39 protein-coding genes are annotated in these 50,857 nt (G+C 64.7%); 17 read left to right on the forward strand and 22 right to left on the reverse strand.

The window, feature by feature from the left end:
* Nucleotides 1–77: 77 nt before the first annotated feature.
* Together AC1DMG_RS06200 and oxyR are read right to left on the reverse strand one after the other, a co-directional pair.
* Nucleotides 78–677 carry a hypothetical protein gene (locus AC1DMG_RS06200; protein ID WP_477178418.1) on the reverse strand — a complete coding sequence of 200 codons (600 nt, stop codon included), beginning with the start codon at nt 675–677 and terminating at the stop codon, nt 78–80.
* Nucleotides 678–683: 6 nt separating this feature from the next.
* Nucleotides 684–1,628, reverse strand: a complete 945-nt coding sequence (gene oxyR / locus AC1DMG_RS06205) for a DNA-binding transcriptional regulator OxyR (protein ID WP_441603116.1) — start codon at nt 1,626–1,628, stop codon at nt 684–686.
* A 232-nt stretch (nt 1,629–1,860) separates the two neighbouring features.
* Between oxyR and AC1DMG_RS06210 the strand changes: the two genes are divergently transcribed.
* Together AC1DMG_RS06210 and AC1DMG_RS06215 are read left to right on the forward strand one after the other, a co-directional pair.
* On the forward strand, nt 1,861–4,545 hold the full coding sequence (locus AC1DMG_RS06210; RefSeq protein ID WP_477178417.1) for a M1 family metallopeptidase: 2,685 nt from the start codon (nt 1,861–1,863) through the stop codon (nt 4,543–4,545).
* 177 nt (nt 4,546–4,722) lie between these two features.
* Nucleotides 4,723–8,850, forward strand: a complete 4,128-nt coding sequence (locus tag AC1DMG_RS06215) for a hypothetical protein (RefSeq protein ID WP_477178416.1) — start codon at nt 4,723–4,725, stop codon at nt 8,848–8,850.
* A 129-nt stretch (nt 8,851–8,979) separates the two neighbouring features.
* Here AC1DMG_RS06215 and AC1DMG_RS06220 read toward each other — a convergent pair whose 3' ends face one another.
* The 6 genes from AC1DMG_RS06220 to AC1DMG_RS06245 all read right to left on the reverse strand — a co-directional run bounded on the left by AC1DMG_RS06220 (nt 8,980) and on the right by AC1DMG_RS06245 (nt 14,643).
* The gene (locus AC1DMG_RS06220) at nt 8,980–9,996 is read right to left on the reverse strand and encodes an NADP-dependent oxidoreductase (RefSeq protein WP_477178415.1); all 1,017 of its coding nucleotides are present in this window, start codon (nt 9,994–9,996) and stop codon (nt 8,980–8,982) included.
* 13 nt (nt 9,997–10,009) lie between these two features.
* A complete protein-coding gene (locus AC1DMG_RS06225; protein WP_477178414.1) occupies nt 10,010–10,798 on the reverse strand; it encodes an SDR family oxidoreductase in 789 nt (262 codons plus the stop codon).
* Nucleotides 10,799–10,812: 14 nt separating this feature from the next.
* Nucleotides 10,813–11,583, reverse strand: coding sequence for an SDR family oxidoreductase (locus tag AC1DMG_RS06230; RefSeq protein WP_441603111.1), 771 nt, complete (start codon nt 11,581–11,583; stop codon nt 10,813–10,815).
* Between the two features lie 73 nt (nt 11,584–11,656).
* On the reverse strand, nt 11,657–12,346 hold the full coding sequence (locus AC1DMG_RS06235; RefSeq protein WP_477178413.1) for a histidine phosphatase family protein: 690 nt from the start codon (nt 12,344–12,346) through the stop codon (nt 11,657–11,659).
* 3 nt (nt 12,347–12,349) lie between these two features.
* Nucleotides 12,350–13,417, reverse strand: a complete 1,068-nt coding sequence (locus AC1DMG_RS06240; protein ID WP_477178412.1) for a phosphotransferase family protein — start codon at nt 13,415–13,417, stop codon at nt 12,350–12,352.
* Complete coding sequence (locus AC1DMG_RS06245) at nt 13,414–14,643, reverse strand: acyl-CoA dehydrogenase family protein (RefSeq protein ID WP_477178411.1); 1,230 nt, start codon at nt 14,641–14,643, stop codon at nt 13,414–13,416. The genes AC1DMG_RS06240 and AC1DMG_RS06245 overlap by 4 nt, the downstream gene beginning before the upstream one ends.
* Before the next feature lie 102 nt (nt 14,644–14,745).
* Between AC1DMG_RS06245 and AC1DMG_RS06250 the strand changes: the two genes are divergently transcribed.
* The 3 genes from AC1DMG_RS06250 (at nt 14,746) to prmC (ending at nt 18,406) form a co-directional block, all read left to right on the forward strand.
* Nucleotides 14,746–15,663, forward strand: a complete 918-nt coding sequence (locus AC1DMG_RS06250) for a LysR family transcriptional regulator (RefSeq protein WP_477178410.1) — start codon at nt 14,746–14,748, stop codon at nt 15,661–15,663.
* Between the two features lie 135 nt (nt 15,664–15,798).
* Complete coding sequence (locus AC1DMG_RS06255; protein WP_477178409.1) at nt 15,799–17,475, forward strand: FAD-dependent oxidoreductase; 1,677 nt, start codon at nt 15,799–15,801, stop codon at nt 17,473–17,475.
* A 106-nt stretch (nt 17,476–17,581) separates the two neighbouring features.
* Complete coding sequence (prmC, locus tag AC1DMG_RS06260) at nt 17,582–18,406, forward strand: peptide chain release factor N(5)-glutamine methyltransferase (protein WP_477178408.1); 825 nt, start codon at nt 17,582–17,584, stop codon at nt 18,404–18,406.
* 66 nt (nt 18,407–18,472) lie between these two features.
* Here the strand turns inward: prmC and dxs are convergent, their stop codons facing one another.
* Complete coding sequence (dxs, locus tag AC1DMG_RS06265; RefSeq protein WP_441603104.1) at nt 18,473–20,362, reverse strand: 1-deoxy-D-xylulose-5-phosphate synthase; 1,890 nt, start codon at nt 20,360–20,362, stop codon at nt 18,473–18,475.
* A 130-nt stretch (nt 20,363–20,492) separates the two neighbouring features.
* Between dxs and AC1DMG_RS06270 the strand changes: the two genes are divergently transcribed.
* Nucleotides 20,493–20,915, forward strand: a complete 423-nt coding sequence (locus AC1DMG_RS06270) for a low affinity iron permease family protein (protein WP_441603103.1) — start codon at nt 20,493–20,495, stop codon at nt 20,913–20,915.
* Here the strand turns inward: AC1DMG_RS06270 and AC1DMG_RS06275 are convergent.
* Nucleotides 20,912–21,514, reverse strand: a complete 603-nt coding sequence (locus AC1DMG_RS06275) for an HNH endonuclease (RefSeq protein WP_046971024.1) — start codon at nt 21,512–21,514, stop codon at nt 20,912–20,914. The genes AC1DMG_RS06270 and AC1DMG_RS06275 overlap by 4 nt on opposite strands.
* Nucleotides 21,515–21,766: 252 nt before the next feature.
* On the opposite strand from AC1DMG_RS06275, the gene AC1DMG_RS06280 reads away from it, so the two are divergent.
* Complete coding sequence (locus AC1DMG_RS06280; protein WP_441603102.1) at nt 21,767–22,534, forward strand: SapC family protein; 768 nt, start codon at nt 21,767–21,769, stop codon at nt 22,532–22,534.
* A 188-nt stretch (nt 22,535–22,722) separates the two neighbouring features.
* Nucleotides 22,723–23,124, forward strand: a complete 402-nt coding sequence (locus AC1DMG_RS06285; RefSeq protein ID WP_477178406.1) for an ester cyclase — start codon at nt 22,723–22,725, stop codon at nt 23,122–23,124.
* A gap of 9 nt (nt 23,125–23,133) precedes the next feature.
* Here AC1DMG_RS06285 and AC1DMG_RS06290 read toward each other — a convergent pair whose 3' ends face one another.
* The 4 genes from AC1DMG_RS06290 to AC1DMG_RS06305 form a co-directional block, all read right to left on the reverse strand.
* Nucleotides 23,134–23,841 carry a DUF899 family protein gene (locus tag AC1DMG_RS06290; RefSeq protein WP_477178405.1) on the reverse strand — a complete coding sequence of 236 codons (708 nt, stop codon included), beginning with the start codon at nt 23,839–23,841 and terminating at the stop codon, nt 23,134–23,136.
* A 57-nt stretch (nt 23,842–23,898) separates the two neighbouring features.
* The gene (locus AC1DMG_RS06295) at nt 23,899–24,372 is read right to left on the reverse strand and encodes a GNAT family N-acetyltransferase (protein WP_441603099.1); all 474 of its coding nucleotides are present in this window, start codon (nt 24,370–24,372) and stop codon (nt 23,899–23,901) included.
* 176 nt (nt 24,373–24,548) lie between these two features.
* Nucleotides 24,549–26,324 (reverse strand): acyl-CoA dehydrogenase C-terminal domain-containing protein, encoded by a 1,776-nt coding sequence (locus AC1DMG_RS06300; RefSeq protein ID WP_477180312.1) that lies wholly within the window; start codon nt 26,322–26,324, stop codon nt 24,549–24,551.
* Nucleotides 26,325–26,360: 36 nt separating this feature from the next.
* The gene (locus AC1DMG_RS06305) at nt 26,361–26,843 is read right to left on the reverse strand and encodes a hypothetical protein (protein ID WP_477176247.1); all 483 of its coding nucleotides are present in this window, start codon (nt 26,841–26,843) and stop codon (nt 26,361–26,363) included.
* A gap of 185 nt (nt 26,844–27,028) precedes the next feature.
* Between AC1DMG_RS06305 and AC1DMG_RS06310 the strand changes: the two genes are divergently transcribed.
* Nucleotides 27,029–27,496 carry an SET domain-containing protein gene (locus AC1DMG_RS06310; RefSeq protein WP_477178404.1) on the forward strand — a complete coding sequence of 156 codons (468 nt, stop codon included), beginning with the start codon at nt 27,029–27,031 and terminating at the stop codon, nt 27,494–27,496.
* 204 nt (nt 27,497–27,700) lie between these two features.
* On the opposite strand, the gene AC1DMG_RS06315 is transcribed toward AC1DMG_RS06310, so the two are convergent.
* Together AC1DMG_RS06315 and fusA are read right to left on the reverse strand one after the other, a co-directional pair.
* A complete protein-coding gene (locus tag AC1DMG_RS06315; RefSeq protein ID WP_477178403.1) occupies nt 27,701–28,204 on the reverse strand; it encodes a GreA/GreB family elongation factor in 504 nt (167 codons plus the stop codon).
* Nucleotides 28,205–28,332: 128 nt separating this feature from the next.
* On the reverse strand, nt 28,333–30,372 hold the full coding sequence (gene fusA / locus AC1DMG_RS06320; protein ID WP_477180319.1) for an elongation factor G: 2,040 nt from the start codon (nt 30,370–30,372) through the stop codon (nt 28,333–28,335).
* A gap of 419 nt (nt 30,373–30,791) precedes the next feature.
* On the opposite strand from fusA, the gene AC1DMG_RS06325 reads away from it, so the two are divergent.
* Nucleotides 30,792–31,706: a hypothetical protein gene (locus AC1DMG_RS06325; protein WP_477178402.1), complete on the forward strand. Its 915-nt coding sequence runs from the start codon at nt 30,792–30,794 to the stop codon at nt 31,704–31,706.
* 46 nt (nt 31,707–31,752) lie between these two features.
* A complete protein-coding gene (locus AC1DMG_RS06330; protein WP_477180313.1) occupies nt 31,753–33,672 on the forward strand; it encodes a hypothetical protein in 1,920 nt (639 codons plus the stop codon).
* 83 nt (nt 33,673–33,755) lie between these two features.
* On the opposite strand, the gene AC1DMG_RS06335 is transcribed toward AC1DMG_RS06330, so the two are convergent.
* From AC1DMG_RS06335 to AC1DMG_RS06360, 6 genes are all read right to left on the reverse strand, one after another.
* Entirely contained in the window at nt 33,756–34,337 is a 582-nt protein-coding gene (locus AC1DMG_RS06335) for a DUF4136 domain-containing protein (RefSeq protein WP_477176242.1), read from the reverse strand.
* A gap of 94 nt (nt 34,338–34,431) precedes the next feature.
* Nucleotides 34,432–36,684 (reverse strand): patatin-like phospholipase family protein, encoded by a 2,253-nt coding sequence (locus AC1DMG_RS06340; RefSeq protein WP_477180314.1) that lies wholly within the window; start codon nt 36,682–36,684, stop codon nt 34,432–34,434.
* A gap of 221 nt (nt 36,685–36,905) precedes the next feature.
* Nucleotides 36,906–39,170 (reverse strand): xanthine dehydrogenase family protein molybdopterin-binding subunit, encoded by a 2,265-nt coding sequence (locus tag AC1DMG_RS06345; RefSeq protein ID WP_477178400.1) that lies wholly within the window; start codon nt 39,168–39,170, stop codon nt 36,906–36,908.
* Nucleotides 39,167–39,697 (reverse strand): (2Fe-2S)-binding protein, encoded by a 531-nt coding sequence (locus tag AC1DMG_RS06350; protein WP_477180315.1) that lies wholly within the window; start codon nt 39,695–39,697, stop codon nt 39,167–39,169. Before AC1DMG_RS06350 ends, AC1DMG_RS06345 begins: the two co-directional genes overlap by 4 nt.
* A gap of 51 nt (nt 39,698–39,748) precedes the next feature.
* A complete protein-coding gene (locus AC1DMG_RS06355) occupies nt 39,749–41,074 on the reverse strand; it encodes an APC family permease (RefSeq protein WP_441603088.1) in 1,326 nt (441 codons plus the stop codon).
* Nucleotides 41,075–41,277: 203 nt separating this feature from the next.
* On the reverse strand, nt 41,278–43,194 hold the full coding sequence (locus AC1DMG_RS06360) for a S53 family peptidase (RefSeq protein ID WP_441603087.1): 1,917 nt from the start codon (nt 43,192–43,194) through the stop codon (nt 41,278–41,280).
* Nucleotides 43,195–43,574: 380 nt separating this feature from the next.
* Between AC1DMG_RS06360 and AC1DMG_RS06365 the strand changes: the two genes are divergently transcribed.
* The 6 genes from AC1DMG_RS06365 (at nt 43,575) to AC1DMG_RS06390 (ending at nt 50,815) form a co-directional block, all read left to right on the forward strand.
* Nucleotides 43,575–44,213 (forward strand): outer membrane protein, encoded by a 639-nt coding sequence (locus AC1DMG_RS06365; protein ID WP_477178399.1) that lies wholly within the window; start codon nt 43,575–43,577, stop codon nt 44,211–44,213.
* Nucleotides 44,214–44,318: 105 nt separating this feature from the next.
* Nucleotides 44,319–44,975: an outer membrane protein gene (locus AC1DMG_RS06370; protein ID WP_477180316.1), complete on the forward strand. Its 657-nt coding sequence runs from the start codon at nt 44,319–44,321 to the stop codon at nt 44,973–44,975.
* A gap of 205 nt (nt 44,976–45,180) precedes the next feature.
* A complete protein-coding gene (locus tag AC1DMG_RS06375; RefSeq protein ID WP_477178397.1) occupies nt 45,181–45,783 on the forward strand; it encodes an outer membrane protein in 603 nt (200 codons plus the stop codon).
* Nucleotides 45,784–45,911: 128 nt separating this feature from the next.
* Nucleotides 45,912–47,426, forward strand: coding sequence for a fumarate hydratase (locus AC1DMG_RS06380; RefSeq protein WP_477180317.1), 1,515 nt, complete (start codon nt 45,912–45,914; stop codon nt 47,424–47,426).
* A 279-nt stretch (nt 47,427–47,705) separates the two neighbouring features.
* A complete protein-coding gene (locus tag AC1DMG_RS06385) occupies nt 47,706–50,324 on the forward strand; it encodes a bifunctional aspartate kinase/diaminopimelate decarboxylase (protein WP_477180318.1) in 2,619 nt (872 codons plus the stop codon).
* 95 nt (nt 50,325–50,419) lie between these two features.
* Entirely contained in the window at nt 50,420–50,815 is a 396-nt protein-coding gene (locus AC1DMG_RS06390) for an endonuclease domain-containing protein (protein WP_477178395.1), read from the forward strand.
* Nucleotides 50,816–50,857: the final 42 nt, after the last annotated feature.

Genomic DNA, 50,857 nt, shown 5'->3' on the forward strand with positions numbered 1-50,857 from the left:
TCGCGCACAGGGTGCGCTCCCACAGGGAAGGGTGCCGCACCTTGTGGGAGCGCACCCTGTGCGCGACGCTCTTCGCCTCACGGCGATACCGGCTCGATACTCTCCACATAAACCAGCTCACACGCCCCATCACCCGTATCGTCGCGCGTCATCGACGTGCGCCAGCGCCAGCCATCGGCACGACTCGCGTCGACCAGAAAGCCTTGCAGGTGGATCACTTCTCCCGCACGCACATGGTCCAGTTCGCGACGAGCGGTGTCGTCGGCGGGAATCATGTGCATATTGGCGCTGGATTGCTCGATCTCACGACGCGGTATCGGAAAATGATCGACGTGCCAGTGGTAAAAACGATTGCCCTGGCTGACCTGGATTTGCGACAACACGTCGCTGTCGGACATGCGCCCCCAGCCCAGCGCGAGATCCGTCGGCGCCAGTGCTGCGCCGGCATCGAACCGGTAGTCTTCGCGTGACAGTACCCGTGCGATGAGCTCGAAGCGTGCACGTGTCTGCAATCTGAAGTCACCGCGTTGCAAGGTGTTGCTCTCGCCGAGGTCGATCTGCGCGGGCACGTCCGTCGCCAGCATGCCGGGGGCGTGCGTGATGGCGCGATGGCGCCACCAGTTGAAGCCGCCGAGCAGTGCAATCAGCAGCAGGCCGACCAGGATGAAGCGTTGCATGCTGCGTCAGCGCCCTGACTTTACGGCGGGCTTGCCCTCGACAATGCCCGGCTCGAGCAGACCTTCCGGCAGATCGCCGATCACTTCGGCGAAGCGCTTGAGGAAAGTCCCCAGCGACGAACTCTTGCGCCATACCAGCGCAATGCGGCGACTCGGCGCACGGCCGGCGAATTCCAGCAGACGCACGTTGTCGGTGCGCGCCACCGGCGGCTTGATGGCGAGCGTGGGGAGCAGGGTGATGCCCACATTCGCGGCGACCATCTGGCGCAGAGTCTCCAGACTGGTGGCGCGAAAACCGGAGCGTTCGCCCGCACCGGCGAGCTGGCATACCTCCAGGGCCTGATCGCGCATGCAATGACCGTCTTCGAGCAGCAGCAGGCTTTCGTCGGCCAGGTCGTCGAGCTTCAGGCGTTTGTGCTTGAGCCCCAGCGGATGGTCTTCCGGCACGGCGAGCACAAAGGGCTCCTCGAACAGGAACTGCGTGTGCAAGCTGTCTTCGTGCAGCGGCAGCGCGAGGATGCCCACATCGAGCGAGCCCTCGCGCAGCATGCGGATCACCTGCTCGGTTTTTTCTTCAACCAGCAGCAGCTCCAGACGCGGAAAATTCTTTCGCACCAGGGGCACCAGGTGCGGCAGCAGGTACGGTCCCAGCGTGGGGAAGATGCCCAGTCGCAGCGTGCCCGATTCCGGATCGCGCGTGCGTTGCGCAATCGCCTTGATCTCGTCGATCTCCGACAGCACGCCGCGCGCGCGGCGGGCGATCTCGCGACCGGTTTCGGTCAGCAACACCTTGCGCGGGGTGCGCTCGACCAGCGCCACGCCCAGTTCGTCCTCCAGCTTCTTGATCTGGGTGGACAGGGTGGGCTGGCTGACGAAGCTGGCTTCCGCCGCACGACCGAAATGGCGGTGTTCGGCGAGAGCAACGAGGTAGCTGAGGTCGCGCAGGTTCATGGGCGGAGCCGATGTTCTTGTGATAGGTGTCGCCTATGATTGTGGGGTTGATGATCGTCATAGGCAATGCCTGGGGCGCCATCAGTCTCGCCGGGCGCCAAGCGCCGAGGTCTGCGCCTGCCCGTGGTAGGACTTGGCTGAAGACAGCCCGATCATGCCTTTTGGCACTGTGTCGAAAATCACGGCAGCACCTAGGGTCGGCGTTTGCTTTACCCAAGGGGAGCTTTTGCGCATGCGCCGTTTTGTCCGTCCACTCGTTCTTACCGCCCTTGCCGCTTGCTGCGGCGCCGCCCTCGCCGCACCTGCCGCCGACGACCAGCCGCATGGCCGCCTGCCGGGCTGGGCCCAGCCGGAGTCCTACCAGCTCGACTTCAAGGTGGACCCGCGCCAGCAGGATTTTTCCGGCACCACCGTGATCAAGGTGAAGCTGACCCAGGCGTCCGATCACCTGTGGCTGCACGGCCGTGAGCTGAAGGTCAGCAAGGTCACCGTGACCGATGCGGCGGGCAAGGCGCACGCGGCGAAATACGTGGAAGCGGCGCCGAAGGAAGGCGTGGTGCGCATCGATTTCGGCGGCACGCTCAAGCCGCAGGAGCTGACGCTGGCGTTCAACTACACCGCGCCGCTCAACCAGCAGCTGCAGGGCCTGTACAAGGTCAGCCACGAAGGCCAGCCGTACGCGATGACGCAGATGGAGCCGATCAGCGCGCGCTTCGCTTTCCCCGGCTTCGACGAGCCCGGCTTCAAGACGCCGTTCGATGTCCGCCTGACCATTCCCAACGACGAAGTGGGCGTGGCCAACACCAAGCAGGTGAAGGAAGAAAAGGCCGGCGACGGCTGGAAGCGGCTGACCTTCTCCACCACCAAGCCGCTGCCGACCTATCTGGTCGCCTTCGGCGTGGGTCCGTGGGATGTGGTGAAGGGGCCGGATATTTCGTCCAACCAGTACCGCACTGCTGCGTTGGAACTTCGCGGCGTGGCTGCCAAGGGCGAAGGCCATCGCCTGCAGCATGTGCTCGGCGAAACGCCGACGATCATCCACACGCTGGAGGACTACTACGGCTTCGGCTATCCGTGGGACAAGCTCGACCTGCTGGCCGCGCCGGATTTCTCCGCGGGCGCGATGGAAAACGCGGGCCTGGTCACCTTCCGCGACTGGCTGCTGCTGATCGATCCGGATTCCCCGGCCAACTACGTGCGCGGCTCGTTCAATGTCACTGCGCATGAGCTGGCCCACCAGTGGACGGGCGATACCGTCACGCTCGCCTGGTGGGACGACCTGTGGCTCAACGAAGCCTTCGCCACCTGGATGCAGCAGAAGGTGACGCAGAAGGTGCATCCGGAATACCGCGCCGATCTCGACCGCGTGCGCGGCGCGCAGGGTGCGATGAACGGCGACAGCCTGGTCACCACGCGCAAGATCCGCCAGCCGATCACCGGCAATGGCGAYATCGAAACCGCCTTCGACAGCATCACCTATCAGAAGGGTGCGGCGGTGCTGGGCATGTTCGAAGGCTACGTCGGCGAGGCGACGTTCCAGCAGGGCATGCGCGCCTATATCCAGGAGCACAGGTTCGGCAACGCCACGGCCGACGATCTGATCAACGCCATCGCCAAGGCGGCCGACAAGGGCGACAACTTCAAGCAGGCGTTCAAGAGCTTCCTTAACCAGCCGGGCGTGCCGTATGTGCAGACCGAGCTGACCCAGGAAGGCGGCAAGACCGTGCTCAAGCTCAGCCAGAGCCGTTACCTGCCCACCGGCAGCAAGGGTGACGACAAGCAGGTCTGGGGTGTGCCGATGTGCGTGCGCTACGGCACCGCCAGCGGCAGCAAGGTGAGCTGCGAACTGCTCGACCAGGCCACCGGCTCGATGGTGCTCGAGGGCGCCAGCAAGGCTACGTGGGTGCTGCCCAATGCCAACGGCAGCGGCTACTACCGTTTCGCGATGACCAAGGGCGACCTCGGCAATCTGGGCAAGCAGATCGGCAAGCTCGACGACGCCGAGCAGCTCGCCTATGCCGATGCCGTCTACGCCACCTTCAAGCACGGTGACATCGATGCGGGCGACGTGCTCGCCGCGCTCAAGCCCTTGACTTCGTCCAAGACCCGCGAAGTGGCCACCGCACCGCTGACCACCTTCAACTGGATCTATCGCAACCTGGCGCAGACCGATGCCGAGCGCGCCAAGCTCGCCGCCTGGGCCAAGGCCGCCTATCTGCCGCGCATGCAGCAGCTGGGCTACCAGCGCAAGGCCAACGAAGCCGATAGCGACTCGCTGCTGCGCAGCACGCTGGCCGACGAACTCGCGTTGACGGTCAAGCTGCCGGAAGTGCGTGCCGAACTGCTCAAGCAGGGTGATGCCGCGCTCAAGCGCAAGGCCGATGGTCGCCTGGATCTTGCGGCCGCCGACGCGGATCTGCTGGGCACGTCACTGGGCGTCGCCGTGCAGGAACGCGGCAAGCCGGCCGTGGACGCACTCATCGCCGAAGTGCCGCAGACCAGCGATCCGGCCCTGCGCAATGCCATGCTCGATGGCCTGGCCGAAGCGAACGATCCGTCGCTGACCTTGCAGGTGCGCAACTTCGCCCTCGACAAGAAGGTCAAGGTCGGCGAGATGTCGATGCTGCTGCACGGCAGCCGCGACACCCGCGCCGAACGCGATGCGTCGTGGCAGTGGACCACCACCAACTACGACAAGATCGTGGACCGCACCGGCAGCTTCTCGGGCGGTCGACTGCCCGACCTGGTCGGTGGCGGCGGCTGCTCGCAGGATGAAGCCGATCGTCTGCAGGCGTTCTTCAAGGATCGCGCGAAGGACGTGAGCGGCGCCGATCGCGGCCTGGCCCAGGCCAGCGAATCGACCTTGCTGTGCAACGCGCTGGTGCGCAAGCAGGACGCCGCCGCGATCCTACGCTGAGCTTCAGGGGCAAGCGAGTGTTACCCAACCGGGCGGCCAGAAGCCGCCCGGTTTTTTTGTGYGCGGCCTCGAACCCTTTTCCCCGACTGGCCCGTTAGACCTGGCGAGGGTGCTTTCCGCCACCTTCTGCCGGCACCTACACTGAGCCGGCCCACCCGGGTAGTCAGGGAGAGAGACATGCGTCGTCCGTGGGAATGGCTGTGCCCGCTTGTGTTGTTGATCGCGCCAGCCATGGCGCAGGACGTACCACCACCGTTGAAGGATTGGCAGGATTGGGTGTTGCATGAAGTGCCGGAGCATGCGTGCCCGGTGCTGAGCACTGCAAGCGGTACCACGGCAGACCGACAGTGTGCGTGGCCCGGGCGGCTTACCCTTGACGCCGGCAAGGCTGGAGCCCGCTTCAGTCTGGACGTCCATGTGGATGGGCGCAGTTGGGTGGCGCTGCCCGGTGACGAGCGCAACTGGCCACAGCAGGTGGGTGTCAACGGCAAGCCGATGGTCGTGCTGGACCACGACGAAAAGCCGGCCTTGCTGCTCGAGCCGGGCGACTACGCGCTACACGGCACGCTGCCCTGGGAAAACCGACCAGCGCGCCTGGAGGTGCCTGTTTCCATCGGTCTCGTCACGCTGACACTGGACGGCACTCCCGTGACGCGTGTCGAACGCAACGGCGCGCAGTTGACGCTGGGCGAGGCCGCTGAGGCCCAACGCGTGGCAGATGCCTTGTCCATGCGCGTGTTCCGGCGACTGCAAGATGGCATGCCGGCCGATCTGCAGACCGAGCTGCAACTCAACGTCACCGGCAGTTCGCGCGAACAACTGCTCGGACCGGTCTTGCCCAAAGGGTTTGTCGCCACGTTTATCGAAGGCGGCTTGCCGGCACGACTGGAAAGTGACGGACGCCTTCGCGTGCAGCTGCGTCCTGGCCAGTGGGCAATCACCTTGGGCGCGCGCAGTACCGAAGTGCCAAAACAGATCAGTCTGAACCTGCCTGGCGCCCCTTGGCCCGCCCAGGAAATCTGGAGTTACGAAGACCACCTCTCGTTTCGCACCACACGCGTCGAAGGACAGCCTACCGACGCTGGCCAGGCCGATGTGCCGGACCTGTGGGTGGATCTGCCGGCATTCGCCCTCGATGCGAACCACGGCCTCAGCATCGAACAAGGCATGCGCGGTGGTGAGGGCGGGCAGGGCGATCAGATCACGCTGCATCGCCAGTTGTGGCTTGACTTCGATGGCAAGGGTTTTACTGCCGCCGATCGTCTGACTGGCTCATTGCGCCGCAGTCAGCGACTGGATGTCGCTGCGCCGTGGCAATTGCAAAACGCATCGCAGCCGGAGCGCCCGCTGCTGGTGACCGACCGCGGCAACGGTCGCAGCGGTGTCGAACTGCGCGACGCCCGGCTCAACCTCACGGCAGGGCTGCGACTGTCCGAACGTGGTAACGCGCCAGCGGGCGGTTGGTTGCTGCCGTTGGAGAACATCGAGACCACCTTGCACCTCCCTTATGGTTATCGCCTGATCGGTGCGTCGGGCGCCGATCATTCGCCCGACTCCTGGGTGGCGCAATGGAGTCTGCTCGACCTGTTCGTGGTGGCGCTGATTGCGCTGCTCGCCGGACGCTTGCTGGGCTGGCCGTGGGCGCTCGTTGCGCTGGGTTTTCTCGCGCTCGCACAACACGAGGCCGGCGCGCCCCGCTGGACGCTGGCACTGGCATTTGCACTGGCGCTGCTGGTGCGTGCGTTACCCGAAGGCAGGTTGAGGTGGGCGTCACGCGTCGGCGCGATGGCGCTGTTGGTGATCGCTGTGCTGTGGACGCTGCCATTCGCGGCTGCGCAAATGGAATACGCGCTGCATCCGCAGCTGGAAGAAGGGCGTATTCAAAGCGGCGTCCAGTCGGAAGTGAGTCGTAGGCTCCAGGCACGGGTCGACATGGTGGAACAGGCGGGCTACATCGCTCAGCCCGCGCCTCCACCGCCACCGCCACCGCCAGCGGATGCATCGGCGTCCGAAGAAGCCGCGCCTGCGATGATCGCGCCGTCCGCGGGCATCGTTGGCGGTCAGCCGCCGCCAATGATCCTGCAGAAGGTAAAGCCTCAGCGCTCACTGGAGTCGGTCACCGTCACCGGCTCGCTGATCAATGTCGGGCAGGAGTCGGACGCCCGCAGCATCATCCAGGCCGGTCGCGGCACGCCCGATTGGGATGTCGGCAACGACTATCGCCTCGCCTGGTCAGGTCCGGTCACGGTCGATCAAACCACGCATCTGGTCATTGCACCCGCATGGCTGGTTCGCCTGTTGCGCGTGGCGATGCTGGCCTTGCTGCTCATGCTGCTGGCCAGACTGGCCTCGCGCCTGTGGCCAACGCTGCAGGGACAGTGGCGCGGTGTGCGCATACGCGGTAGCGCGACGGCGTTGCTGGTGCTCGCCTTGGTGCCGCACGGCGCCCATGCGCAGGCCACGCCGAACGACGGCATGCTTGTGCAGTTGCGCAACCGTCTCACCGAGGCACCCAAGTGCGCGCCTGATTGCGCGGCTGTGGCGCAGGCCACGTTCCTGGCGAATGGCGATCAGCTGATCGTCGATATGGAAATGCACGCCGGTACCGACGTTGCCGTGCCGTTGCCTTTGGGCGGTCCTGTATTGATGTTGCAGACCGTGGCGGTCGATAACCGGGACGCTGCGTTGACGCGCGACGACGATGGCGTGCTGGTCAGGCTGGAGCGTGGCGTGCATCACGTATCGCTGCGGTACAGCGCATCATCGGCCGACGTCGCAACGCTGCATTTCCCGCTGCGTCCGCAGCACATCGTGTTCAACGGCAATGGCTGGAAACCCGATGGTGTGGCCGATGGTCGCCTGCTCGGCGATAGCCTCACGTTCAATCGAGTGCGCGTGATGAAAGACGGCAGCACACCCACTGCCATGACGCAGGCATTCCCGCCGTATGTCCGGCTCACGCGCACGCTGGTGCTGGGCAGCGAGTGGACGGTGCGCAACACGGTGCAACGCATCGCCCCCAACGAAGGCGGTTTCAGTCTGGACCTGCCGCTGCTGCCCGGCGAGCATCCCCTGGGTGACGCCGCCCGTGTGCACGATGGCCGCATTGGCGTCACCTTCAATGCCAGCGAAAACAGCAAGAGCTGGACGAGCCGTCTGGATCGCGCCGACGTGCTCTCCTTGACGGCACCCGGACTGGGCGAACGCGCGGAGACTTGGGTATTGCAGTCCTCGCCCATGTGGCATCTGGACGCGAAGGGCGTACCGTCCAGCCAGGACGATCAGGGCCTGCGCTTCCAGCCGCTGCCGGGCGAGAGCCTGCATGTCACGGTGACGCAACCCAAGGCCATCGCCGGTGACAGCCTGGCCTTCGACCGGGTGGACGTGGAAAGCCGCGCAGGCGAGCGCAGCACGGAAACCCTGCTCACGCTCACGGCGCGCAGCACGCGCGGCGGCGAGCACGCCATCGGCTTGCCGAAGGGTGCCGAACTGCTGGAGGCCAGGCGTGATGCCATCGCTTTGAGTCTGGCGATACGCGACGACAAGCTCAGCCTGCCGCTGCTGCCGGGCACGCATGTCTACACGTTGCGCCTGCGTGAGCCGCAAGGTGTGGCGTTTGGTACGCGCACGCCGCTCTTCGAACTGAATGCACCGGCTGCGAATATCCAGTTGCGTCACACGCTCCCCGAAAGCCGCTGGGTGCTGTGGACCTGGGGGCCGCGCATGGGTCCGGCCGTGCTGTACTGGTCGCAGCTCATCGTGCTGCTGATGGCCGCATGGCTGCTGGCCCGCTACACGCCCACGCCGCTGCGTTTTCATCAGTGGCTGCTCTTGGGCCTGGGCTTTTCCGCATTCGCGTGGGGTGCGTACGCCGTCGTGGTCGTGTGGTTGATCCTGTTGGGGCTGCGCGCGCGTCACGTCCTGCCGGAGCGCTATCGTGCAAGCTTCAACCTCGCGCAGATCGCGCTGAGTATCGTCACGCTGGTGGCCATCGTCGTGCTGATCTCGGCTGTGCCCAAGGGTCTGCTCGGTCTGCCCGACATGCATGTGAGTGGCAACGAATCCACCGCGTGGCAGCTCAACTGGTTTGCCGATCAGACCGACAGCGTTTTGCCGCAGGGCGGGGTGTTGAGCGTGTCGCTGTGGGTCTACAAGATCGCCATGCTGTTGTGGGCGCTGTGGCTGGCCAATGCCTTGATCGGCTGGTTGCGCTGGGGTTTCGAAGCGTGGAGCAAGGGCGGCTATTGGCGGGCGCGCAAACCTAAGGCGGTAGAGCCGCCGCCGGTGCCGGAAGCAAGCCCGTAAAGGCCGAGCGCCCCGGTGGAAGCCGGGGCGCCTGGTTTTTGTGCAGGTGGCTGTCGGGCACAGGGTGCCCTCCCACAGGGGTGCCTCGCGACATTGTAGGAGCGCACCCTGTGCGCGACCCACGCAACCTCAGTTGTCGTCACTCACCTTCAACACCAATTTGCCGGTATGGCTTCCGTCGAACAGCCGATTGAGCACCACGGGCGCGTTCTCCAACCCATCCGCCACGGTTTCGCCGGCCTTGATCTTGCCGCTGACCACCCAGCCCACCAGATCCCGCACCGCGCGCGCCTGATCCTTGTAATCGAACGCCAGGAAGCCGCGCACGGTTAGACGCTTGACGATGATCACGCTGTAATCGTCTTGCCCGCGTCCACCGCCTGCATAGTTGGCGATCAGTCCGCACAGCGCCACGCGCCCGCCGTTGACCATGCGCGACAACACGGCGCGCATCACCGGTCCACCGACGTTTTCGAAATCGACGTGCACGCCATCCGGGGTGGCGGCCGCGAGCTTCTGTTTGAAGTCATCGGCTTTGTAGTCGACCGCAGCATCGAAGCCGAGGTCTTCCACCAGGTGGCGGCATTTCTCCGCGCCACCGGCGATGCCGACCACGCGCGCGCCGCGCAGTTTGCCGATCTGTCCGGCGATGGAACCCACCGAACCCGCAGCGGCGGACACCACCAGCGTTTCACCGGCTTGCACCGGCGCGATTTCGTCCAGGCCGTAATAGGCGGTGATGCCGCTGAAGCCGCAGGCGCCGAGCAAGGTGGGCAGTGCCACCGGCGGCTTGGGTGGCAACTTCACCCAGTAGCCCATCTTGTTTTCATCGAGCAGGGCATAGTCCTGCCAACCCACCAGGCCTTGCACCAGATCGCCCACCGCATAGTTCGCGGATTTCGATGCCACCACACGGCCGATACCCAGGCCGCGCATCACCTCGCCAATAGCGACCGGCGGCATGTACTGCGGGACGTCGCTCATCCACACGCGGTTGGTGGGATCCATGGACAGATACAACACCTTCACCAGGGCCTGGCCATCCGTCAGTTCGGCGGTGGTGGTTTCGTGCAGGTCGAAATGATCGAGACTGACCAGGCCTTCGGGACGGGTCTTTAACAGCAGCTGGCGATTCTTGAAGCTCATGGTGGTCTCCTGGTCAGACGGCGCGGGCGCCGCCATCGACCATCAGTTCGGCGGCGGTGACAAAGCGGCTTTCGTCCGAGGCTAGATAAAGCACCGCATAGGCGACGTCATCGGGCTCGCCCAGGCGATTCATCGGGTTGACGCGCGACAGGCGGCGGGTAGCGTCTGCCTCGCCCATGCTCGCGAAGATCGGCGCGACGATGCCGGTGCGGATGAAGGCGGGATGGATGGAATTGCAGCGCACATCGATCTTCTGATGCGCGCAATCGACCGCAACGGATTTGCTCAGTGCAGCCACCGCGGCCTTGGAGGTGTTGTATGCGGTAAAGCTCGGATCGGTCTTGAACGCGGCCAGCGATGAGATATTGACGATCGAGCCTGGCTGCGCGTCGCGCAGATATGGCATCGCGTGCTTGCAGCCGAGCATCACGCCTTCGAGGTTGATGCCCATCACGCGGCGCCATTCCTTCAGCTCGATGTTCTCCACGCCGCCCAGCGAGCCGATGCCGGCGTTGTTGACCAGCACCGACACGCCGCCCATGGCTTGTGCAGCCTGCGTGAGCGTGTCTTTCCAGGCGGCTTCGTCGCTGACATCGTGCGCACTGGACCAGGCAACCGTGGCGCCTGCATCGCGATTGATGTCATCGGCGAGCGCCGCAGCGGCAGCGGCGTTCACGTCGGTGACGAAGACCTTGGCGCCATGCCGCGCCAGCATGTGTGAGATCGCGGTACCAAGGCCGCCGGCCGCACCGGTTACGAAGGCGCGCTTGCCCGCGACGCGTTGATTCTGTAGCTGGCTCATGAAGGTTCCTTGGGTCAGACGCAGAGATAGCCGCCATCGACATTGAGCACGCTGCCCGTCGTATAGGACGCGGCATCGGACGCGAGATACAGCACGGCCCCAGCCATTTCCGACGGCTGCGCCACGCGGCGCATCGGCACGTGGGCGAGTGCCTGCTTGAGGATGGCGGGTGTATTGACCAGCACCGACGCGAACTTGGTATCGGTCAGGCCAGGCAGCAAAGCATTGCAACGTACGCCTTGCTCCGCGCATTCCACGGCGAAGGCCTTGGTCATGGAAATCACCGCGGCCTTGGTGATCGAGTAGATGCCCTGCTGGAAGCCCGGCACCACGCCGTTCACCGAGGCCACGTTGATGATGGAACCGCCGCCGTTCTTCGCCATCAGGCGCGCACCGTGCGTAGACATGTAGAAATAGCCACGGATATTCACATCGACGGTTTTCTGAAACACCGAGGGATCGGTATCGATGATGTGGCCGAAGTACGGATTCGTCGCCGCGTTGTTGACCAGGATATGCAGTCGACCATGCGTCTTCTCGACGTGCGCATAGAGCGCCTCGATCTGTTCCATCTCGCCGATATGGCAGGCCACGGCTTCGGCCTTGCCGCCCAGGCCCACGATCTCGTCCACCACGCTCTGGCAGTCGGCTTGTTTGCGGCTGGAGACGATGACGTGCGCGCCATGGGTGGCGAGCAACTTGGCGATCTCGGCGCCGATGCCGCGGCTGGCGCCGGTGACGATGGCGATCTTGCCGGCGAGGTCGAAGGTGTTGGATGTGGTCATGGAGTGAGGGTTCCTGAGAGAGGTCCAGTCCGAGTCGTGCGATGTGCCTTATGGGCGCGTGGAGGCGGTCGTTTCATCGCAGGGTCACCAGCGATGCGTCACGCGTGCGCTCCAGGTGCGGCCATGTGTTGTACGTCGCCAGCTGAGCGCCGCGGGAGCCTAGTCGAAGGCGCGTCACCCCGGTGTTCACGAGCGACCAGCTGAGATCGAAGGTCTTGGCCTCCGGTGCCTGCAGCAGGGCGCCCGCGATCACGGCGATGGGGCCACCTGAGGTGAAGGCCCAGATCGTTTCGGCGGGCGACTGGGTAAGCTGCTCAAGCGCGTCCAGCACGTCGCGCCGAAAGTCCTGCCAGCTGCGACTGTAGTCGGCATCGTGCTCACCGCTGGTCCAGCGCCGGAGCGCTTCGACGAACAATTGTTGAAAGGCGCGATAGGGATCGGCTTGCTGCTTCATCGCCGCGCGCAGTGCACCGGCACCGGCCAGCTCGGGTCGAAGACGCGCCAGCAATTCCAGGTGATCGACTTCGTCGAGGCCGGGCAGGGTGATCGGAGGCGTGCTGACACCGGCGGCGCGCAGGCAAGGCAGCGCGGTGTCGCGATGACGCGCACGCGGACCCATCGCCACCCGATCCGGCATCGCGCCACATTCGGCCATCCATTCGCCCAGCAGCAGCGACTGGCGTTCGCCCAGCGGTGACAACTGGTCGTAATCCTCGGCATGAAAGCTTGCCTGTCCGTGTCGGATCAACAGCAGCTCGCGCATGCGTCAGTCCTTCGCCGCCATGATGCGGCGACAACGCATGCCCATATAGCGCGCCGCATCGCCAAAGCCGGCGAACTGCGGGTTGGTGGTCTGCCCCAGCGCATAGCGCCGGTAGATCTGCTGGATGATGACCATCAGCCGGAACAGGCCGAAAACCTCGTAGAAGCGCCAGCCCGACACATCCATGCCCGTGCGCTCGCCGTAGTAGGCGACCACTTCGCGGCGCGTGAGCATGCCGGCTTCGTGGGTGGGTTGGCGGCGGAACGATTGAAACACCGCGTCGTCGTCGGCCTGCACCCAATAGGCGAGCGAGCTGCCCAGGTCCATCAACGGATCGCCGATGGTGGCCAGTTCCCAATCCAGCACGCCGATGATGGATAGCGGGTTGTCGCTGGCGAGCACCACGTTGTCGAAGCGGAAATCGTTGTGGACCACGCAGCTTGCGTTGTCATGCGCGGGTTGCTGCGCATCGAGCCAGGCAATCACGTCCTCGCACGGGTCGGAACCTTCCGTGGTCGCCTGTCGCCAGCGTTCGCTCCAACCCGCGAGCTGGCGAGCGATATAACCCTCGCCCTTGCCGAGCTCTTTCAGTCCGGCCTGGGTGGCATCTACCTGATGCAGTTCGATCAGGCGATCGATAAAGCCCAGGCACAGCGCATGCACGCCGTCGCGATCGAGTCCGAGTTCGGCGGGCAGGTCGCGGCGAAGTATCGTTCCGCTCAGCCGCTCCATCACGTAGAAGTCCTGGCCGATCACGCTGTCGTCGTCGCAACGCGCGAGGATGGCCGGCACATAGGGATAGCTGGCTTTCAGCGCGCCCATCACGCGCGCCTCGCGCAGCATGTCGTGCGCGGATTTTGCCTTGGCGCCGCGCGGCGGACGGCGCAGCACGAGTTCGCGATCGGGGTAGCTCAGCAGATAAGTGAGATTGGACGCGCCACCCGGAAATTGCCTGACGGTGGGGCTGCCAACCAGGCCATCGATCTGTTGCTTGAGAAACGCATCGACGCGGGCGATATCGAAGGCGTCTTCCTCGCGCACGGTGCGCGCCTGATCCGGAGTGGCGGTCATGCGAGGTTTCCTGCAGCGAGTTGAGCCTTGGCTTCGATCTTGGCGACCACGGCGCGATGCACTTCGTCCGGACCGTCCGCAAGTCGCAGCACGCGTGCATAGGCGTAGAGCTGGGCGAGCGGGAAATCGTCGGTAAGGCCGGCGCCGCCGTGGATCTGGATGGCGGCATCAGCCGCCTGTTGGGCCACTGCAGGCACCACCACCTTGATCTGCGAGATCAGGCTTAGCGCCGCCTTGCTGCCTTGCGTGTCCAGCACCCATGCGGTCTTCAGCGTGAGCAGTCGCGCCTGTTCAATGGCCATGCGCAGGTTGGCCACGATATCCGCATTGCCRCCAAGCTTGATCAGCGGCTGCCCGAAGGCCACACGCGATTGCGCGCGTTGGCATAGCAGCGATAGCGCGCGCTCTGCGGCGCCGAGCGCACGCATGCAGTGATGCACGCGACCGGGCCCCAGGCGCCCCTGTGCGATGTCGAAGCCTCGACCGGGCCCGAGTATCACGTTGCTCAGCGGCAGTCGCACATGGGCGAAGTGCAGTTCGCCGTGGCCGCTGGGCTCGTGGTAGTCGTGGAAGACCGGCAACATGCGTTCGATGTGCACACCCGGCGCATCCAGCGGGCAGATCACCATGCTGTGGCGACGATGCGGCTCGGCCTGCGCATCGCTCAGGCCCATGAAGATCACGAAGCGGCAATGCGGATGGCCGAGGCCGGTGGTCCACCACTTGCGGCCGTTCAAGACGATTTCATCGCCTTCGAGGGTGGCGGTGGCGCGCATATTGGTGGCATCGGACGAAGCCACATCGGGTTCGGTCATCGCAAAGCCGGAGCGGATCTCGCCGCGCAGCAGCGGTGCCAGCCATTGTTCGCGCTGCGAGGCAGACGCGTAGCGGTGCAGCACTTCCATATTGCCGCTGTCGGGCGCGTTGCAGTTGAACACCTCGGGCGCGATGAACGAGTGGCCCATGATTTCGGCGAGCGGCGCGTAGTCCAGATTGCTCAGGCCGGGGCCGTCTTCCAGGTCGGGCAGAAACAGGTTCCACAGGCCGGCGGCGCGCGCGCGCGACTTGAGCTGTTCCATCACCGGGGGCTGGCGCCACTGACGATAGTCGGCGCTGCCGGTGAGTTGCGCCATATAGACGGGCTCAGCGGGAAGCACCTCATCGCGCATGAAGCCTTGCAGGCGTTCGGTGAGTTCGCGGGTGCGTTCGGCGGGGGCGAAATCCATGGCTGTTCTCCTCAACTCTCAGGGAGCGTACGCCTTGGGCGGCCAATAATTGAAATGAATATACTTTATGGGTAGACATTAGTCAGAAGAATGGGCCAGAGCATGGATCGTGACAGCCGTATCGACCTCAATCTGTTCCGCGTGCTTGACGCGATCTACACGCAAGGCGGCGTGAGCGCCGCAGCGCGCGTGCTGCACCTGACCCAGCCGGCGGTGACCCACGCCCTGCGTCGTCTGCGCGATCAACTGGGTGACCCGCTATTCGTACGACAGGGCAATCGCCTGCTGCCCACCGACAAGGTGCGCGCGATGATGCCGGCGGTGCAGGGGCACCTCAAAGGCCTGATGGCCAGCGCCCACGCACAGCCCAGTTTCGACCCAGCGCGACTGCAGATGGAGTTCGTGATCGGCTTTCGCGACATCCTCGAATCGATTGCCTTGCCGAGACTGATGGACAGCATCGGCCGGGAGGCACCCGGTGTGCGCGTGGTGAGCCGGCGCGTGGCCGCCGATGAGGTGGAGCGCGAACTGAGCACCGGCGCACTGGATCTGGCGGTGGATCGCCCCTTGCGCGCTGGCGAGCATATTTCCCACCGACGCCTGCTCGATGAGACGCTGGTGGTGGTGATGCGTCGCGACCATCCGTTGTCGCGCTCGCTGCGCCGCGCGGACTATCTCGCCGCGCAGCACGTCACCGTCTCTCCGCTGGGCGAGGCAAGCGCGCTGGATACCTTGCTGGGACAGAACGGGATGTTCCGCGAAGTGCGCATGGTGGCGCAGCACTACTTTTCGGCATGCCAGATCACGGCGGCCAGCGACCTGTTGCTGACCGTGCCCAAGGCGTACGCCGATCACCTCGCCGTGCTACTGCCCATCGCCATGCAACCGCTGCCGGTGCGCATCAAGGCCATCCCGATCCTCGCCTACTGGCACGATTCCAAGGACAGCGACCAGGCGCATCGATGGTTTCGTGAACGCCTCGTCAAGTCGATCACGGCCGCCATGCAGGCGTCGCCGTAATGACTTGCGAGCGACTTGGTTGCGGCGCAGGATGCAGGTAGCAGCGCCGCGCGGTCCCCGCCATACGCGCTGAAATAACCCAAGGACGAGCCTGGCAGCTGGCTGCCGGGCCGCCCCCACGACGAGGTGTCTTGCATGTCCGAGCAGTCGCCAGCACCCGAGGTCGTTTACGACCCGACCGATCCGATGAACCGCAAGGAGCAGATGTTTCCGCGGCTGGATCCATCCATGGTCCGGCGCATCGCAGCCTATGGTCGCGAGGAAAACGTAGCCGCCGGCACCATGCTGTTCCAGCGCGGTGAGCGCGGCGTGGATTTCTTCCTCGTGCTCGATGGCCTGGTCGAGATCCTCGATGTGGATCAGCACGGTCAGTCCAGCGTATTCACCATGTATGCGGCGCGCCAGTTCAGCGGCGAAATGAACATGTTCAACCGCCGCGCCGTGGTTGCATCGGCCCGCGTGGCGATGGATAGCCGCGTGCTGCGCGTTCACGCGGACGATTTCCGTCGCATGGTGGCCGCCGAAGCGGACATCAGCGAGATCATCATGCGTGCCTTCATTTTGCGGCGCGTAGGCCTGATCCGGGCCGGTTTCGGCGGCGTGATCCTGGTGGGGCCAGGGCATAGCGCCGATACCTTGCGGCTCGAACGCTTCCTGGTGCGCAACGGCTATCCGCATCGCCTGATCGATTCGGAGACCGACCCGGACGCGGGCGGTTTTATCGAGTGCTTCCAGCTCACGCTCGACCAGCTGCCGGTGGTGATCTGCCCGGAGCGTTGCTTCCTGCAGAACCCGACCACCGCCGAGCTGGCCGACGAACTTGGCCTTACCGAGACCATCGATCCCGATTTCGTCTACGACGTCGCTGTGGCCGGCGCGGGCCCCGCTGGTTTGGCTGCCGCCGTGTACGCCGCGTCGGAAGGTCTTTCCACCATCGTGGTGGAAGGGGTGGCACCGGGCGGCCAGGCCGGTACCTCGTCAAAGATCGAGAACTACCTGGGCTTTCCCACCGGCATTTCGGGACAGGCGTTGGCCGGTCGTGCGCAGGCGCAGGCGCAGAAGTTCGGCGCCCGCCTGGCGATCTCGCGGCAGGCCGCAGGCATCGATTGTTCGGTGCATCCGTATCGCCTGTTGCTCGATGACGGCCAGAGCGTGCAGGCACGCGCCGTGATCGTGGCCACCGGCGCGCGCTATCGCAAACTCGATGTGCCAGGCTATGAGCATTTTGAGGGAGCAGGCATCCATTACGCCTGCACCGCGATGGAAGGGCAGCTGTGCAAGAACGAGGAAGTCATCGTCGTCGGTGGCGGTAATTCCGCCGGACAGGCCGCGGTATTCCTCTCGCGCATCGCCTCGCACGTGCACGTGCTGGTGCGCTCGTCGGGCCTGGCCGCCACGATGTCCGACTATCTCGTGCAGCGCATCCTGCAGTCTTCGTCGATCACCCTGCATACGCATTGCGAGATCGTCGGGCTCGAAGGGGAGGGTCGTCTCCATCGCGTGACCTGGCAGCAGCGCGAGACCGGCGAGCCCACGACGCGCCCTTGCAGCAATGTGTTTGTGATGATCGGCGCCGAACCCAACACCGACTGGCTCAAGGATTGCCTGGCGCTCGACAGCAAGGGCTTCGTGCTTACGGGTCGTTGCGACCAGGGCCACATCCTTGAGTCGCCGTACGCGACGACCAAGGCCGGCATCTTCGCCGTCGGCGACGTGCGCTCGGGGTCGGTGAAGCGGGTGGCGTCAGGCGTGGGCGAGGGTTCGGTGGTGATCCAGGCGGTGCATCGCTACCTTTCGCCCAGCGCGGTCTGAGGCAACGCGGATTGGCTCTACACTGTGGCTTCCTCCTCGTCGGAAGCAGCCATGTCGGCCTGGTCGCTCGTTAGTCATTTCCCTGCATGCGACCGGAGCAGTCACCGTGGCTGAAGTGCGCGCGATCGTCGCCGATGCCGCCGATGTGCTCGGCGAGCGACTGGAAGCTGAGTTGTTGCTGCTGCACGTGCTCGGCAAGCCTCGCAGCTGGCTGATTGCGCATGCCGACGACGAGCTCAACGAGGCCCAAATCAAGGCGTTCGACACGCTGGTGCAGCGTCGCCGCGATGGCGAACCAGTGGCCTATATCACGGGTCATCGTGGATTCTGGACCTTGAACCTGGAAGTCACGCCGGCCACGCTGATTCCGCGGCCGGAAACGGAGTTGCTGGTGGAGCTGGCGCTCGCGCGCATGACCGCCGCCGCGCGCGTGGCGGATCTGGGCACCGGCAGCGGTGCGATTGCCCTGGCCATCGCGCGTGAGTGCCCGACAGCCTCCGTGGTGGCGACGGATGCAAGTGCCGACGCGCTCGCTGTGGCAGCGCGCAACGCCACCAAGCACGGCATTGAGAACGTTCGTTTTGCACACGGCAATTGGCTGGCGGCGCTGGCGGACCAGCGCTTCGAACTGATCGTCTCCAATCCGCCCTATATCGAAGCGAACGATCCACATCTCTCGCAAGGCGATCTGCGTTTCGAGCCGTCGTCGGCGCTGGCTGCCGGGGCCGATGGCCTCGACGACATCCGGCAAATCGTGGCGCAGTCGCGCGACCATCTCGAGCCCGGCGGTTCGCTGTTGATGGAACACGGCTGGAACCAGGGGCCGGCGGTGCGCGAGGTGTTGTCCGCCGCGGGCTACCGCGATGTATTCACCGAGCAGGATCTGGAACAGCGCGATCGCGTCAGCGGCGGGATCTGGCCCGGAGCCTGATGGACGTCTAAATGAAAACGCCGCGCAGTGCGCGGCGTTTTCATCGAACTTCGGTGATCGAACCGATCAGGCCGTGACCTGGCTGCGCGAGCCCACCTGCGGAAAGCGGGCGCGGATCGCACGGCGGATGCTCGGCAGGTCGAGGCCAGCCATGGTCAGCACTTCTTCACGGCTGCCGTGTTCCAGGTAGGCGTCCGGCAGACCCAGGTGCAGGATCGGCTTGACGATGCCATGCGCGGCCAGGCACTCGGCCACGCCGCTGCCCGCACCGCCGGCAATCGCGTTGTCTTCCAGCGTCACGAACGCATCGTGGGTGCGCGCCAGTTCCAGGATCATCGCCTCGTCCAGCGGTTTGACGAAGCGCATGTTCACCAAGGTGGCATCCATTTCAGCCGCAATCTCGGCCGCCGGCGCCAGCATCGCGCCGAAGCTGAGCAGGGCCAGGCCATGCCCGCGGCGACGCAGTTCCGCCTTGCCGATCGGCAGCGTTTCCAGCTCCTGCTGCAGCGGTACGCCGGGGCCAGTGCCACGCGGGTAACGGATAGCGGCGGGTCCGTGATACTGGAAGCCCGTGGTGAGCATCATGCGGCATTCGTTTTCGTCCGCCGGCGCCATCACCACCATATTCGGCAGGCAACGCAGGAACGACAGATCGAAGCTGCCTGAGTGCGTGGCGCCATCGGGGCCGACCACACCGGCGCGATCGATCGCGTAGGTCACGTCGAGGTTCTGGATCGACACGTCGTGGATCGCCTGGTCGAACGCACGCTGCAGGAAGGTGGAGTAGATCGCCACCACCGGCTTGGCGCCTTCGCAAGCCATGCCGGCGGCCAGCGTCACCGCGTGCTGCTCGGCAATCGCCACGTCGAAGTAGCGCTGCGGGTATTCCCTGGAAAAGCGCACCAGGCCCGAGCCTTCGCGCATGGCGGGCGTGATGCCCAGCAGGCGTTCGTCGGCGGCGGCCATGTCGCACAGCCAGTCGCTGAAAATATCGGTGTAAGAGGGCTTGGACGGGCCGGCTTTCTTAACCAGTCCCGCCTGCGGATCGAACGGACCCACCGCGTGGTATTCGATCTGCGCCTGTTCCGCCGGCGCGTAGCCCTTGCCCTTGGTGGTGATCACGTGCAGCAGCTGCGGGCCGGGCAGGTTCTTCACCGTGCGCAGCGCAGTAAGCAGCTGCGGGATGTTGTGGCCATCGATCGGGCCGGTGTAGTGGAAGCCCAGTTCCTCGAACAGCGTGCTGGGCACGAACATGCCCTTGGCGTGCTCTTCCCAGCGCTTGAAGAAGCGGCCGAAGAACGACTGCTTCGGAATCGCGCGCTTGGCCCGCTCGCGCAGCGCATTCAAGCGGCGGCTGCTCATGGCCCGCGCCGCCATCTTGGTCAGCGCACCGACGTTCTCGCTGATCGACATGCCGTTGTCGTTGAACACGACCAGCATGTTCGGCTCCACGTCACCGCCGTGGTTAAGCGCTTCGAAGGCCATGCCGGCGGTCATCGCGCCATCGCCGATCACGGCGACGACCTTGCGCTGATCACCCTTGCGCTGCGCGGCGATGGCCATGCCCAGCGCTGCCGAGATGGAGGTGGACGAGTGGCCCACGCCGAAGGTGTCGTACTCGCTTTCCTCGCGACGCGGGAACGGAGCGAGGCCGTCCTTCTTCTTGATCGTGGTGATGCGGTCGCGACGGCCAGTGAGAATCTTGTGCGGATAGCACTGGTGGCCGACGTCCCACACCAGGCGATCGTTCGGCGTGTCGAACACGTGGTGCAGCGCGACGGTCAGTTCCACCACGCCCAGGCCGGCGCCGAAATGGCCGCCAGAGCTTGCCACGGCTTCAATCAGATATTGGCGCAGCTCGTCGGCGACGAGAGGCAGCTCGTCGTCGGACACTTTGCGCAGGTCGGCCGGCGTCTCGATGGGCGCCAGATGGGGGTAGCGGGACAGGTCGTTCATTGGCGTATTGTTGGCCCAGCGGGGAGGCGGGGCAAGGGCAGCCGGGTGAATTCTTGCGGGCTGCGCCTCCACACGGCGCTGACACGGCAGGGGCGAGGCTCCGGCGCAGTCATTCAGCCAGGGCCCTCCCATGAGCACACGCAAGGCTTTCCAGCGGTTCGCCGGATCCGTCGCCCATTATTCTGGTCGCCCGGTCACCTTTGTCCTGGCGGTGCTGGTGGTGGTGGCCTGGGCCGTCACTGGGCCGATGTTCGGCTTCGGCGACACCTGGCAGCTGGTCATCAATACCGGCACCACCATCGTGACTTTTCTGATGGTATTCCTGATCCAGAACACCCAAAACCGCGATTCGACCGCCGTGCAGATCAAGCTGGACGAGTTGATCCGCAGCTCACAGGCGCACAACGCCTTGCTCAACCTGGAAGAGCTCGACGAGCAAACCCTCGACCGCATCCGGCGCAGCTACTGCCGGCTGGCCGAGCTGGCGCGCAATGAGCTGCAGCGCATCGAGGACGAGGACGACCCGTTCGAAGCCGAAAGCGAAACGCCTTAAACCATGTGCTCGCGACGATCGCGCGGCAGATGGTTGACCAGGAATTCCATCTGGTCGGCCAGGATGTTGCGGTTGGACAGGATCAGATGCTCCACCCAGCTCGGGCGGTAGGGCACCGCCAGCAGCGGCATATTGGCCTGCTGCGGCGTGCGGTTGCTCTTGCGCAGATTGCACGCAAGGCAGGCGCTGACCACGTTTTCCCAGCTGTCCTTGCCTTGCTTGGAAATCGGCAGCACATGATCGCGGGTCAGTTCGCCGCGGCTGTAGCGCTGGCCGCAATACATGCACAGATAGCGGTCGCGGGCGAACAGCGCGGTATTGGTGAGCGCCGGCGAGGGATCGATGGCGTGGTCGCGGCAGTGGCCGGTGCTGGCAATGATGGGATGCAGGGACAGCGTGCTCTGCAGCCCGCTGAGGCGGTTATGGCCGCCATGCACCGTCAGGCAGGGGTCGCCCAGCGTCCAGGCCACGGCGTCGCGAACATAGAGGCAAACGGCCTCCTGCCAGCTGATCCAGTCGAGAATTCTGCCGGCGGCGTCCAACGACAGCACGCGGGTCGAATGAAGATCGACAACGCGGCCAGGTACTTCCATCAGCATGCAAAACCGTCCTTCAACCCAGGGGAATGAACGTTCGGGTGCCGCAAAGATGCTCGTATGTGGCCGAGGATAGACCAAATCCATGACAGAACACACGCAAATGGTTGTCAGGGCAGGGGAAGGCATGCCCGACGGGTGTTCTCGTGTCGGCGGAAGCGCTGATATAGTGTCCGTTCATTTGTAGACCCGAGGCCGGGTTTGGGAGGGGGAGCCTGGGTGGCGACCCCGGCACGGCTGGGGAGAGGTATTAACGTGGCTGAAGTTCTTTTCTACGAGCGTCCTGTTCCGCTCAACCGCACTGAACACAAGGATCTGCGCATCAAGCCGATCCCCAACCTCAAGTTCGCCGGCTCGGTGCACTCGGTGCCGCTGACCGGCGTGGAATTCCCCGCAGCCGCGCGCGACCTGCCGATCCTGTTTGGCGGCGTGACCGTCGAAGACGCCGGCCCGATGGCCCTGCTGGGCCTGCGCGAGAACGAGAACCTGTTCATCAACGAACAGGGTCACTGGGTGCCCAACACCTATATCCCGGCCTTCATCCGCCGCTATCCGTTCGTGCTGGCCGAAAAGCCGGTGGGCGCCGAAGGCGACGACTTCACCGTGTTCCTCGACGAAGCCTACGAAGGCTTCAACACCACCGAGGGCGAAGTCCTGTTCAAGGACGACGGCAGCGAGAGCGAAGTGCTGAACAACGCCGTGCGTTTCCTCGGCGAGTTCCAGCAGCACGTGTCGCGCACGCAGTGGTTCATGGAGCAGCTGCGCAAGCACAAGCTGCTCGAGCCGCGCAACATCCGTCTGGAGAAGGATGGCAAGTCCATCAACCTCAACGGCTTGTTCGTGGTCAATGAAGAGAAGCTGCGCCAGCTCGACGAGCAGACCGCGCTCGAGTTCCTGCGTGAAGGCGTGTTCGGTTGGATCTATGCGCACCTGGTGTCGCTGGGCAATATCGACCGCGTGTCCCAGCGCCTCAGCGAGCGCGAGCAGGCCGAACTGGCTGCTTCCTCCGCGCTGAAGAACTGATGCAACTCGCGTCGCGGCGCCTGCGGGCGCCGCGACCTTGTCCGCGGCGTGCAAGGCGTTGCGGCTGAACTGTGCTTTGTCCCGGCAAGGTCCGGCATCCTCACGCCATTCAAGCAGGGCCGGGCGATATGCTTGGGCCGAACGGGGCTGCGTGGCGCCGCCGACGCGATCCCCAGAACGGGGCGGGCATGTCCGAGCAGAACAAGCGCGTGGTGATGTCGTACGTCGACGCGTTCAACCGCGGCGACCTCGATGGCGTGTGCGCGTTGTTCGCGCCCGATGCCTTGATCCATGGCGTGCTGGGCTGGGGAGGCCTGGAGATGGCGCGCCCGGTGTGGGAGCAACTGATGCGCTGCTTCCAGATGAGCCTCGAAGTGGATGCGGTGGTGGCCGAAGGCGACACCGTGGTGGTGCGCTACACCGAGCGCGGTCGTTCGGTGCAATCGTTCCGCGGTGGCCCGGTCACCGGCAAGGATTACGAAGTGCTGGCGATGGAATGGTTCGTGGTGAAGGAAGGCCACATCGAACGCCGCTGGGGCGTGCGCGACACGGCGTCGATGTTTGCGCAGATGAGCTTGCCTCCGCCGTGAGTATCGCCTTCAGACGCCATAGGTAAGGCTGGGCCGCCAGTCGGCGCCGCGTCCTTCGGGCAGGCAGTCGAGCAGGTTCCACAGCGGCCAGATCGCATCGACGTGACGCGGATCCTGCCCCGGCTCTGGCGTCACGAACATCAACTCGCTGCACCAGGTGTGATGCACGTGGCCATCGCGCCTGAGAAAAATATTGAGCGCCGGCATCTGCCGGCCGTCGGCGCTTTCGCCGTGGTAGTCGGCGCTGTACGTGTTGTGCGCGGAGGACAGCAGATGCAGATGGCGCCAGCCGCGATCGCGCGCGAAATGGCGGATGCGCTGGATCGGCGACTTCGCTACCACCGCCACATTCACGCGCTGCCGAAGATGCGGCATCTCGCCGTCCAGCGCATCGAGTATCGACGAGCACGATGGGCAGGGCGCCGACATCGCCGGCCCGAACATGAAGCTGTAGATCGCCAGCGTGTCCTTGCCATCGGCAAACAGATCGGACAGGCGCGTCTGGCGTTCGATATCGGTATCGATCGGCGTGTCGCCTTCGTCATCGAAGGCATAGTCCACCGGAACCGTGCCGCCCAGCGGCAGTGCACGGCGCAGCGCGGCGGTCGCTTCGGTTTGGCGCCGCAGTTCCATTTCCGCTCTCAGCAGGCGATCGCGGGCGACCCGATAGGCAGGGCTTTCGCCAGGGAATCGAACGGTGTGCAGTGTGTCGGTCATGACTGTCTCCCGTCGTGCGGTGACTGCCGGCATGGCGCCCTGGGCGCCGACCATCGCTCAACGCACGGGCTTGGCCAGGCGCAGCAGGTCGGCGGCGTAGCCTGCGTTTTCGTAGACGGCGCGCGCGCGTTCATTGCCGGGGAACACTGCCAGCGTCACTAGCTGGCAGCGATGTTCGCGAGCCCAGTTTTCGGCGTGATCGAGCAGGGCGCGTCCCACCCCGCGGCCTTCGTGCTGGGCGGCCACGGCAAGATCGGAGATGTGGCAGTTGCTGCGGCCGGTGAAATAGTCCTGCGTTTTCTGCAGATGGATGAAGCCGACCGCCACGCCGTCGCTGTCTTCGGCCACAAACAAAAAGCTGTTGGCCGGCTGCTCATCCAGATGACGGCTGAGGTCCTTGCGGATGCCTTCGATGCATTCGTGGCGCCGCCGCCATGGCGGCAGGCTGAAGTCCACGAAACGGGGCACCAGGCCAAGGATGAAGTCGTCGTCGTCTTCGGCCAGACGGATCAGATAGCTGGTGTCGCTCATGCGGGAACAACCGGATTCGCGAAAGTAGAGCGTTTTCTACACCCACGGACGTCTAGACGGTAGTCCTGAAAATGTGAAGAGGCACTCGTGTGGTTCGTGGCCTGTCGCGCACAGGGTGCGCTCCCACTCAAAAGAAAAAGGCCCCTCCGTGATGGAGGGGCCTTGGGTGCATCACATCAGGCGATGGCGGGGATGGTGTCCACGCCGGCCTCGATGGCGGCCTTGTGGGTCAGGCTGCGCGGCAGGATGCGGGCGAAGTAGAAGGTCGCGTTGTCACGCTTGGCCTGCTTGAACGCCTCCTGCTGGCTGCTGTTGGCCAGCGCGGCGGCGCCGCGTGCCGACATATAGGCCAGCGTGATGTAGCCGGAGTAATACAGGTAATCCATCGCCGAGGCGCCCAGCTCTTCCGGGTTGGCCTGCACGCGCTGGGCGAGGGCCAGGGTGAGGTCGGCCCATTCCTTGGCGTGCTTGGCGAGCGGGCCGATCAGCCCGGCGAGCGAAGCATCCTGTGCGTGCTGCTGGCAGAACGCCAGGATCTCCTGCAGGAACAGCTTGAAGCCGGTGCCCTGCAGCTGGAGGATCTTTCGGCCCAGCAGGTCGGCGGCCTGGATGCCGGTGGTGCCTTCGTACAAGGTGATGATGCGGGCATCACGCACGAACTGCTCCACGCCGTTCTCGGCGATGTAGCCATGTCCGCCGTACACCTGCAGCGCTTCCTTGGTGCACTCCTGCGCGAGCTCGGTGACCACGCCCTTGGCGATCGGGATCAGGAACGCGACCAGGTCGCTGGCCTGCTTGCGCGTGGCTTCGTCGGCGCCGCGGGCTTCCACGTCGGTCTGCAGCGAGGTGTATAGCAGCAGCGCGCGCGAGGCTTCCACCAGGGAGCGCTGGGTCAGCAGCATGCGGCGCACGTCSGGSTGCACCATCAGGTTGTCGGCCGGCTTGTCCGGGAACTTCGGGCCGGACAGGGCGCGGCCCTGCAGGCGCTCGCGCGCGTAGTTGGTGCTGTTCTGCAGCGCACGCTCGGACAGCGCCAATCCCTGCACGCCCACGCCGAGGCGTGCGGCATTCATCATGGTGAACATGGCGGCCAGACCCTTGTGCGGCGCGCCGATCAGGAAACCTTCGGCGGCGTCGAAATTCATCACGCAGGTCGCCGAGCCGCGCAGGCCCATCTTGTGCTCGATGGCGCCGGCCGCGACCGTGTTGCGCTCGCCCAGCGAGCCATCGGCGTTCACCTTGAACTTGGGCACGATGAACATCGAAATGCCGCGGCTGCCGGCCGGTGCATCGGGCAGGCGGGCCAGCACGAGATGGACGATGTTCTGCGCCAGGTCATGCTCGCCGGCGCTGATGAAGATCTTGGTGCCGGTGATCTTGTAGCTGCCGTTGTCGCCGGGTTCGGCGCGGGTCTTGAGCAGGCCAAGATCCGAGCCGGCCTGGGGCTCGGTCAGGCACATGGTGCCGGTCCAGCGGCCTTCGACGATGGGCTTGAGGTAGGTGTCCTGCTGATCCTGGGTGCCGTGCATTTCCATCGCATGGCAGGCGCCTTCGGACAGCAGCGGGTACAGGCTCCACGCCAGGTTGCCKCCCTGGAAGATCTCGCTGGTGGCCGTGCCCATCACATTGGGCAGGCCCTGGCCACCGAAGCGCTCGGCCTGGATCAGGCCGGTCCAGCCGCCTTCGGCAAAGGCCTTGAAGGCCTCCTTGAAGCCCTTCGGCGTGGTCACCGTGTGGGTGGCCTTGTCGAAGTGGCAGCCTTCCTCATCGCCGCTGGCGTTGTACGGCGCCAGCACCGCTTCGCTCAGGCGACCGGCTTCCTCCAGCACGGCGTCCAGCAGATCGCGCGTGTGACCCTCGCCGCCCTCCAGCTTGGTGAGCACGGCTTCGGCGCCGAGCACGTCAAAGAGGGTGTAGCGCTGGTCGTCGAGAGGGGCCTTGTAGATCGTCATGGCAGAGTTCCTTCGTGGGTCATGCAGGCGCCGACATCAGCGCCAGGTGTTGGGGATCCCCGGCACCGGCGACAGCCAGTCATTGCCGTGGAAACTGAAATCGCGAGCGGCTTTTTCCTGCTCGGGCTTGGCGTTGGCCGTGCCGGTCACGTTGTAGGGCACGCTGCCCGCACTGCCTTTGACGGCGGCGGCCTTGAGCGCGGCGGTCATCTCCGGCGTAGGCAGCAGGTTGATCTGGGTGACGTCGGCGGCGAAGGGGGGAATGTCCAGGTCGAACGCCGTATGCAGGCGGACGGGCACCAGTTCGGCCACCTGCAGCTGGCCATCGAGCGAGGTGAAATCCATCGAACCGTAGCTGTTGTTCTGGATGCGCAGCGTCACGCGCCATTCGCCGTTGGGCTGGGTGCGCATCTCCTGGATGCTCACCGTTGGCGGAAACACGCTCTTCTTGGGCGGCCCGCAAGCCACCAGACCAGCCACCAGCACGAGCAGCACTACCCAACCGAGCAGTCGTTTCATGGATGCACCTCAAACGATTGTTTGAATCTTAGCAGGAGGACCTCGTGGTCTGTCCACGGGGTTCCGCTGTCCGGGATTCATCTCAGCGCGAATGCGATTACGTCGTCGTGACCAACGCGCCAGAGGTTCCCATTGCGCAACGCAGCAGGCATCATCTCCGGCTCATCCCCCACTGCCTCCTACCCATGACCCGACGTATCGTTGCCCGCCGCTCCCCCATCCATGGCAATGGCGTGTTCGCCGTCGCTCCGATCAAGAAGGGCGAGGAAGTCGTCGAGTACAAGGGCACGCTGATGAGCCATACCGAGGCCGATGTGCTCTACGGCGATGGCGGCGAAACCGGGCATACGTTCCTGTTCACGCTCAACGACGAATGGCTGATCGACGCCAATCGCAAGGGCAACACGGCACGCTGGATCAACCACAGCTGCAATCCCAATTGCCAGGCCGTGATCGAGGAAAGCGCGAACGGCGACGCTCGCAAAGATCGCGTGCTGATCGAGGCGATCCGCAACATCAAGCCCGGCGAAGAACTCACCTACGACTACGGCATCACCCTGGACGTGCCCCATACCGCGCGCCTGAAGAAGCTGTGGCAGTGCCTGTGCGGCTCGCCCAAGTGCAGCGGCACGTTGTTGAAGGCCAAGCGCTGAGTTTGAGTTTGCGTTCGCGATAACCCTGTGGGAGCGCACCCTGTGCGCGACCGCAGCGTTTCGGTGTACCTCCGGTGTGGTTTTTAGCGGAGCGATTCGGCGAAATCGGGTCGACCCGTGCCCTCGGGCGCCTGTCGCGCACAGGGTGCGCTCCCACAGGTGAGCGGGGTGCGTTCCAGCATTGAGGATGGACGCGCGAGGCCATCATGCGTCGATGGGATACTCGATCCGGATCACCTCGATCACCAGGTCCCCCGCCGGCCGCTGCCACGTCACCTCATCACCCACGCGGGCGCCCAGCAAGGCCTTGGCCAGCGGCGAGACGTGACTCACCAGGCCGTGTTCCACGTCGGCCTCGTCTTCGCCGACGATGCGGTAGCGTACTTCGCCCTCGTCGCTGTCCACTGTCACCAGCGCGCCGAACGCCACGCGGTCGCGTGGCTGTTGTGCCAGGTCGATTTCGATCGCGCTGCCGACCCGCGTATTGAGCCAGCGCAGTTCGCGCTCCACCTCGGCCAGCTCGCGCTGCTGCGGCAAGGTGTCAGCGGCAGCGCGCAGCGCGTCGCGCCGTTCGCGCATGGCGACCAGCCGTGCACGCAGCAGCGCCAGTCCACGCTTCGTCACAACATTGGGGTGTTCGCTCAGCGGGATATCCGGCAGCCGTTCGCCGACGGACTCGTCCGCATCCTTCACGAAGGAGCGGCTCATCGCATGCCTCCAGCGCCGTCCATTTCGGCGCGTCTCCATTAAACACATGCGGCGTATTTGCGGCGCCTCAAGCTGGGGAGGCGCACGAGCGCGACGCCGGTCGCGCCCGTTCAGGCCTTGCTACGGGGTCAGTCGTCGTCCACGTGCGGCTTCCACGCCTCGGCCAGCTGTTTCTGTACCGGCATCGGCACCGGTTCGTAGTGACTGAGATCCAGGCTGTAGCGGCCGCGGCCACCCGTCATCGCCTTCAGCTCGGTGGGGTAATCGGTGAGTTCGGCCAGCGGTGCCTGCGCCTTGATCACCAGCTCGCCGCCGCGCAAGGAATCGGTGCCCATGATGYGCGCGCGCTTGCCGGCTAGTCCGCCAGTGACGTCGCCCACGTTGGCTTCCGGAATGGCCACTTCCACGTCCACGATGGGTTCGAGCACGATCGGCCGGGCCTTGCCGATCGCATCGAGAAATGCCTTTTTGCCGGCGCTGATGAAGGCCACTTCCTTGGAGTCCACCGCGTGGTATTTGCCGTCGTAGACGGTGACGCGCACGTCCTGGATCGGATAGCCCGCGATGGCGCCGGTTTCCAGCGCCTGGCGCACGCCTTTCTCGATGGCGGGGAGAAACTGCCCCGGGATCACGCCGCCTTTGATCGCATCGACGAACTCGAAACCGGCACCGCGATCGAGCGGCTCGACGCGCAGAAACACCTCGCCGAACTGGCCGGCGCCACCGGTTTGCTTCTTGTGCCGATGATGGCCTTCCGCACGCCCGGCAATGGTTTCGCGGTAGGCGATGCGCGGCGGATGCGTGGTCACTTCGACGCTGTAACGCTCCTTCATGCGCTCCAGCATCACCTTCAGATGCAGGTCGGAGAGTCCGCGCACCACCGTCTCGTTGAGTTCCTTGTGATGCTCCACGCGGAAGCACGGATCTTCTTCGGCGAGGCGGCTGATGGCCTGGGAGAGTTTCTGTTCCTGTCCCTTGTGTTTGGGTTCGAGCGCCAGGCCGAACATGGGCTGCGGAAAACGCATGGGCGCGAGATGGATGCGGTCTTCGTCATGCGAATCGTGCAGCACGGCGTCGAAATGGATTTCCTCGATTTTCGCCACGGCCACGATGTCGCCGGGTATCGCCTGTTCGATCTCCTCGTGCGACTTGCCGCGCAAGCGGAACAGGTGTCCCACCTTGAAGGGTTTCTTGCTGTCGTCGATGAACAACTGCGTGTCGCGCTTGACCGTGCCCTGCCAGACGCGGAACACGCCGAGTTTGCCGACAAAGGGATCATTGACGATCTTGAAGACGTCGGCGATCACGTGCGCCCTGGGATCGGCGTTGACGGTAATCGTTTCGTCGTCGCTATTGAGGAACGGCGGCGGATTGCCTTCGGCTGGATTGGGTAGCAGGCGCTCGGCCAGTTCCAGGAATTCCTTGAGGCCGGCGCCGGTACGCGTGCTGACGAAGCAGATCGGCACCAGATGCCCTTCGCGCAGGCATTGCTCGAACGCGTCGTGCAATTCCTGCGGCGTGAGGTCGCCTTCACCCGCATCGAGATAGTGGCCCATCACGGTTTCGTTGACTTCCACCACCTGGTCGAGAATGCGCTGGTGCGCTTCGGCCAGCGACGAGAAGTCGGTGGCGCCATCACTGTGGAAAAAGCAGTCGAGCACCTTCGTGCCGCCTTCGGCCGGAAGATTCACGGGCAGGCATTGCGTGCCGAATTCCTCGCGCAGCGCATCCACCAGTGGCGCGAGCTTGGCCACGTCGCAATCGATCTTGTTGATCACCAGCACGCGCGCCAGTTTGCGTTCGCCCGCGCGCTCCATGATGCGGCGCGTGCCGTATTCGATGCCGTTGGAGGCATTGACCACGATGGCCACGGTTTCCACCGCGGCGAATGCCGACAGCGTAGGCCCGCGAAAATCGGCGTAGCCCGCCGTGTCGATCAGGTTGATATGGCTCTGTCCGAACGGGATGCTGGCAATGGCGGTATCGATCGAATGCCCGCGCGCTTTTTCCTGTTCGTCCGTATCGGACTGGGTCGTGCCGCGCTCTACCGACCCTTGGTTCTGGATCACGCCGCCGGCGTGCAGCAGGGCTTCGAACAGCGTGGTCTTGCCGGCGCCGGCATGTCCGGCAAGCGCGATGTTGCGGATGTTTTCCGTGTTGTACGACACGATGCGACCCTCCCATGGCTGGGCGCGGGTTCGTGCCGACGTGACCTGCGGCGCCGCACGAAGCCGCGCGAGCGGCTGACGATGGCGGGCCRTCATGGTCGTCCAGGCGTGCGGGACGCGGGGGCGGTCATGGCGGGTACGGCCGGTTGGCCGTTTGTGTAGATTTTCGCCAATGGCCTTCCGGGTCAAGTTGCAGTGCGATGAACCCGCCAAACGGCGTCAACGGGGAACCCTCGGCGCTTGCGCGGGTCAGCAGAAGTCCCCATCCCCGCATGGCCGACCCGGATGACCGGCCGGCAGCCCCCGCAGTCCAGAAGAGATTCCCCATCGAGCACACCGAGCAGGTCGAACACCATCGCTGGACGCCCCCGGGCCCGCCAACGCGTGGGCTGGCGCCTCTCGACGGACCCACGCGCGCGATGCTGCATCAGCTGCGCTGGCGAAAGCCTCCGCCCAACCGCGGGCGTCGCTGGCTGGCGCTGGGCATCGTGCTGGTGCTGCACGTGCTGTTTGGCTGGCTGACCTGGCACGAGATGCAAGTGGGCAAGGCGGCCGCGCGGGCCCAGCAGGAGCGCACCGGTGCGCTGCTGGTGCGGTTGATACCTCGCGCGACCACGCCGCCGGGACCGGTCGCCGCGCCCGAGCTGGCACCGCCACCGCCGCCGGAGCCGGCGCCACCACCGCGTCCGGTCAATAAGCCGGCGGTGCACGAGCCGCCGGCGAAGAACGCCATGACAGTAAGTCTGCCGCCCGAGCCGCCGGCGCCTGCCAGTTCCAGCCCGCCCTCGCCGCAGCCGGATCTTGCCGGTCAGGCCGCGCTGCCTGCCACGGCGAGCACGGCCGCTCCCGCGCCCGAGGGCGACTATGTGCGCCAGATGCCGCAGGGCGATGCGAAGATCATGCAGCACACGACCACCGTGCCGTACAAGGCCACCCGCTTCGAGAAGGACTGGCAGAAGGGCGGTGGCAGCTCGGTCGATGACGCGCTCAAAAAAGGCGTGGACAAGAGCACCGTCTCGCACACCTTCCACATCGCACCCGGCGTGCGCATCCATTGCTCCGTTTCGCTGCTGGCCTTGGGTGGCGGCTGCGGTGGCGACCCGCCGCCGCCTCCGCCATCCAATGACGGCGACATGCGCATGAACATGGCGCCGGCCAACCAGCTGGCGCCCGGTTCGCCGCCGCCCAAGACCATCAGCGTGGCCGAATGCATCGCCATCTATCGCGCGGAGAAACCGCTGCCGCAGGGCTGTCCGGTCGACACGCCGACGCGCTCGGTCGACGCCGAGATGCAGGAACGGGCGTCGCATCCACCGACGCAGGACGGCGGTTGATCGAGGGACTACTCAGAACCTCGCCACTGCCCATTACACTTCGCCCATGGACAGGGAATCCGCGGGCCGGCTGACAGTGACGCTTCCATCGCCCAAGTCGGCGGCGGAGAGCGCGGGCGTCTATCGTCGGCGCCGCGCGGAACGTCCGCGCGACCGCTGGTTGCGCATCATCGCCTTCGTCGGCGCGCTGTTCGTCCATCTCGCTTTTCTGGTCGGCATCATCCTGGGGCCTGCCTACGAGCTGGATGAACTCAACGACGAAACGCCGCCTCTGGTGGTGCGCCTGATCGAGAAAGCCAAGGAAGAACCGCCACCGCCGCCGCCGGTGCGCGGCACGCCGCCCAAGCAGGTGGGTCCGGTGCATCGGGGCAACGCGAGCAATGCGCCGCGCACGGCGCGCCGCAGCAGCTCGTCCACGCGCACCAATAACGATCTTTCGCCCGTACCGGTGCCGGCCATGCAGACGCCGGTGGTCACCGATGTGCCCAAGGCCACCGCGCCCAAGCCGGAAATCACCGCTGCGCCACTGCCGCCGGTGACGTTGCCCAAGCCGGCGCCTGCCGAACAGCTGCAACCGGTGCCCACGGCGCCGGAGCCGCCGCAGGTCGCGTTGGAAACGCCGGCTGTGGAGAAGCCGGTGCCGCCGAAATTCCAGCCCGAGCCCATTCGCAAACCTCAGGCGGAAGGCAACCAGCCGGTGCAACCGCCGGCCTCGCTCGCGCTACCTGAGGTGCCGCCGCAATCGGCGCCGGTGGTCACCCCACCGACCGTCGCGCTGGAAAAAGCGGTGCCGGTCACCACGCCGCCGAGCATTGCGGCCGTGCCCCGACCCGAAGCCCCCGCATCGCCGCCCGAACCGGAGTTGCAGGCTGTGCCGCTGCCCGCGCAGGCGGCGCCTACCGTGAACCTGCAGCCGCAGCCGAGCCCGGTGGCGCCGGTCGTGCCGCGCGAACAGCCGACGATCGAATCGCCGGCGATCCGCGTGGCGGAAGAGCCGCAGCTGGAAGCCGTGCCGTTGCCACCTAATCCGCAGCCGTCGCTGGAACATCCGCAGGCGCCGCACCTGGACGTGGCGGCACCCAAGGCCATCGCGCTGGACAACCAGCCGTCGATCGAGCGACCGCAGCTATCGGAGACTCCAGCGGAGGCAGCCCCCACGCAGAATGCCGCGCCGTCGTCGGCAGCCAACGCATCGACGCAAAGCGCATCCAGCGCGCAGTCCAACACCGCCAGCAACGAGTCGAGCCGATCGTCCAGCGAAAGCGGCCAGAGTAGTGCGCCCAACGCGACGCCGCAGGGCAGCCGCACGGGTACGCCAGGCCAGGCCAATGGCGTCGACCAGTCGCCCAACGTCGCCGGTGGCAAGGGGCTCAATCTCGGCTTGCCGCCCGGCAAGGGCAACGGAACCAGCAACGGTCAGGGCGGCAAAGGGCAGGGCGAGCAGGAAGGCGCCGTGGGCACCTATGTGCAGCTCAAGCCGCACGGCAATACCGAGATCATGTCGCACGGCACGCCTAGCATCGGCTATACGCCCACGCGGTTCGAAAAGGATTGGACGCCCGAAGGGGAAAGCTCGATCGACACGGCACTGCGCCGCGCGGTCGAGAAAACCACCATGCGCCACACCTTCAACCTGCCGCGCGGCGTGCGCGTGGAATGCGTGGTGATGCCGCTGTTCCCGATGGCGCTGTTTGGTTGCGGCGACGGCAATCCGCCGCCAAAGCCGGTGGACGACGTGGTCTACGACAAGATGAAGTTGGCGCCGACCCATCCGCTGGTTCCGCCTGCACCGGGCGCCGCCGCGCCAACAATGGCGACCGTGAAGCTCGACAACAGCGCCCAATGCGCCGCGGCGCGCGTGGCCGGTGGCCCCATGCCGCCAGGCTGTCCGACTGAAGTGACGCTGCCGGCAGGTCCTGCGCGCAGCAGCACGACGTGGGTACCCGCGAGCGACCAGTTCCACTGATCGCTGCGGCCATCACGTCGGCGGCGCCCGCTTGGCGTGGTGGGGTCCGGCGCAGTGTCGGACCCCACCCATGCATCGCGCGTTTAGCGCAGGATGCCGTCGGTTTTCAGCTTGGGAATCAGCGCTTGCGCAAGCTGTGTGGTCGCCTTGGGAATATCGTTGATACCGATGCCTTGCGTGGTCACCGTCCAGATCAATTTTTCCGAACGCGGATCCCACACGCTCGTTTCCAGCGTCACCACGTCGTATTGCTGCACGTCGGGGGTCGACGCCCACGCGCCGCCGTACCAGCCATAGAAGCCGCCATACATCGGGCCGCTCGGCGTGACACTGACCCTTTGCTCCACGCGTTGCACGCGCGTCACCAGCACGGCCTGCGCGCCGCTGGACTTGACCAGGTCGCGCAGCCCGATCGCGCCGGTAGTGCCAGCGGGAATCTGCGTATAGCTGGGGGCGGCCTGGATGCCTGCGGCCTGCAGCTGTTGCGAGAAGGTGTCCTCAAAGACGTGGCGCATGGTGTCGCTGCGCGAGATGCCCACGACCACCACGTTGGTTGCAGGCGGTCCCGGCCACGACGGATCGCGCCACTGGTTGGTGATGCTGACGTTCGAACACGCGCTCAGCACAAGGCCGGCGACGATCACGAGCAGACGCAACGCTTTCATGGCGATGGCTCCTGGAAGGCCCGTCCAACGGGCGGGTGGCAAAGCGATTGTGCGGTGGGGTTCGTGGAGACTTCGCGATAATTGACACCCACTCTCATGGCGAGGGTCGCAGCAGCGAACCGAAAGTGAGATAGACCGAATTGTGGCCGCCCTGGGCGTAGCCATAGCCGAGGAACAATGGCCCCAGGGGCGTTTGTACGCCCAGGAACATGCTGCCGGCATAGATCAGCGAACCCAGGTCGACCTGGCTGCGGCTCTGCCAGGCGTTGCCCGCCTCCAGGCTCGCGCCGATGTAGATGGGCGTTGAGAAGAGGGCATCCATCTGGCCGGTGCGCCGGTACACCACGGCGCGACCGAGCACGGCCTGGTCGCCATGCAGCGAGCGCTCCGCGAAGCCGGAAAGATTCAGGAAGCYGCCCAGAAACTGCTGCGCCTCGAAGAACCGGTCCATCTGCGCGTCATGCGAGAGGGCACTGGTGGCGCGCAGACCCAGCAGCAGGTGATAGCGGGACTGCGCCAGTCCGAAATCGGGGACCCAGTCCGCGTTCAATTGCGCCACGTCGCCGGTCTGATTGCCGCCCAGCCACGGCCGGTACATGTCATAGGACAAGTTGATATGCGCACCCTTGGACGGAAATTGCGCGTTGTCCAGGCTGTCCCAATCCAACCCCACCTTGGCCTGGCTATAGTCCTGCTGCGCGTTGAAAAAATCCCCGGGGTCGCCAATGCGCAAATCGCCTTTGTCGCGTCCACGCGTATAGGCGGCCAGCACGCGCCAATAGGAGAACGGCGACCATCCTGTTTCGAAGCCCAGATAGCTGCGCTTGATCCGGTATTCCGCCAGCTGCCTGTCGCCATCGGAGGTGAAGACCGGGAAGTCTTCGTTGCGCAGCAGGCCATAAGGCATCACATAGGTCGATGCGCCTTGGCCGAACGGTTGATAGAACTCGGTGGCCACACCGCCGATGCGCCCGGCCCACAGGGTGCTGCGCCATTCGGCACCGAGGCGATTGAGGTTGGTGGCGGTGATTTCTGCGGAAATCAGGTACTCGCTGCGACCGGCAAAATCATCGTTCAACTCGAAACCGAGCTTGCCGTACAGCGGACCCCAGGGCTTGTCGCGTGGAATGATCAACAGCCCGCGATCATTGCCCTGCTGCTGCAGGCGGTAGTCGATCTGCTGGTAGTTGCCGCGGCCGTAGATGCTGCCAATTTGTTCTTCCAGTTTGTTCGGATCGAACGGCTTGCCGACGTCCTTGCTGAGGCGCTCGTCGACATACTGAGCCGTGTCCGTGTGCGCGGCGTCCACCTTGAGGAAGGCGACCAGTCCAGGGTCGAACTCTCGTTGCCGGTGTTGTGCGGTGTAGCTCGCCCATTCGTCCGGACCCACGGACAGCGCCTTCAGCCGAGGCAGCGCCGCTTCGGCGGCGGCGCGACCAATGGCGATGGCCTGGGTGCCGCGATTGAATTCCGCGGCGCTCATGTCGCCGAGCGCCGGTGTGATCAGGATGTCGTTGCTGCCCAATGTGGCGAGCTGCTGCCGGGTTTTGTCTTCCATCAACGCGCTCACCATCTGGTTGAGCACGGCCAGCGGATTGCTCAGTTGCTCGCGCTTGGCCAGCGGCGAACCGACGTTCACCACGATCAATTGCGTGGCGCCCATGCTGCGCGCAACATCGATCGGCACATTGTCCATCAGGCCGCCATCGACCAGCAGCAGATCATCGACATTGGTGGGCGCGAAGGCGCCGGGCACGGACATGCTGGAGCGAATCGACAGTGCCAGATCGCCCGAACCGAACACCACTGCCTTGCCTGCCACGATGTCGGTGGCGATCGCGCGGAACGGTATGGGCAATTGATCGAAGTCGTGCACGTTCCAGGTGGAAATCAGCAGGCGGCGCAGCAACAGCAACAGCTTCTGGCCCTGCACCACGCCGGCCGGCGTGATGATGTGGCCGTTCTTGTAGCCCACTTCGAAATTGAGCAGATAGCGGTAATCGGCATCCTTGCGGCGCATCGGCAGTTCGCCGCGCGCGGGGTTGTCTGAAAACAGGTCGTCCCAGTCGAGCGAGGTGATGATCTCGTGCATTTCCTGCGGCGAATAACCGGCCGCGTACATGCCTCCCACGATGGAGCCCATGCTGGTGCCGGAAATGCGGCAGACCGGGATGTGCTCGCGCTCGAGTACTTCAAGCACGCCGATGTGCGCCGCGCCGCGCGCGCCGCCACCGCCAAGCACCAAGCCGATGCATCGGCCCGACGCAGGAGGCGGTGCGGATTGCGCCCAGACGGGCAGCACGGCACACAGGCAGAGCAAGAGGAACAAGCCAACGCGTCGACGCATTCTTACCCCCAGGCACGCAAACGGCGTTACTTTGAGTAGCGCCGAGTGAAGGCATCCTAGGGCAGAATTTCGCGGCGCGCGTCCGTGAAATTACTCAAATGCGCCTGTCATCTTGCGGGTTTTCGTGCACGGTTTCGTCACAAAGCTTTCCGTGCCCGGTAGCCTGCGCTCTCGCGTGAGGCTACTCGTCAGGACGCGGGAGCCGGGCGGCTCCCTGACCGTTACAGCATGCGCAGCATTTCTTTCAGCAGCGGCAAGCGACGCACGCGCACGGCGCTCACGCGGAACACTGCATTGGCCAAGGCCGGCGCTGCCGTGGGCATGCCCAGGAAGCTCGCACCGGTGGGATCGCGATCGCCCGGCACGATGATCACCTCGGTGGTGTCCGGCAACTGGGCCATGTTCGCCAGCGGGTAGTCCTTCCAGCTGCGCTGCTGGACCTGACTGTCCTTGTAGCTGATCGACAGATTCAACGCGGTGGACAGCGCATCGAGCGTGGCGCCTGCGACCTGGCCTTCCAGTCCGGTGGGGTTGATCACTCTTCCCACGTCGACCGCGCAGACCACGCGTTCGATGTTGAGCTTATTGCCTTGGAGGGACGTCTCGATCGCGTGCGCCACATAGGCACCGTCTACGTGCCAGCAGGCGATGCCCAGGCCATTGACGGTGCGCAGCCAGTTCTTCCACTCGATGCGGTCGGCCACCAGCTTGAGCACATTGATCAGGCGGGCGGTGTCCAGCGTGCGGTTGTCGCCGAGCGGGATGACGCGCGGCTCGCCGATCAGGCGCAGGCGCGTGACCAGCGGATCTTCCTTGAGCGATTGCGCGATCTCGTCGACGAAGCTCTCGACGGCGAATGCATTGTTGACGTTCGGCATGCCGCGCGAAGGGCCGCGCAACATCGCCGACGGCAGCGAATACCAGTCGCTGCGCAAGTTGGTCACCAGGCCCGCCGGCAACTGATGGGCATCCAGTTCGGACGTCCACAGGCGGTTGTCGGCCACGCCGCGCTGCGCCAGCGCCGAGGCGCTGGCCATGCGCTGGTTCCAGCTGGTGACCTGGCGCTTGCCGTCCAGCGTGGCGCTGAACTTGTGCACGGTGGCCGAGCGATAGAAATCCTGCGTGAGATCTTCATCGCGCGTCCACATCAGCTTGACCGGCTTCTCGACCGCCTTGGCGAGCATCACGGCTTCGGCGACGTAATCGTGATCGAGGCGACGGCCGTAGCCGCCGCCCACGCGCGGTACACGGATTTCGATCTGCGCAGGGGCGAGGCCAGTGAGTCGCTGCACGACTTTCCAAGCCTTCTGCGGCGCCTGCGTCGGCACCACCAGCACGGCGCCGTCCTTGTCGATGCGGGCCACGCAATTCATCGGTTCCGGCGTGGCGTGCGCCAGCCACGGTTGCACGTAGGTCGCTTCCACCCGGCGGGCGGCCTTCTTGGCGACGGCGTCGACGTCGCCGTCGTTGCGCACGCGTGCGGCCGGCTGGGCGTTCTTGTCATTGAGAACGTCGCTGGCCTGCTGTTCGAACCAGGCGCTGCTTTCGCTTTGTGCGCCGGCCTTCCACTGCAACTTGAGTTTCGCTCGACCCTGCAGGGCGGCCCAGGTGTTTTCAGCGAGTACGGCCACGGCGGGCGAACGCACCGTCTGGCCAAGCGGAATGCCCGCCTCCGGTTTGATCTGCACGACCTTGACGACACCCTTCACCGCCATGGTGTCGGTCGTGTCGAGGCTCTCCACGCTGCCGTCAGGCCAGGGGCAGTGGGTCAGCACGGCGATCAGCGCTTCGGCCGGATAGGTGTCCAGAGCATACGGCGCCTGGCCGGTGACGATAGCTCGCGCGTCGATGTCACCGGCCGGCTGGCCGATCAGGCTGTAATGCTCGGGCGACTTCGGCGGCACCGGCGTGGCGGGCGGCGCGATCTTGGCAGCGGCATCGGCGAGCGAGCCGTAGCCGAAGCGACGACCATCGGGTGCGATGACGCTGCCCTCTTCGCAGCGCAGGCGGTCGGCGGGAACGCCAAGGCGTCGCGCCGCGGCCTGCAGCAGCAGCCAGCGCGCGAGCGCGCCGGCGCCACGAAGATCGGCCCACGCAGCGGGAATGGAATCGCCCAGCCCGCTGGTCTGGTGTCCGTAGATCCAGCGCGGCTGGCCGTTGTCGTCTTCCACGCCGAGGCCGAGCGAGACCACGCTCACGCGCGTCCAGTCGGCATCGAGTTCGTCGGCGATGATGCGCGCCAGCGAGGTGGACGTGCCGGTGCCGGTGTCCGGATCGCGCACGCCGATCACGATGTTGCCGTCCGCATCGATGCGCACATAGGCGCCCAGGCCATACAGCGTGTCGCCCAGCATGGCCGCAGGGACAGGCGCGTCGGCGGCATCCGCGAACGGAATGCCGATGATCAAGGCGCCGGCGCTACCGGCCAGCACCTGCAGGAAACGTCGACGCGAGAGCTGCGGCGTATGGTCGTTCGCGCGGCTCATGCGTGCGCTCCCTTGGCGACGCGCTTGATGGCGAGGCGCACGCGGGTCTGGCAGCCGCAGCGGCAAAGATTGGGCAACTGGTCGATGTCGTTGTCGCTCGGTTGCGGATGGCGCGTAAGCAAATCGATCGAAGCCATCAGCCAACCCGGGGTGCAATAGCCACAGCCAATGGCGTCTTCGTCGACGAAGGCCTGCTGCAGCGGATGAAGTTTGCCGTCGGCCGCGGCCAGGCCCTCGACGGTGGTCACGGCCTTGCCGGCCAGTTTGGCCACGGKCAGGGTGGTGGCCGAGGCGAGCTTGCCGTCGACCAGCACCAGGTCGTAGCCGCCTTCGCCGTGCTCGCCGCTGTACTTGGTGCCGGTAAGGCGCAGCACGTCGCGCAGATACCACAGCAGGGGCATCTGATCGTCACCGGTGTGGCGATAGCTCCTGCCATTGATCTCCAGATCGACTCCCTCGCGCACCTTCTCGGCCACGATGGTGTTGCTTGTTCCGGGTGTCGGTAACTGGTCTTGCGACTGCGCCATCGGTACAGAACTCCTTGGATATCTACTTATTGTGGCATCGGAGCGCGATGCTTAGGAGGTAACCCGGCTGAACAGGCGTCGCCAGACCAGGTAGACCGGGATGCCGGCGGCCATGATCAGCAGGCCGATGCCCGTGTTCAGGGGGCTGCTGCGCAGGCTTTGCACCATCACCAAGCCGATGGTGGCGATGAAGATCAGCGGCAGCAGCGGGTAACCGGGTACGCGGAAGCTGGCTTGATCGCCTTCCCGGCGGCGATACCAGAACAAGGTGCCGACGCCAAAGGCGCAGGCGAGCCAGTCGCCAAAGGTCGCGTAATCGAGCAGTTGGCCGTAACTGCCGGACCACACCAGCACGATGGCCCAGCCAGAGAGCAACAACAGCGCGACATTGGGCGTGTGGTGCTTCGGATGCAGGCGGGCCACGCTGCGGAAGAACAGGCCGTCTTCGCCCATCACCTGCAGCACGCGGGCTCCCGCCACCAGGGTGATATTGCAGAAGCCCAGCGCGGAAATCGCCACGCCCACCGCGATCAGTTTTGCCCCTGCCGTGCCAAAGACCCGCTGCATCACATCGGCCGCGGGCGCGCGGCTGGCGGCGAGGCCGGCGTGGCCGAGCACCGCGAGATAGGCGAGGTTGACCAGGGCATAGGCCGCGATCACCAGCAGCATGCCGATGAACAGGGCGCGTGGCAGGGTGCGTTGCGGCTCGCTGACCTCACCGGCCAGGTTGTTGAGATAGGTGAACCCGGAATAGGCAAACAGCACCGGCAGCGCGGCGCCCATGAAACCCACGTCGGCCGTTTGCGGGTCGGTGGCCAGCATGCCGTGGCCGCTCACGCCGGCCAGGAACAGGCCGCAAACCACCAGCACCGCCACGGCCAGCAGCTTGAGCAAAGTAAACAGGTTCTGCACCTGGGCACCCAGGCGCAGACCGAACAGGTTGATCAGTGCCACAAAGACCAGCGCGCCGATGGCCAGACTGGTGGCGGCGCTGGCGGGCAGGCCGAACAGGGAGGCTGCGTAGCTGGCAAAGATGGTGGCCACCGCTGCGGTCGATCCGGAATAGATCACCAGCAACATGCTCCAGCCGAACAGGAAACCGGCCAGCGGGCCAAACGCTTCGCGCAGGTACACGTAGCTGCCGCCCGCATGAGGACGACGCGCTCCGAGTTCCGCATAGCAGAGTGCGCCGATCAGGGTCAGCAAGCCGGCGCCGATCCACATCAGCAGCAGCGACAGACCGGACGATGTGCGCATCGCCACGACGTACGGATTGAGGAAGATACCGCCGCCGATGATGCCGCCGACCACGATCATGGCCGCGTCCCACGGTCGGAGGCGGCGGACGTAACCGCCGGACGTCGAGGTGTCGGTCATGAAGGCTTCGCTGCGGGAAAGTGCAGCGAGCATCGCAACTGGGGCCGGTATCGGCAAGCCCTCGACGTCCGTCGGGCCGGCAAAAGAGAAGGGCCGGCACAGGCCGGCTGGGCAGTAAAGAGAAGGGCCGGCACAGGCCGGCTGGGCAGTAAAGAGAAGGGCCGGCACAGGCCGGCCCTTCGTCGACGATCAGGCGCTGGTGCTTAGAACACCGTCATGAACAGCGCCAGGTTGGTCACGTTGAGCGTGCCGATGCCGGCACCGGGTTCATACCCGCCCACGCCCTTGTAGAACCAGTTGTCTCCGGACTTGATGTCGTTGAACGGCGAGAAAGCGCCGTAGCCGAAGATGTTCTGCAGCGGATAAATCTGCGGGTTCCACAAACCCTGGCGACCGCGCGTGGCCTGCTTGAGCAGCGCGCTGATGCCGTTGAGCTGCGGTGCGACGAAGCTGGTGCCGCCTGAGCCGGTGAGCAGGCCCGGGCCATCCAGCGAGGAGACCAGGCTGTAGCCGGTTTCCGGGTCGGCGTTGAGCGAGATGTCCGGCTCATTGCGGCCCTTGTAGTTGGCCGGCAGCGTGTAATCGATGCCGAACTCAGGGAACAGCCAGCGCTGGTTTTTCTCGCTCTTCTTGATCCCGGGCGTGAACGCCTGGTACAGCGGCACCGGCCAGAACACGCTCACGCCGCCACCACCGCCCACCGAGAACACGGCAACGTTGAGGCCCAGGTTCTTCTTGAAATAGGTCTGGATGTAATCCCAGCCCCAGACACCTTCCTTGGTGATCGATTCGACCGGACCGCCGCGGAAGCTGTAACTGAAGGGCACCGTGGTGCCGCCCGCGGTGGTGATGAACGGATCGGATCCCGGGGCGTCCGCCGTCAGCGGCGGCGGTACCGGATCGGTCAGCGAGCCGCCAAAGCCGCGTACGGTGTCATAGGCGCCGGAGTCGCCCGAGGTGGCGAACATCGAGATGCCTTGCACCGCGGCTTCCAGAAACACCTGATGGAAGGCGCGCAGCTCATCAGTGAAATCCACGCCGCCTTCGGTCTGCGGGAAATACAGGATTTCCGGCGAACCCCAGCTTACCGACAGACTGTCGACCTTGTTGTCGGACACCGCCTGATTGAACACGTCGAAGAAACCGGCGTCGGTATTGGGCGCGTCATAGACGATGATGTCTGCCCACGGTGCGAGGCCGCCGGATTGCTCTACGTCAAGCGACGTTTCGCCGGAACCGGCCGGGCCGCTCAGCGGTCCGCCGCCGTCCACATGCACCTGGGTGATGCGGTTGGGCTTGACCGACAAGCCGATGGCGCTCCAGTAGCTATAGGCGTCGGCCGGCAGGAAATCCGCCAGCGTGGCGATGCCGATGGTCGAGCCCTTGCCGTTAACACCCGCCTTGTAGAGCGGGTTGATGTTGTAGCGATTGGCTACATCGCCCACGGTGAACTCACCGGGCGTGCAGGTGGCGGTGGGATTGCCGGTGCAGGGCGGCGCAGCAGGCGCCGCCGCAGCGGTTCTGGCCGCCGGGCTCATCGTCGATGCCGAAGCGGGCGCGACGGGCTCGAAGGCCGACACGCGATGCGAGCGATAACGTGCCTCGGTGCTCAGGCCCGATGCAACAATCAGCGTGCCCGACAGCGACGAGGGCAGGGTGGGTTGATTGCTCGGCCGATGGAAGGTCGTGCCATCCGCGCTCTGGTAATCGTGGATGGACGTCTGGAAGGCTTTATTGAATTGGCCCACCGTGCCGCTCACCTTGATGGCGAGATGATTGGGCAGCAGTTCCACTTGCGTGAGCCCCTGCTGCTTGACGAACGCCTGCACCTTGGCGATGTCGCTGGCCGAGGCGCCGAAGCGGTCGGCAAACTGATCGGTGGTGAGGAAGCGGTGGTACGAGGGGTTACCCTGGGTCACCGTGCTGTAAACCAGACTCTCCAGCGCCGCCTGGTTTCGAAGGCCCAGTACGAGCGTAACGTTCACTTTCTGGCTGGTGTTGCTTGGGCCGAGATCGGCCGGTGACGAACTGCCGGCAGCCATCGCTACCGAAGTAGCGCCACCGAAGAGCAGAAGGCCGAGAGAGACCGCGAGCGACTTGCGATGCAACGTCGAGAGCATGTTGTTTCTCCAGGGTAGATACAGCCGACGCTGCGCATCGACGACGCCCCTGCGCGCCGCCGCGCCCTTCAGCGAGGCCGTAAAACGGACGTAATCGCTTTCCCCAAAATCCCAGCCCGCCCCCTGGAGACACATTCGCGCTGGTGCTCCGAACCTACGCCTGCGGTGTCACCGGGTGAAGTGCCCGCCACGTCGCAGGAAGTCACGAAACCCGCGCCACGCCTCAATCGGATTCGCAATAAATTACGTCTATATCGTTTGGACTACGTATTAGTGCGAACCAGTTCGCTAATCGCACATGGTCTTAGGGCTATGCAGCCTGTAATTTGCGCGTGGACCGCGCATGTACTTGCGTCAGACATCACAGCAAGGAAGCTTTAATGAAAATGTTTGGATTGGCCGCGACTGCGGCCATTGCGTTTGCGACGATTTCGACCTCCGCTGCTGCGGTGGACGGCCAGTTCTTCGTCGCCGGAAGTCTTGGGCAATCCAACTTCAATAACAGCTATATCGGCAATCAGGACAAGACCGACACGCAAGGCGCGCTGCGACTGGGCTACGCCTGGCACAGCGGCTCGCTCGAGTACGGCGTGGAGACCGGTTACGCCGACCTCGGCAAGACATCTGCGACGGGAAGCTACACGAATCTGATCCGAGGGATCCTCTTGATCGAGCGCGTCGATTACCGCAATCAGTTTTCGGTCAAAGGCGGGATCCTGGGCGGCAATCTGAAATACAACCTCGGATCGTGGTACCTGTCAGGGCATGCCGGGTGGTTCCGTGCGAAAGTCGACAGCGAATATGACGCCACCCTTACGCCCATCTACAACCCCCTGGCCAGTACCGGGTATTCACATACTCGCGGTTCATCCACGTCGACCAACGAATACGTTGGCGTGGGAGCTGGCTACAACTTTTCCAAATCCTGGAGCGTTGGCGTCGGTTACGACTACTACGACTTTGGAAGCGACTACGGTCACGTGAATGCCTATTCGGCTACGGCGGAGTTTCGCTTCTGAGAATCGATCCTCGATGTCTCGTACTATCGGGAACTTTCAGCCTCAAGACACCGGACCTCGTAAGGCAGCGAGGACCAAACCTAAAACACGCAAGGAAGCAACTCCATGGGTAAACATGCTTTTGCCGCCGCACTGTTCGGTGTGGTCGCCTCCGGCTCGGCCATGGCACAGGGTGGACAGTTCTTCGTGGATGGCGGCATCGGGCGTTCCAGTTACTCCCTCTCCACCGGCCAGTACGACAACGACAAGACCGACTGGGCAACGTCGATCCGCGCGGGCTACATGTGGCACGGATTCGTGGATTACGGCGTGGAGCTGGGTTACGCGGACCTGGGTCAAGAGGTGGATCGAAACGTCCAATTTCACAACAGCGGATCGGATTATGTGCGCTATTCAACGGCCACCAATGGGTGGCTGTTTGGGGGGAGGCTGGAATATCTGCTGGGCCAATCCTGGTTTGTGATGGCGCGGGGAGGATGGTTTCGGCCGCGCGTCATTGAAGAGGGCGCAGACTGGACCCTTACAAGGGGAGGGCCTGTCCATACGGTTCCGGCGTCCGGTTACTCCCACTATCAGGACTCAGTCGACACGGGCACTMAAACCTATTTCGGCGTCGGCGTTGGCTATTGCCTGACACCCGATTGGCGCGTGGGCCTGAACTATGACTATTACGACCTGGGTTCTCTGTTTTCTATTCCGGGATACCGTCAGCCCTCGTCTCACGTGAAAACCTATTCGGCATCGGTCCAGTACAGATTCTGACTTTTCCACGCAGTCCATGGATTCGGATCGCCTCGGGTGCAGCTCCGAATGAATCGAATGTCTGAACGATGAGCGTGTTTGTGTCGGCGTGGCTGGGAACCTGTTCACTAGAGCGATGTCTTTCGTCGCAGCGGCGCGGAGACGTAACGATCCGCGCTGGCAGGGAGCCTTCGGGCGCGAACATCTCACAGCAAGGAAGTCATCCATGAGAAACTTCGGCGTGGCCATGCTGGCCATGGTTTTCAGCACGGCTGCGTGCAATGCATTGGCCCAGGACGGGCAGTTCTTCGTCAATGGAAACGTAGGCCAGTCCAATTTCAGTGCGCCGAGCTTTGGCGCAACGCATAAGGACAACAGCGATACGTATGGCGCTTTGCGCTTTGGCTATGCCTGGCAGGGCAAGTTCGATTATGGCGTGGAGGCGGGCTATGCCGACCTGGGCCAAATGGTTCGCAGTGGCACCTACACCTTTACCGGCATGAATGGCGAGCCAGCTCAAGCCGGCTATCGCCAAACAGGCTCGGCACGCGGCTGGTTGCTCGGTGGCAACCTGAAATACCACTTCGATTCGCCTTGGTACCTTTCGGCGCGTGGTGGCTGGTTTGTGGCCAGGACAAACTCCAAATTCGGCTCTAACGGTGAACTGGGTAGCAGCAGCCAAACCAACTCCCGTCCCTATTTCGGGCTGGGCGCTGGATATGATCTGACCCGGTCTTTCAGCGTTGGCGCGGGTTACGACTACTACAACCTGGGCGATTCGTTCGGTCATGTGAACGCTTATTCGGTCTCCGCCGAATTCCGCTTCTAACCCGATACGGCCGCGCAAGCGGCCGTCTCTTTGGGGCCGGCGAGCCTTTTGCGGCACAATGGCAGGGTTGTGCGTCGCGGACATCCCTGTTTTCGGCGCCCTGATCCCCCGGAGTCGAAGCAGCCGCCATGACCACCATCAAGCAAGACGATTTGATCCAGTCCGTCGCCGACGCCCTGCAGTACATCAGCTACTACCACCCCGTCGACTACATCAAGAACCTCGCCGCTGCCTATGAGCGCGAAGAGTCGCCGGCCGCCAAAGACGCGATGGCGCAGATCCTGATCAACTCGCGCATGGCCGCCGAAGGCCATCGCCCGCTGTGCCAGGACACCGGCATCGTCACGGTGTTTCTGAAAGTGGGCATGAATGTGCGCTGGGACGCCACGATGTCGCTTGACGACATGGTGAACGAGGGCGTGCGCCGCGCCTATAACGATCCGGACAACAAGCTGCGCGCCAGCGTGCTGGCCGATCCGGCCGGCAAGCGCAGCAACACCAAGGACAACACGCCGGCGGTGATCAACGTCTCCATCGTGCCTGGCGACACCGTCGAGGTGATCGTGGCGGCCAAGGGCGGCGGTTCCGAGGCCAAGTCCAAGTTCGCCATGCTCAATCCGTCCGATTCCATCGTGGACTGGGTGCTCAAGACCGTGCCGACCATGGGCGCCGGCTGGTGCCCGCCGGGCATGCTGGGCATCGGCATCGGCGGCACCGCCGAGAAGGCGATGTTGCTGGCCAAAGAATCGCTGATGGAMCACATCGACATCCAGGAGCTGATCGCSCGCGGCCCGCAGAACYGCATCGAGGAACTGCGCGTGGAGCTGTACGAGAAGGTCAATGCGCTGGGCATCGGCGCGCAAGGCCTGGGTGGTCTCACCACCGTGCTCGATATCAAGATCAAGGATTACCCGACCCACGCGGCAAACCTGCCGGTGGCGTTGATCCCCAACTGCGCCGCCACGCGCCATGCGCATTTCACCCTGGATGGCTCGGGCCCGGTCGCGCTCGATCCGCCGTCGCTGGAAGACTGGCCCAAGCTCACCTACGACTCCAGCAAGGGTCGCCGCGTGAATCTGGATACGGTCACCCGCGAAGAAGTTGCCAGCTGGAAGCCCGGCGAAGTGCTGCTGCTCAACGGCAAGCTGCTGACCGGCCGCGACGCCGCGCACAAGCGCATGGTCGACATGCTCAACAAGGGCGAGCCGCTGCCGGTCGATTTCAAGAATCGATTCATTTACTACGTGGGCCCGGTCGATCCGGTGCGCGACGAAGTGGTGGGCCCGGCCGGCCCGACCACCGCCACGCGCATGGACAAGTTCACCGAGCAGGTGCTGGCGCAGACCGGCCTGCTGGGCATGGTCGGCAAGGCCGAGCGTGGCCCCGCTGCCATCGAGGCGATCAAGCAGCACCAGTCGGTGTATTTGATGGCCGTGGGCGGCGCCGCTTATCTGGTGTCCAAAGCGATCAAGGCATCGCGCGTGGTCGGCTTCGCTGACCTGGGTATGGAAGCGATCTACGAGTTCACCGTTGAGGACATGCCGGTGACCGTGGCCGTGGATTCCGCTGGTACGTCCGTGCATCAGACGGGGCCGAAGGAGTGGCAGGGGCGCATTGGCAAGATTCCCGTGGTCGTTGCGTAACACCACACTTCTCCTTCTCCCCGTCGGGGAGAAGGCCGGGATGAGGGGCGGGTGCTTGCCCGAACGTTGCTAACGTGAGCTCTCGCTCGGCTAGAAACTGAGGCTAGATTGGCCCCTCGCCCCAACCCTCTCCCCGGAGGGGAGAGGGAGCTGACTGCGGCACTTCCAATCATCTCCGCATTTAGCCATCCAAACGCCTACTGTTTCGAGAGGTTGCATTCCTCCTGCTGCGGCGCAACACTCACCAGATTGTCTTCCCCACCACCACCGAAGGTAACCGTGAACCCGCAAAGCCCCGCGTCGCTCACCAACGACGCTCCCTGGATCGTGATGAAGTTTGGYGGCACCAGTGTCGCCACCCTGCCGCGCTGGCAGAATATTCTGGAGCTGGTAGCCAGCCGTCGCGCCGAAGGCGCACGTGTGCTGGTTGTCGTTTCGGCACTCTCCGGCATCACCGACGCACTCAAACAACTGTGCGCACAGGAAGACAAGGGCAAACGCATCGAGGCTGCCAAGGCGATCGCACAGCGTCACTACGACCTGCTCGATCACATGCAGCTGGCGGTTCCGGACACCCTCGGCGCCCGACTCGCCGAACTGGCGCAGCTGGCCGAAGACGGCCCGTCGCTGCTGGGCGAGCTGGCCTGGTCGGCACGCGTGCAGGCGCATGGCGAGCTGATGTCCAGCGCGCTGGGCTCGGCGTTTCTCAGCCATAGCGGTCTGGACACGCAATGGGTCGACGCGCGCGATTGCCTTGCCGCCATTGCGCTGCCCAACCAGAACGAGCGCACCAAACTGCTCTCGGCAATGGTGGAAACGCGGCCCGATCCGGCGCTCAATGCGCGACTTGCCGAGCTGGGCGAGGTGTTTATCACCCAGGGTTTCATCGCGCGCGAGGCGCAGGGCCGCACGGTGCTGCTTGGTCGCGGTGGTTCCGATACGTCGGCTTCGTATTTCGGCGCGTTGCTGAAAGCGCAGCGGGTGGAGATCTGGACCGACGTGGCCGGCATGTTCACCGCCAATCCGCGCCAGGTTCCCAGCGCGCGCCTGCTGCAGCGCCTGGATTACGAAGAAGCCCAGGAAATCGCCTCCACCGGCGCCAAAGTGCTGCATCCGCGCTGCCTGTCGCCGTTGCGCGAGCCGCGTGTGCCCTTGCTGATCAAGGACACCAATCGCCCGGAACTGGAAGGCACCTTGATCGGCCCCGAGGTGCGCGAGCATGCACCCAGCGTCAAGGCCATCAGCGCACGCAAAGGCATCACCCTGGTGTCGATGGAGTCGGTCGGCATGTGGCAGCAGGTCGGCTTTCTTGCCGACGTGTTCGCGCAGTTCAAGCAGCACGGTCTGTCGGTGGACATGATTGGCTCGGCCGAGACCAACGTCACCGTGTCGCTGGACCCTACGGAAAATCTGCTCGATTCCGATGCGCTCGCCGCCCTGGCCAGCGATCTGGCCAAGGTCTGCCGCGTGAAGGTGATTGCGCCGTGCGCGGCGATTACCCTGGTGGGTCGCGGCATGCGTTCGATGCTGCATACGCTGTCCAGCGTGCTGGCGGAGTTTGGTCAGCTGCGCGTGCACATGATTTCGCAGTCGTCCAACAACTTGAATCTCACCTTTGTGGTGGATGAAAACGTCGTCGACGAATTGCTGCCGCATCTGCACGAACTGCTGATCACCGCGGGCGCCTTGCGTACCGACGACAGTGCCTTGTTCGGCCCGAGCTGGCAGGCGTTGTATGGCACGGGCGACGTGTTGCCGCCGGCGGCTTCGTGGTGGCGCGAGGAGCGTCGCGCTGAGCTGCTCAAGATCGGTGCGGGCGCGACGCCGCGCTACGTCTACCACTTGCCGACGGTGCGCCAGCAGGCGCGCGAGCTGAAGACGCTGGGTGCGGTGGATCGCCTGCATTACGCGGTCAAAGCCAATACGCATCCGACCATTCTGAAGGCGCTTGCCGAAGAGGGCTTTGGCTTCGAATGCGTGTCGCCTGGCGAGTTGAAGGCGGTGATGGCGKTGGTGCCGGATACCGCGCCGCTGCTGTTCACGCCCAATTTCGCACCGCGTGAAGACTACGAGTGGGCACTGACCACGCGCGCCACGCTGTCGTTGGACTCGCTCTATCAGCTGGAAAACTGGGGCGAGCTTTTCCGCGGTCGCGAAGTCGTGCTGCGTCTTGATCTGGGCCGTGGCCTGGGTCATCACGAGAAAGTGCGCACGGGCGGCAGTGGCAGCAAGTTCGGTTTGCCGGTGGAGCAGCTCGATGCGTTCCTTCGTCTTGCCGATACGCATGGTGCCATGGTGCGCGGCCTGCATGCGCATCTGGGCTCGGGCATCCTCGACGATGGCCATTGGGGCGAGGTGTACGGCCAGCTGGCGAGCCTGGCCGAGCGCATCGGCAGCGTCACCTTCCTGGATATCGGCGGCGGCCTTGGCGTGCCGTCCCATCCGGGAGAGGCGCGCCTGGATATCGCCGCGCTCGACAAGGTGCTGCGCGACGTAAAGGCCGCTTATCCACATTACAAACTGTGGATGGAGCCGGGTCGCTACCTCGTGGCCGACGCGGGCGTGCTGATCACCAAGGTCACCCAGACCAAGGGCAAGGGCCATGGCCAGATCCGTTATCTCGGTGTCGATACCGGCATGAACAGCCTGATCCGTCCGGCGCTGTACGAGGCCTGGCACGAGATCGTCAACCTCACGCGGCTGGACGAGCCGGCCACGGCCTTGTTCCAGGTGGTCGGCCCGATCTGCGAGAGCGGCGACGTACTCGGCACCGACCGCCGCCTGCCCGAGCCGCAGGAAGGCGACGTGGTGCTGGTGGCGCAAGCGGGGGCGTACGGCAAGGTGATGTCCTCGCCGTATAACCTGCGGGATGAGGCGGAGGAGATCATCCTCGAGTAACCCTCGGTCCCACACTTCTCCCTCTCCCCTCCGGGGAGAGGGCTGGGGTGAGGGGCGGGTGCTCGCGGTAACTTTCCAATCACGGACGCTCACGGATGAAGCGTTTAAACGTAGATGGAGCACGCAGCCTGCGCGTCGGTCAGACAGACGCCGAGCAGTTGCTCTGGTATCACCTGCGAAATCGCCGCCTGCAAGGCTGGAAATTCCGCCGCCAGAACGAGATCGGGCTATACGTCGTTGATTTTGTCTGTCCGGATGCGGGCCTGATCGTGGAGCTCGACGGCGGCCAACATGGCGATCAGCCGATTTATGACGAAGCGCAAACACGAAAGCTTGGGGAAGAGGGCTACCGCGTGCTGCGTTTCTGGAACAATGAAGTACTGACGAACACTGAAAGCGTGCTTGAGGTCATTCTCGAGGCTTTGGCCAGCCCCGGCCCCTCACCCCAACCCTCTCCCCGGAGGGGCGAGGGAGCATGCAATGGAGACTGAGGCGTGACCACCAACATCAATCCTCGCCTGACCCAGGTTTTC

This window comes from Dyella sp. 01N36 (genome assembly GCF_056399745.1).

Coding starts and splice junctions, on each gene's coding strand:
- AC1DMG_RS06200 (WP_477178418.1), bottom strand. CDS start 677: ATGCAACGCTTCATCCTGGTCGGCCTGCTGCTGATTGCACTGCTCGGC.
- oxyR (WP_441603116.1), bottom strand. CDS start 1,628: ATGAACCTGCGCGACCTCAGCTACCTCGTTGCTCTCGCCGAACACCGC.
- AC1DMG_RS06215 (WP_477178416.1), top strand. CDS start 4,723: ATGCGTCGTCCGTGGGAATGGCTGTGCCCGCTTGTGTTGTTGATCGCG.
- AC1DMG_RS06220 (WP_477178415.1), bottom strand. CDS start 9,996: ATGAGCTTCAAGAATCGCCAGCTGCTGTTAAAGACCCGTCCCGAAGGC.
- AC1DMG_RS06225 (WP_477178414.1), bottom strand. CDS start 10,798: ATGAGCCAGCTACAGAATCAACGCGTCGCGGGCAAGCGCGCCTTCGTA.
- AC1DMG_RS06230 (WP_441603111.1), bottom strand. CDS start 11,583: ATGACCACATCCAACACCTTCGACCTCGCCGGCAAGATCGCCATCGTC.
- AC1DMG_RS06235 (WP_477178413.1), bottom strand. CDS start 12,346: ATGCGCGAGCTGCTGTTGATCCGACACGGACAGGCAAGCTTTCATGCC.
- AC1DMG_RS06240 (WP_477178412.1), bottom strand. CDS start 13,417: ATGACCGCCACTCCGGATCAGGCGCGCACCGTGCGCGAGGAAGACGCC.
- AC1DMG_RS06250 (WP_477178410.1), top strand. CDS start 14,746: ATGGATCGTGACAGCCGTATCGACCTCAATCTGTTCCGCGTGCTTGAC.
- AC1DMG_RS06255 (WP_477178409.1), top strand. CDS start 15,799: ATGTCCGAGCAGTCGCCAGCACCCGAGGTCGTTTACGACCCGACCGAT.
- dxs (WP_441603104.1), bottom strand. CDS start 20,362: ATGAACGACCTGTCCCGCTACCCCCATCTGGCGCCCATCGAGACGCCG.
- AC1DMG_RS06270 (WP_441603103.1), top strand. CDS start 20,493: ATGAGCACACGCAAGGCTTTCCAGCGGTTCGCCGGATCCGTCGCCCAT.
- AC1DMG_RS06275 (WP_046971024.1), bottom strand. CDS start 21,514: ATGCTGATGGAAGTACCTGGCCGCGTTGTCGATCTTCATTCGACCCGC.
- AC1DMG_RS06285 (WP_477178406.1), top strand. CDS start 22,723: ATGTCCGAGCAGAACAAGCGCGTGGTGATGTCGTACGTCGACGCGTTC.
- AC1DMG_RS06290 (WP_477178405.1), bottom strand. CDS start 23,841: ATGACCGACACACTGCACACCGTTCGATTCCCTGGCGAAAGCCCTGCC.
- AC1DMG_RS06295 (WP_441603099.1), bottom strand. CDS start 24,372: ATGAGCGACACCAGCTATCTGATCCGTCTGGCCGAAGACGACGACGAC.
- AC1DMG_RS06305 (WP_477176247.1), bottom strand. CDS start 26,843: ATGAAACGACTGCTCGGTTGGGTAGTGCTGCTCGTGCTGGTGGCTGGT.
- AC1DMG_RS06310 (WP_477178404.1), top strand. CDS start 27,029: ATGACCCGACGTATCGTTGCCCGCCGCTCCCCCATCCATGGCAATGGC.
- AC1DMG_RS06315 (WP_477178403.1), bottom strand. CDS start 28,204: ATGAGCCGCTCCTTCGTGAAGGATGCGGACGAGTCCGTCGGCGAACGG.
- AC1DMG_RS06325 (WP_477178402.1), top strand. CDS start 30,792: ATGCTGCATCAGCTGCGCTGGCGAAAGCCTCCGCCCAACCGCGGGCGT.
- AC1DMG_RS06330 (WP_477180313.1), top strand. CDS start 31,753: ATGGACAGGGAATCCGCGGGCCGGCTGACAGTGACGCTTCCATCGCCC.
- AC1DMG_RS06335 (WP_477176242.1), bottom strand. CDS start 34,337: ATGAAAGCGTTGCGTCTGCTCGTGATCGTCGCCGGCCTTGTGCTGAGC.
- AC1DMG_RS06345 (WP_477178400.1), bottom strand. CDS start 39,170: ATGAGCCGCGCGAACGACCATACGCCGCAGCTCTCGCGTCGACGTTTC.
- AC1DMG_RS06355 (WP_441603088.1), bottom strand. CDS start 41,074: ATGACCGACACCTCGACGTCCGGCGGTTACGTCCGCCGCCTCCGACCG.
- AC1DMG_RS06360 (WP_441603087.1), bottom strand. CDS start 43,194: ATGCTCTCGACGTTGCATCGCAAGTCGCTCGCGGTCTCTCTCGGCCTT.
- AC1DMG_RS06365 (WP_477178399.1), top strand. CDS start 43,575: ATGAAAATGTTTGGATTGGCCGCGACTGCGGCCATTGCGTTTGCGACG.
- AC1DMG_RS06375 (WP_477178397.1), top strand. CDS start 45,181: ATGAGAAACTTCGGCGTGGCCATGCTGGCCATGGTTTTCAGCACGGCT.
- AC1DMG_RS06390 (WP_477178395.1), top strand. CDS start 50,420: ATGAAGCGTTTAAACGTAGATGGAGCACGCAGCCTGCGCGTCGGTCAG.